The sequence below is a fragment of the Maribacter aquimaris genome, assembly GCF_014596745.1.
GTDB classification, from domain to species: domain Bacteria; phylum Bacteroidota; class Bacteroidia; order Flavobacteriales; family Flavobacteriaceae; genus Maribacter_A; species Maribacter_A aquimaris.
On record NZ_JABTCF010000017.1, the window covers coordinates 1 to 57,671 of the forward strand.

General features: G+C 35.6%; 51 protein-coding genes and 1 pseudogene (1 of these 52 running past the window's edge). 46 read left to right on the plus strand and 6 right to left on the minus strand.

Going from position 1 to position 57,671, the window contains the following annotated elements:
* Positions 1–286: 286 nt before the first annotated feature.
* The 7 genes from HPE56_RS19245 (at position 287) to HPE56_RS19275 (ending at position 8,984) form a co-directional block, all read left to right on the plus strand.
* Complete coding sequence (locus tag HPE56_RS19245; protein ID WP_188245374.1) at positions 287–802, plus strand: hypothetical protein; 516 nt, start codon at positions 287–289, stop codon at positions 800–802.
* Positions 803–1,771: 969 nt separating this feature from the next.
* A complete protein-coding gene (locus HPE56_RS19250; RefSeq protein WP_188245375.1) occupies positions 1,772–2,845 on the plus strand; it encodes a hypothetical protein in 1,074 nt (357 codons plus the stop codon).
* A gap of 943 nt (positions 2,846–3,788) precedes the next feature.
* A complete protein-coding gene (locus HPE56_RS19255; protein WP_188245376.1) occupies positions 3,789–4,190 on the plus strand; it encodes an Imm10 family immunity protein in 402 nt (133 codons plus the stop codon).
* A gap of 161 nt (positions 4,191–4,351) precedes the next feature.
* On the plus strand, positions 4,352–5,584 hold the full coding sequence (locus tag HPE56_RS19260) for a serine hydrolase domain-containing protein (RefSeq protein WP_188245377.1): 1,233 nt from the start codon (positions 4,352–4,354) through the stop codon (positions 5,582–5,584).
* 219 nt (positions 5,585–5,803) lie between these two features.
* Entirely contained in the window at positions 5,804–6,550 is a 747-nt protein-coding gene (locus HPE56_RS19265) for a DUF459 domain-containing protein (protein WP_188245378.1), read from the plus strand.
* A 286-nt stretch (positions 6,551–6,836) separates the two neighbouring features.
* Positions 6,837–8,099, plus strand: coding sequence for a serine hydrolase domain-containing protein (locus tag HPE56_RS19270; protein WP_223170387.1), 1,263 nt, complete (start codon positions 6,837–6,839; stop codon positions 8,097–8,099).
* Between the two features lie 417 nt (positions 8,100–8,516).
* Complete coding sequence (locus tag HPE56_RS19275) at positions 8,517–8,984, plus strand: DinB family protein (RefSeq protein ID WP_188245380.1); 468 nt, start codon at positions 8,517–8,519, stop codon at positions 8,982–8,984.
* A 258-nt stretch (positions 8,985–9,242) separates the two neighbouring features.
* On the opposite strand, the gene HPE56_RS19280 is transcribed toward HPE56_RS19275, so the two are convergent.
* Together HPE56_RS19280 and HPE56_RS19285 are read right to left on the minus strand one after the other, a co-directional pair.
* Positions 9,243–9,416: a hypothetical protein gene (locus HPE56_RS19280; protein ID WP_188245381.1), complete on the minus strand. Its 174-nt coding sequence runs from the start codon at positions 9,414–9,416 to the stop codon at positions 9,243–9,245.
* 186 nt (positions 9,417–9,602) lie between these two features.
* Positions 9,603–9,965 carry a hypothetical protein gene (locus HPE56_RS19285; RefSeq protein WP_188245382.1) on the minus strand — a complete coding sequence of 121 codons (363 nt, stop codon included), beginning with the start codon at positions 9,963–9,965 and terminating at the stop codon, positions 9,603–9,605.
* Between the two features lie 460 nt (positions 9,966–10,425).
* Between HPE56_RS19285 and HPE56_RS19290 the strand changes: the two genes are divergently transcribed.
* From HPE56_RS19290 to HPE56_RS19305, 4 genes are all read left to right on the plus strand, one after another.
* On the plus strand, positions 10,426–11,187 hold the full coding sequence (locus HPE56_RS19290; protein ID WP_188245383.1) for a hypothetical protein: 762 nt from the start codon (positions 10,426–10,428) through the stop codon (positions 11,185–11,187).
* A gap of 256 nt (positions 11,188–11,443) precedes the next feature.
* Entirely contained in the window at positions 11,444–11,644 is a 201-nt protein-coding gene (locus HPE56_RS19295; RefSeq protein ID WP_188245384.1) for a hypothetical protein, read from the plus strand.
* Positions 11,645–11,973: 329 nt separating this feature from the next.
* Entirely contained in the window at positions 11,974–13,026 is a 1,053-nt protein-coding gene (locus HPE56_RS19300; RefSeq protein ID WP_188245385.1) for a glycoside hydrolase family protein, read from the plus strand.
* 236 nt (positions 13,027–13,262) lie between these two features.
* Entirely contained in the window at positions 13,263–14,243 is a 981-nt protein-coding gene (locus HPE56_RS19305; RefSeq protein ID WP_188245386.1) for an amidohydrolase family protein, read from the plus strand.
* 104 nt (positions 14,244–14,347) lie between these two features.
* On the opposite strand, the gene HPE56_RS19310 is transcribed toward HPE56_RS19305, so the two are convergent.
* Complete coding sequence (locus tag HPE56_RS19310; RefSeq protein ID WP_188245387.1) at positions 14,348–14,944, minus strand: NAD(P)H-dependent oxidoreductase; 597 nt, start codon at positions 14,942–14,944, stop codon at positions 14,348–14,350.
* 93 nt (positions 14,945–15,037) lie between these two features.
* Here HPE56_RS19310 and HPE56_RS19315 point away from each other — a divergent pair, with 93 nt between their 5' ends.
* The 5 genes from HPE56_RS19315 (at position 15,038) to HPE56_RS19335 (ending at position 20,056) form a co-directional block, all read left to right on the plus strand.
* The gene (locus HPE56_RS19315; protein ID WP_188245388.1) at positions 15,038–15,940 is read left to right on the plus strand and encodes a LysR family transcriptional regulator; all 903 of its coding nucleotides are present in this window, start codon (positions 15,038–15,040) and stop codon (positions 15,938–15,940) included.
* Positions 15,941–16,607: 667 nt separating this feature from the next.
* Positions 16,608–17,162 carry a hypothetical protein gene (locus HPE56_RS19320; protein WP_188245389.1) on the plus strand — a complete coding sequence of 185 codons (555 nt, stop codon included), beginning with the start codon at positions 16,608–16,610 and terminating at the stop codon, positions 17,160–17,162.
* A 272-nt stretch (positions 17,163–17,434) separates the two neighbouring features.
* Entirely contained in the window at positions 17,435–17,944 is a 510-nt protein-coding gene (locus HPE56_RS19325; RefSeq protein ID WP_188245390.1) for a YybH family protein, read from the plus strand.
* A gap of 659 nt (positions 17,945–18,603) precedes the next feature.
* The gene (locus HPE56_RS19330) at positions 18,604–19,860 is read left to right on the plus strand and encodes a nucleoside permease (RefSeq protein ID WP_188245391.1); all 1,257 of its coding nucleotides are present in this window, start codon (positions 18,604–18,606) and stop codon (positions 19,858–19,860) included.
* A gap of 19 nt (positions 19,861–19,879) precedes the next feature.
* Complete coding sequence (locus HPE56_RS19335; protein ID WP_188245392.1) at positions 19,880–20,056, plus strand: hypothetical protein; 177 nt, start codon at positions 19,880–19,882, stop codon at positions 20,054–20,056.
* Positions 20,057–20,140: 84 nt separating this feature from the next.
* Here the strand turns inward: HPE56_RS19335 and HPE56_RS20520 are convergent, their stop codons facing one another.
* Positions 20,141–20,263: a hypothetical protein gene (locus HPE56_RS20520; protein WP_262890275.1), complete on the minus strand. Its 123-nt coding sequence runs from the start codon at positions 20,261–20,263 to the stop codon at positions 20,141–20,143.
* 285 nt (positions 20,264–20,548) lie between these two features.
* Here HPE56_RS20520 and HPE56_RS19340 point away from each other — a divergent pair, with 285 nt between their 5' ends.
* The 17 genes from HPE56_RS19340 (at position 20,549) to HPE56_RS19415 (ending at position 41,616) form a co-directional block, all read left to right on the plus strand.
* A complete protein-coding gene (locus HPE56_RS19340; protein WP_188245393.1) occupies positions 20,549–21,997 on the plus strand; it encodes an ATP-binding protein in 1,449 nt (482 codons plus the stop codon).
* Between the two features lie 387 nt (positions 21,998–22,384).
* Positions 22,385–23,878 (plus strand): alpha/beta fold hydrolase, encoded by a 1,494-nt coding sequence (locus tag HPE56_RS19345; protein WP_188245394.1) that lies wholly within the window; start codon positions 22,385–22,387, stop codon positions 23,876–23,878.
* 305 nt (positions 23,879–24,183) lie between these two features.
* Positions 24,184–24,816 (plus strand): hypothetical protein, encoded by a 633-nt coding sequence (locus HPE56_RS19350; protein ID WP_223170384.1) that lies wholly within the window; start codon positions 24,184–24,186, stop codon positions 24,814–24,816.
* Positions 24,817–24,824: 8 nt separating this feature from the next.
* On the plus strand, positions 24,825–25,406 hold the full coding sequence (locus HPE56_RS19355) for a type 2 periplasmic-binding domain-containing protein (protein WP_188245396.1): 582 nt from the start codon (positions 24,825–24,827) through the stop codon (positions 25,404–25,406).
* Positions 25,407–25,837: 431 nt separating this feature from the next.
* Complete coding sequence (locus HPE56_RS19360) at positions 25,838–26,956, plus strand: serine hydrolase domain-containing protein (protein ID WP_223170385.1); 1,119 nt, start codon at positions 25,838–25,840, stop codon at positions 26,954–26,956.
* Between the two features lie 295 nt (positions 26,957–27,251).
* Complete coding sequence (locus HPE56_RS19365) at positions 27,252–27,869, plus strand: hypothetical protein (protein ID WP_188245397.1); 618 nt, start codon at positions 27,252–27,254, stop codon at positions 27,867–27,869.
* A gap of 519 nt (positions 27,870–28,388) precedes the next feature.
* Complete coding sequence (locus tag HPE56_RS19370; RefSeq protein WP_188245398.1) at positions 28,389–30,149, plus strand: CocE/NonD family hydrolase; 1,761 nt, start codon at positions 28,389–28,391, stop codon at positions 30,147–30,149.
* A 43-nt stretch (positions 30,150–30,192) separates the two neighbouring features.
* Positions 30,193–30,801, plus strand: coding sequence for a hypothetical protein (locus HPE56_RS19375; RefSeq protein WP_188245399.1), 609 nt, complete (start codon positions 30,193–30,195; stop codon positions 30,799–30,801).
* Positions 30,802–31,329: 528 nt separating this feature from the next.
* Positions 31,330–31,659, plus strand: coding sequence for a DUF6660 family protein (locus HPE56_RS20680; protein WP_394355065.1), 330 nt, complete (start codon positions 31,330–31,332; stop codon positions 31,657–31,659).
* Positions 31,660–31,745: 86 nt separating this feature from the next.
* Positions 31,746–33,917 (plus strand): TonB-dependent receptor, encoded by a 2,172-nt coding sequence (locus tag HPE56_RS19380; RefSeq protein ID WP_188245400.1) that lies wholly within the window; start codon positions 31,746–31,748, stop codon positions 33,915–33,917.
* A 323-nt stretch (positions 33,918–34,240) separates the two neighbouring features.
* A complete protein-coding gene (locus tag HPE56_RS19385; RefSeq protein ID WP_188245401.1) occupies positions 34,241–34,915 on the plus strand; it encodes a pyridoxal phosphate-dependent decarboxylase family protein in 675 nt (224 codons plus the stop codon).
* Between the two features lie 68 nt (positions 34,916–34,983).
* On the plus strand, positions 34,984–35,823 hold the full coding sequence (locus HPE56_RS19390) for a DUF5694 domain-containing protein (protein WP_188245402.1): 840 nt from the start codon (positions 34,984–34,986) through the stop codon (positions 35,821–35,823).
* A 199-nt stretch (positions 35,824–36,022) separates the two neighbouring features.
* Positions 36,023–36,829, plus strand: a complete 807-nt coding sequence (locus HPE56_RS19395; protein ID WP_188245403.1) for a polysaccharide deacetylase family protein — start codon at positions 36,023–36,025, stop codon at positions 36,827–36,829.
* A gap of 184 nt (positions 36,830–37,013) precedes the next feature.
* Positions 37,014–37,934, plus strand: coding sequence for an NAD(P)-dependent alcohol dehydrogenase (locus HPE56_RS19400; RefSeq protein ID WP_188245404.1), 921 nt, complete (start codon positions 37,014–37,016; stop codon positions 37,932–37,934).
* 161 nt (positions 37,935–38,095) lie between these two features.
* A complete protein-coding gene (locus tag HPE56_RS19405; protein ID WP_188245405.1) occupies positions 38,096–39,205 on the plus strand; it encodes a helix-turn-helix domain-containing protein in 1,110 nt (369 codons plus the stop codon).
* Between the two features lie 80 nt (positions 39,206–39,285).
* Positions 39,286–40,761, plus strand: a complete 1,476-nt coding sequence (locus tag HPE56_RS19410; RefSeq protein WP_188245406.1) for a serine hydrolase — start codon at positions 39,286–39,288, stop codon at positions 40,759–40,761.
* 240 nt (positions 40,762–41,001) lie between these two features.
* On the plus strand, positions 41,002–41,616 hold the full coding sequence (locus HPE56_RS19415; RefSeq protein WP_188245407.1) for a DUF6624 domain-containing protein: 615 nt from the start codon (positions 41,002–41,004) through the stop codon (positions 41,614–41,616).
* 192 nt (positions 41,617–41,808) lie between these two features.
* Here the strand turns inward: HPE56_RS19415 and HPE56_RS20690 are convergent.
* Positions 41,809–41,892: pseudogene (locus HPE56_RS20690) on the minus strand (transposase); the annotation flags it as partial.
* A gap of 172 nt (positions 41,893–42,064) precedes the next feature.
* On the opposite strand from HPE56_RS20690, the gene HPE56_RS19420 reads away from it, so the two are divergent.
* The 6 genes from HPE56_RS19420 (at position 42,065) to HPE56_RS19445 (ending at position 47,891) form a co-directional block, all read left to right on the plus strand.
* Positions 42,065–42,484, plus strand: coding sequence for a DUF2147 domain-containing protein (locus HPE56_RS19420; RefSeq protein ID WP_188245408.1), 420 nt, complete (start codon positions 42,065–42,067; stop codon positions 42,482–42,484).
* Positions 42,485–42,789: 305 nt separating this feature from the next.
* Positions 42,790–44,550 carry a serine hydrolase gene (locus tag HPE56_RS19425; RefSeq protein WP_188245409.1) on the plus strand — a complete coding sequence of 587 codons (1,761 nt, stop codon included), beginning with the start codon at positions 42,790–42,792 and terminating at the stop codon, positions 44,548–44,550.
* A 349-nt stretch (positions 44,551–44,899) separates the two neighbouring features.
* On the plus strand, positions 44,900–45,367 hold the full coding sequence (locus tag HPE56_RS19430) for a YcxB family protein (protein ID WP_188245410.1): 468 nt from the start codon (positions 44,900–44,902) through the stop codon (positions 45,365–45,367).
* 272 nt (positions 45,368–45,639) lie between these two features.
* A complete protein-coding gene (locus tag HPE56_RS19435; RefSeq protein ID WP_188245411.1) occupies positions 45,640–46,230 on the plus strand; it encodes a DUF1349 domain-containing protein in 591 nt (196 codons plus the stop codon).
* Positions 46,231–46,292: 62 nt separating this feature from the next.
* Positions 46,293–46,958: an RluA family pseudouridine synthase gene (locus HPE56_RS19440; protein ID WP_188245412.1), complete on the plus strand. Its 666-nt coding sequence runs from the start codon at positions 46,293–46,295 to the stop codon at positions 46,956–46,958.
* Between the two features lie 174 nt (positions 46,959–47,132).
* Positions 47,133–47,891, plus strand: coding sequence for a CPBP family intramembrane glutamic endopeptidase (locus HPE56_RS19445; RefSeq protein ID WP_223170386.1), 759 nt, complete (start codon positions 47,133–47,135; stop codon positions 47,889–47,891).
* A gap of 24 nt (positions 47,892–47,915) precedes the next feature.
* Here the strand turns inward: HPE56_RS19445 and HPE56_RS19450 are convergent, their stop codons facing one another.
* Positions 47,916–48,974, minus strand: a complete 1,059-nt coding sequence (locus HPE56_RS19450) for a PAS domain-containing sensor histidine kinase (RefSeq protein WP_188245413.1) — start codon at positions 48,972–48,974, stop codon at positions 47,916–47,918.
* Between the two features lie 699 nt (positions 48,975–49,673).
* Here HPE56_RS19450 and HPE56_RS19455 point away from each other — a divergent pair.
* The 7 genes from HPE56_RS19455 to HPE56_RS19485 form a co-directional block, all read left to right on the plus strand.
* Positions 49,674–50,486, plus strand: a complete 813-nt coding sequence (locus HPE56_RS19455; protein WP_188245414.1) for a carboxypeptidase-like regulatory domain-containing protein — start codon at positions 49,674–49,676, stop codon at positions 50,484–50,486.
* 290 nt (positions 50,487–50,776) lie between these two features.
* A complete protein-coding gene (locus HPE56_RS19460) occupies positions 50,777–51,742 on the plus strand; it encodes a tRNA dihydrouridine synthase (protein WP_188245415.1) in 966 nt (321 codons plus the stop codon).
* A 45-nt stretch (positions 51,743–51,787) separates the two neighbouring features.
* Positions 51,788–52,759 carry a bile acid:sodium symporter family protein gene (locus tag HPE56_RS19465; protein WP_188245416.1) on the plus strand — a complete coding sequence of 324 codons (972 nt, stop codon included), beginning with the start codon at positions 51,788–51,790 and terminating at the stop codon, positions 52,757–52,759.
* Positions 52,760–52,956: 197 nt separating this feature from the next.
* On the plus strand, positions 52,957–54,318 hold the full coding sequence (locus HPE56_RS19470) for a sodium:solute symporter family transporter (RefSeq protein ID WP_188245417.1): 1,362 nt from the start codon (positions 52,957–52,959) through the stop codon (positions 54,316–54,318).
* Positions 54,315–55,133 carry a metallophosphoesterase family protein gene (locus HPE56_RS19475; RefSeq protein ID WP_188245418.1) on the plus strand — a complete coding sequence of 273 codons (819 nt, stop codon included), beginning with the start codon at positions 54,315–54,317 and terminating at the stop codon, positions 55,131–55,133. The genes HPE56_RS19470 and HPE56_RS19475 overlap by 4 nt, the downstream gene beginning before the upstream one ends.
* Positions 55,134–55,711: 578 nt before the next feature.
* Complete coding sequence (locus tag HPE56_RS19480; protein WP_394355066.1) at positions 55,712–56,302, plus strand: RluA family pseudouridine synthase; 591 nt, start codon at positions 55,712–55,714, stop codon at positions 56,300–56,302.
* A 117-nt stretch (positions 56,303–56,419) separates the two neighbouring features.
* A protein-coding gene (locus HPE56_RS19485; RefSeq protein WP_188245419.1) for a Kelch repeat-containing protein crosses the window boundary here: on the plus strand, positions 56,420–57,671 show its 5' portion. It continues 74 nt past the right edge of the window; 1,252 of the gene's 1,326 nt are visible here — the first part of the coding sequence; its start codon is at positions 56,420–56,422; the stop codon falls past the right edge of the window.

Genomic DNA, 57,671 nt, shown 5'->3' on the forward strand with positions numbered 1-57,671 from the left:
AGATCGTCCTTGACTTTTTTTAAATACATATTCTTAAGGTTTTTATCAAACAGTAAGATAACGTACTTTTATAAACAAACTAAAAGCTTCCGAGGTACGAGGATTAGTTCAACACCGTATATAATTTATTGCTAGTTCTAGCCTATTTACGAAAATCCTCGCGGATTATTTATTCCGTTTTTATTTACTAAATTACTTGCCAAACCACGCAACAAACCATATACAACAACGTTGTGCGTCACCTTAAAAAACCGAACGCTGAATGAAAAACCTAATAAAAAATTAAATGAAACATACTCAAAAACATCTCGAAATTTCTGAACATAAGGACTTTTATGAGAAAAGTATTTCAAAGTTAACAGCCGAACAAAAAGTTGAATTTGAAAATTTAGTGATTAGACTTGAAAATGCTGGCGCAAAAAAACCATTAGGCTGGGCTTCAAGTGAGATAACTGAAAAAATTCCACAATTTGGACGTTTTTTAGTTCTGAAATCTTTCTTTGATATTGCAAAATCAACAGAAGTGAATATTTCTATGGCAAGTGAATTTGATGAAGATATCGAAGAAAAACTTGAAGAAATTAAGGAAAAAATTGGCGAAGAAAAATTATTTGACTTTTTGTTGTCATATTCCAAGGGAATGATTTATAATCTTGTTGAAATTATTGACGAGGGAAACAGAGAAATTGAGCGTGACAAAATTAGTTGGACACTTATTAAAACAGATGAAAATTCGGAACCAACTGGACAGATAATACAATCGCTTCACGAAGATTTTTTAGAATTTGAAGACGAAATATAAAAGGCGAACACACAATCGAGTGGATGGCTCCGCCATCAAATGACGGAGTGCACCCCTCACACCACCGCACATACGGGTCTCGTATACGGCGGTTCGCAATCCATCTTTTCAATCGCTCTTTACACCAATCGAAACTATTCTGTACTTTTTTAAAGGGCTACAGATTTTCTGGGGGTTGCCCATTAACGAAATTCAATGCTCCCTGAATAATTTCCAGAAGGACTGCGTTCGGTCCTTCCCCACTTGTGAGACCTATACAGCTTTCTGTAACTCGTGTCCTGTGGGTACTATGACCTCGGCTGACTTCTCCACTTAACCAACCCGTGGTTATGCCATACGCCAGCTGGCTCGTTCACTAAAAATGTCTGCTAGACATTTTCTTTACGCTCCGCCCTCCAGGTAAGAGCGTCTTCTTTCTTCTGATCCCTGCCTTATCTACTATTTCGGTTATCACTTTACGTGTTTTGGACTTTACAATGATGTGCTTGCTTATCCAACCTAATAGCCTCATATAAGGTTCCTGTTCGTCAGTACCAGAATTTGTAGTCCTACTTTCTTCAGATGTAATCTCACGATTACCACCCTTGCAGCTTACTAATGGTTCAAAGAGCCTGTCCTGAGCGAAGTCGAAGGGTTACCCCTGCCCATAAGGGACTTGCACCCTCTAAATGAATTAGCTACCTTTCTGTAGCTAAAAGACGCCCATACTGGGCACACACACCGTGTATAATTAATTGCTTGGGCAAGTGCTTATTTGGAAAATTCCTTCGGAATTTTCTCGGGTTCGTTTTTGTTTACTAAATTAGTTGCTTAACCACGCAACTAACCATACACATCAACGTTAGCAAACATTACCCACATCAAAATCCGATTAATTCCTCGAGCTAACGAGTGAAAAAAGGCTGAAAAGTGGAAAATATTATTAGGTGATTATTAATAACTAAATTTGACGTTAGTCAAGATTAAAAAATGAATAGAAAAATAGTACTTATATTTATTTTAGTTGGGATATGTACTACTTTATTGAAGTGTACTCTAAATGAAAAAGAGAAAATTGGTGTCTTTGGCCATCTACAAGATGATTTTGGAAACCCGTTGGGCAACGTATCTATTTTCTATAAGAGCAATTTAACTTCTGTACAAACAGATTCCCTAGGAAATTATACAATAGATACCCCAAGAATAGTTTTTATAGAATTTAAAAAAGAAGGCTATCAAACATTAGCCACTAAAATTGATAACTTTTCAGAATTAGGTTCTTATAATTTAAAAACAGTTATTCTAAAAAAAACGAATACGACAGAAGTTGAATATAAAGACCTTTACCATACTACTAAACCTAAACAACAAAGTTTAAAATTGTCTGGTAACGTAATAACTATTTTTAATGACCCTATAAAAAACACAAAAGTTACGTTAATGGATAGCACCAAACACAGTACTACTTCTGAAACTCAAGAATACAATAGAGGTTTTTTCTCTTTTAGAAAATATAATCACGAGCTTTCATTAGAAAAAAAAGGATTTAGAGCCTTAAAAATAAGCCTATATACTTATGAAGAAAATAATCCAAAAATAAGATTATTAGAAAAATCAAATAGAAAAGGAATATCTTTAATTAATTCTAGGAACTATATTTCTTTACCCAAAACTAACCTTTTACAGAAATCTAAAAGTAAAGAAACTACCTACTTATTAGTATTTGCAGGTCGTTCTTCAACAACCGATTTTTTCTACCCAAACAACAAACATCAATTTAAAATAGAAAAAGATACGTTAATTCGTTTTGCGATTTTTAATGAAGGCAATACCAAGTTGTGTAAAATAAAAGATACTAGCAATTATTTATGTACGGTAAAACATAAATATGGGTCTAGTTTTACAAAAGGAAATTTTGTAGAAGAAAAAGTGATTTACCCATCAGAATTATGCATCGACTGTTCTGATGAACCTTCAATCGTGGAATTAAAATTGGATACAATTGGTAGTAATTATGTATTTGTAAATTCAAAAAATAAAAAAGGATATTATTTTACATATTAATAAAGAGCAAATTATGGAAATAGAAACGTTTGCTAATCGAGTGGATGGCTCCGCCATCAAATGACGGAGTGCACCCCTCACACCACCGCACATACGGGTCTCGTATACGGCGGTTCGCAATCCATCTTTTCAATCGCTCTTTACACCAATCGAAACTATTCTGTACTTTTTTAAAGGGCTACAGATTTTCTGGGGGTTGCCCATTAACGAAATTCAATGCTCCCTGAATAATTTCCAGAAGGACTGCGTTCGGTCCTTCCCCACTTGTGAGACCTATACAGCTTTCTGTAACTCGTGTCCTGTGGGTACTATGACCTCGGCTGACTTCTCCACTTAACCAACCCGTGGTTATGCCATACGCCAGCCGGCTCGTTCACTAAAAATGTCTGCTAGACATTTTCTTTACGCTCCGCCCTCCAGGTAAGAACATCTTCTTTCGCTCAATAACTGCCGTATCTACATAATCATCCTTTTGGTTCTCATGGGGCGTTACAATGATGTGCTTGCTTACCCAGATGAATATGCCTCTGTATACGGTTCCTGCTTGGTTTATCCTGAGCGCAGCCGAAGGGTCAGTACCGAGTTTTGTAGTCTCGCTTTCTTCAGATGTAACTTCGCAGTTACCACCCTTGCGACTTACTAATGCTTCAAAGAGCCTGTCCTGAGCGAAGTCGAAGGGTTACCCCTGCCCATAAGGGACTTGCACCCTCTAAATGAATTAGCTACCTTTCTGTAGCTAAAAGACGCCCATACTGGGCACACACAACGTATATAATTAATGGCTAGTTTTAGCTTACTTACGAAAATCCTCGCGGATTTTCTATCTGGTGTTTATTTGCTAAATTAGGTGCTTAAACACGCCACTAATCGTATACAAGACCGTTGTAAGCAATTAAAAACCAAAACTGCGGAAACCAATATTCTGAAAAAAAGCGAATTAATTATGGAATTTAAAGCAGACAAAATATTTGCCGATTATGATGAAAATGAATTGCTGATTATTGCATTTTCAGGAAAAACAGGAAATGAGGATATTTATTTAATAATTCAAGATGCATTTGACAGAAAAGATGAGCAAGAAATTGAGTTAGGAATGAATACTTTTCATATTGAAATTAACGACCAATCAAGAAGTGGATATGGAGGGATTTCGGAAATAGAACTTTGGAAAAATATGTTGTCTATAAAACTCGATAAAACGGGAAAGGAAAACTTAAAAGTTGAAAACGAAATAATAAATATTGGATTGAATATTAACGAAAAGGAGTTTGTAAATTTGACTGAGAAACTGAAAGTGATATTTGAACCTGAAAAGAAAATAATAACTGCTTACAACACCGTATAAAAAAAATTGCTGTTTTAGTGCTTAATCAAAGGTCGTTGCGTGTTTGTAACGTCTGATTTTCCTTCGGAAAATCCTCGCATACAAACCCGCAACTATTCTTATACATAAACGTTACCTGCAAGCTGAAAAAACGACCGAGGATTAAAACAAACAACTAATAAATGAAAAATCTATTTTTAATCATCTTACTTTCAACAATGATATTTTCGTGTAAACAAAAAAACGAAACAAAAAAAACACTCGAAAAAAATCATACTGCAATAAATGATACATTGACTAATAACTTGCAATTAGCTTTTGATAAAGATGCGATAATCGGATTTTCAGTATCTGTGGTGGACGAAAATGGATTGATTTATGATAAAGGATTTGGGTTTACAGATATTGAGCAAAATAAGCCTTACACATCAAGTACAATTCAAAACATAGCTTCAATATCCAAAACACTTATAGGAATTTCCTTATTTAAAGCACAAGAGTTAGGTAAATTAAATATTAATGACCCAATCAACAAATATTTGCCTTTCAAAATTGTTAATCCAAACTATCCAGAGAATCCAATTTTAATTAAACATTTGGCTTATCACACATCTTCAATTATTGACCTTGATGAGATTTACGCAAAATCGTATGTTTTAAAAAAATCTGAACACGAAGAAAACGAAGGTGTATTTGACTATTTTAACAAACCTGAAACTAAGATTTCATTATTAGAATTTATTCAAAATAGCTTGACCGAAAATGGAAAATGGTACTCTAAAGGGATATTTTCCGACACAAAACCGGGAGAAAAAAGAGAATATTCAAATATAGCTGCTGCTCTTTGCGCACAGATAATAGAATCTGCAACTGGACAGGATTATCAGTCTTTTACTAAAGACTACATTTTGAAACCATTAAAAATGAATAATTCTGGCTGGACATCAACTGATATTGATTCTACAAAACGTTCAAGGTTATTTGCAAACAAAGAGAAAATGATTGCGGAATATTCGCTTATAACTTATGCCGATGGTGGATTTCTAACATCGAGTAGCGATTTAGGTTTATTTTTATCAGAATTAATAAAAGGCTACGATGGAAAAGGCAAATTACTCAATAAAGAAAGTTATAAAAAACAATTTGAAAAACATAATTTTTCAAATAATGGAAAGAATGAAACTTATGGGATTTTCAATGAATTTCGTGATAATTTTTTAAATGTCCAAAATAATATGATTGGTCATAACGGCTCTGACCCAGGTGTTTTTACAGCGATGTACTTTAATCCAAAAACTAAAATCGGAAAAATAATTCTGGTAAATACCGATACAGATTTTACAGATAATGTATGGCCAGAAATAGAAGAAATATGGAAATCTTTATCTGATTATGAAAATGCAATGAATAAATAAAAGCCTGCAGGTAACAATGTGTATTGTTAATACGGGTTTTAGTGCTTAATCCAAAGTTTTGTGCATATTTACTAAGTCCGTCAAATCATTTTGATTTGACTTTAGTACAGAAAAAGATAAAAGCAAACAAAATGCTTTGCCTCGTGCTAAATTGAAAGTCTGCTGACTTTCTATTCCCGCACTAACAATACACAAAACGTTAGCAAAAATTTAAAAAAAATGAAAACCTATTTATTAATAATATCTTTTAGTCTTACCTTAATTTCTTGTAATCAAAATGAGTTTGTATTTAATGCAGGAATTGGAGGCAATACTACTATTGATTTGTTGAATAGAATTAACGAAGACGTCATTGATAAAGAGCCAAATATTGTGATAATTATGGTTGGAACAAATGATATGTTGAATTCCAAAAAAATGATTTCATATATTGAATATAAACAAAATCTGACAAGTATTATACATAAATTAAAACAAGAAAACATTAAAATTGTTTTATGTAGCCCTCCAACTGTTGATTCAATTTTCCTTTTCGAAAGACACAACAAAAAATTATTTACAGAAAAGCCAAACAAAAAACTTGATTCAATATCTAATATTATCGACAAATTATCTACCGAAGAAAATATAAGTTTTATAGACTTAAATACTAAATTTCGTGAAATGAATATTCCAATTCATAACAATGACAATTATATACAAAATAAAAAAAACAGCAACAAAAGAGATGGAGTTCACCCAACTGAATTAGGATATTCTTTAATCGCCGAAACAATATTTTCATTTTTAACAGAAAATAATTTAATAAATCAAAAAACGAAAATTGTCTGCTTTGGAGACTCAATCACTTTTGGTGTTGGTGCTAAAGGAGAAGGAACCTCAAATGGAACTACATATCCAGCAATTCTAAAAGAAAATATAACAAAAACTTTTGCTAACACCGGTAACCGTTGCACAAGCCTTTAATCAGACATAATATCATCGATATAAGCCTCTCCAAGGGGCTTTTTTTTATGCATACCTAAAGTTACGATCCTTGTCCCTATCGCCATAGATCGACAAAGACTTTTTTCTTAACTTGTGCAACAGGCACAATGTATAACCGCAATTACGGCGGATTCGACCACGTCCGAATCCACTCGGAATTGCTAATGTCTGCGCCAAACAGAAAATAATCGCATATTAACCCGTAACTGACGGTTATACTAGACCGTTATGCTCAATTTCTAAAAACCGAACATCCTTGAAAAAAATGAACTATTTCAGACTATTACTTCTCTTATTAATTGTTTCATATTCAAATTTATTTGCTCAAACTTATGATGGTTTTTCAAACGAGGAAATTCAGTCCGTATTTAAGCAATGGAATATGGATAATTGGGATGATGGAGGTGAAATATCTCGTTATATATTTTTAAATATGCCTGAATTTTGGACTCACGCCATAATCAATAGAGAAGGAAATGTTAAAAGCCTAAAAGAAGATTACCGCAAAGAAATCGAGGAGTTTGTTGTTACTTCTGAATTAGGACAAATGACACTTCAAGACTATGTCAAAACTTGCGACAAAGTGGATGGTATGATAATATTGCAAGGAGACCGTATTGTATATGAAGCCTACCCAAGAATGTTTTCAAACGATAAGCATCTTTACTGGTCAGTATCTAAAGTATTTGCTTCAACTCTTATAGCAGTTTTGGAAGACAGAAAACAACTTGATGTAACAAAACCAATAGAACATTATCTACCTGAACTTAAAGGGTCTGGATGGGAAGGTGTACCCATAATTGACATTCTTGATATGGCTTCAGGAATTGATTGTCGTGAATGGGTTGATGGCGCTTTTGAAAACCCTGAAACTTGTTACTATCAATTTGAAGCAGCTCTTGGATTTCTAAAACGAACAGAAAAAACCGCAGACAATGCTTTTGAGCACATTAAAACCTTATCATCTGCAAAAACTTCTGGAGAAATATTTGAATATACTTCAGTGAACACTTTCGTTCTCTCTTGCCTCATAGAAAGAATCACAGGTCTTTCTTATGCAGAAAATATTGAGCGTGAAATTTGGCGAAAAATTGGTGCGGAATCTGATGCATTTATTACACAAACAAATGGCACGAGTGTATCTCACGCAGGAATCAGTTCTACACTTCGAGATTTAGCTCGATTTGGCTATATGTTTTTAACCGATGGTCGTTCAGGTGATAATACTTTCGTTTCAAATGAATATTTCGATAAGATTCAAAAGCAAGGTCGTCCTCATTTGATTACTGCATACGGTTCTGAAAATTACACGCTTGATAAAGAAGCTGTTCATCACAACACCTATCAATGGGACAAAGTAATGGAAGACGGAGATTTTTATAAAGGTGGATTTAGCGGACAAGGTCTTTACATTTCACCTTCTCGCAATTTAGTGATAGCCTTTTTTGGAACTGCCGATGATAATGGAGTTTATAACGAATTAGATGATATTTCAAGACAAATTGCTAAATCAGATATATTTGATTAATAATAGAATTGAATTAAAAAGAGCATAACATTGGTAACCGTTGCACAAGCCTTTAATCAGACATAATATCATCAAAATAAGCCTCTTCAGGGGCTTTTTTTTATACCTACCTAAAGTTACGATCCTTGTCCCTATCGGCAATGATCAACAAAGACTTTTTTCTTAACTTGTGCAACAGGCACACAACCTATAAACAATACAGGCTTAGGGCTTTAACGCAGAAGTCTGTGTATATTTATAATGTCGCGAAATCTTTGGCCCCGAAGCGTCGGGGTCGCTTTGTACAAGAAAAAAATAAAACAAAACCAAAAGATTTCGCTATGTGTGTGGCGCAAAGTAAACGGTAGTTTGCTCCCGTACTGTTCATAGCTAAACCGTTGGCTGTAATGTAAAACGACATTCCCGAAAACAAAGAAAATGACCCAATCTGAACTTATAATTTTAAATTTTACAGAAATAAGGAGAAGAAGTATAAAACTTTGGAATGGACTACCTGAGAAATATTATAATTGGAAACCTGACGAAAAAGCTATGAGTGCGTCAGAAATGATAAGACACGTTTTGGAAGCTGATTATGGATGGAATCTTATTATTAATCAAAGAGATATGACAAATTATAAAACACCTTGGGAAAACCGACCATTCATTAACGTTACTGATGAACTTGAATTTGCCGAACCTTATAGAAAAACATTTATAGAAAGTGTATGGCAATTTTCGGATACGGAATTAAACGAAACCGAAATCATTCATCCAGGGAACGGAGAAAAGAAAATACTTGGAAAATATCTATTGCGGATTGGATATCACGAATCAGTTCACGCAGGACAATTTTTGTCGTATTTAAGAGCAATGAAAATTGATAGACCAAAAATATGGGATTAAAAAAACACTACAGCCAACAATGTATAACCGCAATTACGGCGGATTCGACTACGTCCGAATCAACTCGGAATTGCTAATGTCTGCGCCAAACAGAAAATAATCGCTAATTTAACCCGTAACTGACGGTTATACTAGACCGTTGTGCATAATGCGAAAATCGCACAAAACATCAACATTTGAAATAAAAATGTTAACAACCGAATCACAATAATAATTAATAAAAATAATTAAATATTTACACCTTTTAACGGTATGTTTTTATTTGGCATCAAACCAAAAATCAACAGTTATCTTTTCCGCTGTTGAACTTGGTTCTTGTCTATTTTGACCTCTCATTCCGCCACGTCCACTTCCATTTCCTCTACGTCCGCCACCACTTCGCATCCCTTGGTTTTGACCTTGACCTCTTTCTTTGTTTATATTTCCTTCCATTTTATTTGAAACAACACCAATGGATAGTTTAGAAAAATCACTATTTTCTTTGGATAATATTTTTGTTTTTGGAATTTTAATTGAAAATTCAAATAATTGACTCGAAGCTGTATAATGGTTTTCAATCGCAATATCTAAAGTATTTAAGTCCTTATTAAACTCTTGCTTTTCTTCAAATGAACTATATTAAGCTTCTGCAGGTAGTTTTTCAATCATACTATTTAAGTCAATAGTATTTGAGTCATTATTTCCTCGGGAACCTTGGCGAGATTGTCTTGGTTCGGTACTATAGGGATATTTTACATACACATCCTTTTTTTTCTTTCCCTTGATGTCGTAATAAACGGTAAGGCCTGTTCTAATTATTGACATAGAGGTCTTTGTGTCTGTAGTACTTATGTTTAAGTAAACATAATTGTCATCTTGTGAAACTTTATATAAAATGTTCTCATTGGATACTTGTGTTGTATCCGCGGGAAAATTTGTTGTATTTGAAGCAAAAGAATAAAGGCTTGAAAGTAGTGTAAGTAAAATCGCTAAATGTTTCATTTTTTGTAATTATTAGAGTTTAGAATTCTGATTTAAATATTCATACGATATAAAGACTATTCTATTTTAAAAAAGTTTAATTATTTCAAAAAAAATAAAATTCTAAGTTCCAATAACTGTAGCATAGACTTCAATATAGCTTCCAGCCCACAAAATCATAAAAATCTCATCGATAAAAAAAGACTTTCTGTCTAGACAATTACCCCAAACGTCTATCGGTTGATCGTAAAATATAATAAAATTTCACCTTTGTAGTGTTACATCAATTCATTTAAAAGCTAAAATTATAGCTCATCCTTCCAGATTTTTTCAGTGTCAGTTTTCTTTTCCTCAAGGCGATGTCACTGTGAATTCCCAAAATATGGAAGTAGGTTTTATGGTTAAAGAAGTTTTGTAGCGGACTAAAATAATTAGGACTAAGAAAAACAAAAATTAACGAGACTGAAATAAAACAATAACCATGAAAATAAAATTAGCGATCCTACATTTCTTAATTTGTAGTGTTATTATTGCCCAGGATGAATCTACGTTTATGGGGAGTGAAGATAATATTGAATACAAAGCAAATTTTGATGGTAAAGATTTGTATGTAACACTACATGCAGAGTTCAAAGAGACCATGCAAGTTATGCTTCACCGTGGGTATACAATATATTTTGATGTAAAAGGGAAGAAAAAGAAAAATGTAAGCATACAATACCCTTTAAAAACAGAGCTTCCAGAAAAAGGTACTAGGCCTGAAAGAGGTGAGCGTAGCGGAAATGGCGAGCAAAATGGTCCGGATATCAATAAAATGCTAGAAAACCTTCCAAAAACGGCAAATTATACAAGTTACGATTCATCTCAAGATTTTAATTTGGATTTAAATAGTTTGGGAATTGAAATGAATTATAGTTATGAAGAAAGTACGGAAGTGGGTCCAATTTTAGAATTCCATTTAAAGATTCCTGCTTCAAAGATTATAAAGGAAAATGAAGATCTCTCAAAATTATCTATTGGAGTTGTTTCTACCAAGCAAGAACAACAGGAAAACCGCTCACAACCTACTATGACAACTGGTGGTAGACAAGGTGGTCGTTCTGGAGGTGGTCGTTCTGGAGGTGGCCGTTCTGGTGGCCGTGGAGGTGCCGGAAGAGGAAATGGTGGCGGACTACCACAAGGTAATGCAACCCAACAAGAGGTAAAGTTAGATTTTTGGTTTGAACTTAACCCTAAAAAATAATAAGATTACGAATACTTATTTAAAAACCGGTTACTAAATTGTAACCGGTTTTTTTATTTAAAATTTTTAAATAATTCGTGATATGTGATCACTTGTAGGGGTGTGCAAAGCAATTAATTTAACGTAAGGATGACTTGCCCAAAAATCCCGTCGATAAAAAAAGACGTTCTATATAGACAATTAGCCCAAACATCCATTACTTTATTAAGGTAGCATTTAGTTTCACATTTGTAGTATTAATGTAAAACACACAAAAATGAAATTATATCTCATCATAGCGAGCTTTTTAATCGTGCAATTTTCAAATGCACAAGAGGCTTATAATACTTCAACACCAAAAGTGTGGTCTTTAGACGAATGTATTGCCTACGCCATAGAAAACAACATAACTGTTAAAGATGCACTTTTAAATACCAATATTGCAGAAGTAAATTATGACAGGGCAAAATCAACGTGAAAAGCACTATGCACAACAACGGTAACCGTTGCACAAGCCTTTAATTAGACATAATATCATCAAAATAAGCCTCTTCAGGGGCTTTTTTTAATACCTACCTAAAATTACGATCCTTGTCCCTATCGGCAATGATCGACAAAGACTTTTTTCTTAACTTGTGCAATAGGCACAAGGTATAACCGCAATTACGGCGGATTCGACTACGTCATAATCCACTCGGAATTGCTAAGGTCTGTGCTAAACCGAAAATTAACGCATATTAACCCGTAACTGACGGTTATACGAGATCGTTATGGCAAATCAACAAAAGGAGAATAAATACATTTAGAATGAAAAATATTTTATTGCTAGTAGCAGTAGCAGCAATATCATTAATCGGTTGTAATCAGATAAATACCCCATTAAACAAGGTGGTACCTCAGGTAGAAATGGAGAAAATTTTCAATGAGATTAAAACTCCGTTTAAATATGGTGTTGTTGTTCAACATCCTGATTCCACAAAAATGGTTGACAGTCCAACTATCTTTCGCAAAAACGATATCTGGTATATGACTTACATTGTTTTTGATGGTCAAGGGTATGAAACTTGGTTATCGGAAAGCGATGATTTGCTCAATTGGGAATCTAAAGGAAAAATATTATCGTTTACAGAAAATACATGGGATGCCAACCAAAAAGCCGGGTACGTATCCCTTATTAATACCGATTGGGGTGGTGATTACACCGTAGAAAATTATCAAGACAAATACTGGATGACCTACTTGGGTGGAAACACAGCTGGATACGAATCAGGCACATTAAAAATTGGCTTGGCAAATTCCACCTCTTTAACTGAAGCTGATGAATGGAATACAAATAATCCTCCTCTTTTGTCTCCTGAGGATGAAGATGTTCGTTGGTTTGAGAACAAAACTATCTACAAAAGTTTGGTCATTCGTGATAGCAGCAAGCATACAGGACATCCCTTCGTTATGTATTATAACGCTAAGGGAGATACTGCTAACTATGAAAGTATTGCAATGGCTGTATCTGACGACATGGTTAGGTGGAAACGATATGGAGAAAATCCGGTTATTACGAGAGGAAAAGGCATTTGTGGTGATGCACAGATTGCTAAAATCGGTGATATTTACGTAATGTTCTATTTTGGAGCATTCTGGAAACCCGGTGCTTTTGAACGGTTTGCCTGCTCGTACAATTTAATAAATTGGACAGATTGGGAAGGAGAAGACTTGTTAGCTTCTTCAGAAGAGTATGATAAAAAGTATGCCCATAAACCCTGGGTAATAAAATGGAATGGAGTTGTTTACCACTTTTACAATGCCGTAGGTAATAGTGGTAGAGTGATTGCATTAGCGACATCGAAAGATTTAACAAAATGACTTGCCATAACACAGGTAACCGTTGCACAAGCCTTTAATCAGACATAATATCATCAATATAAGCCTCTTCAAGGGGCTTTTTTTTATACCTACCTAAAGTTACGATCCTTGTCCCTATCGGCAATGATCGACAAAGACTTTTTTCTTAACTTGTGCAACAGGCACAATGTATATAAAAAATAGGCGAAATAGTAATAAATTAAAGAAACCAATGTCGACAACTTGATATTATAATTATGAAATTATTCAAGAGCTTTCCAAAAATTGATTCCCATTTTCATTCAACCTTTTACAATCCAGTTTATGAGAAAATTGCAAAAGAATACAATATAAAACTCATAAATATTAATACGAATGCTAACGTATTTCCATCAATGAAGGTACAAGAAACTATAGCCTTAGAGTATATTTTAAAAAACAAAAAGCATTTTTCCTTTATTGCTAGTTTTGAAATGGATGGATGGGAAAATGAAGGATGGTACGAGAAAACTTTTGCTCGAATTAATAATTCGATGGAAAAAGGTGCTGTTGGAGTTAAAATTTGGAAAAATATTGGTATGGAAATTATAAAATCATTAGATAAATCATATTTAATGATTGATGATACATTTTTTGACCCTCTTTTTAAATATTTAAGTGAAAATAGAATTCCTTTGTTAGCTCATTTAGGAGAACCTAAAAATTGTTGGTTGCCCTTACATGAAATGACATCAAAAAGAAATAGGATGTATTACACCAATAATCCCGAATTCCATGCGTATTTACATCCAGACATACCACACTATGAATTGCAGATACAAGCAAGGGATAATGTGTTGGCAAAGTTTCCCAGTTTGGTTTTTGTTGGTGCGCATTTAGGAAGCTTAGAATGGAGCTATGAAGAACTAGCTCTACGTTTTGATAAGTATCCTAACTTTAAAGTTGATTTGTCTTCACGTTTAGGACATTTACAATTACAATCTAAGAATAGATATGACGATATTCGGGATTTTTTTATCAAATATTCTGACAGAATATTATATGGTACTGATGCTTATGATAACCCAGAAAAACTGACTTCTTCCCTATTCAATGATTGGAAGTTTCTGTCAACAAACCAAAATTGCGAATCAACAGAGATAAGTAGCAGATTCAAAGGAATTGAATTACCAGAAGAATCTTTATATAAAATTTATTATGAAAATTCAACTAAAGTATATCATAATTTAAGCCACTAAATAATTAATAAACAGATATTAACTTTTGCTAACACTATGTAAAAATGCATTAAAACGCATTTTACACAAACCGTTGTACTGCATTTCGCAACCAAACTAGACAGTTACAAATTAATCATTAAATCATTTAAAAAAGTACTGTAATTATTCAACTCAAAAGGAACATCTGCATTTTTTTCCATATCGTGAAAATGATGTGTTGCTAATAATTCCATTCCTGTAAAAGCATTCATTCTGTGAAACCCAAACATAGCACCTTCATCTACACTTTTTTGATTAAAAAATTCATTTTCTAAAGTAAATGCGGTTTTAGGCGCATTCCAACTTGTAGTAAGTATATATTTTTTTCCGTGCATTAAACCACCGGTCCCGTAATTGATGTTTGGATTTTTTCTACTTCTTCCATCACTTGAATAAATACCATTTTGATGACCTTCCGTAAAAACTTCATCTATATATTTTTTAAACCCAAAAGGAATTTGAAACCACCAAATTGGAGTATGATAAATCACTATATCTGCCCACTTAAATTTTTCAACTTCTTCTTTTACGTTATAATTTTCACCTACTTGAGTAAACTTCACTTCAAATTCTTCAAGCGTATCAAAAAATGAAATAGTATTATTGAAAAGTGTTTCGTTAAATCTTCCACCAGAATGCGCAAATGGATGACTTCCATTAATTATAAATATATTTTTCATTTGTATCTTATTTTATTTGAGACAAAATTAAAGCAATATTTATTATTGTAAAAATAATACATATCATACCTTTGTATCAATATTTTAATAGCTATGGTAAATTTAGAATGGTACAGAACATTTAAAGAAATATATGAAAACGGAACTTTGACTAAAGCTTCTATTGCTTTATATTCTTCACAGCCAGGAGTTAGTGTACACTTAAATGCACTAGAAGCTTATGTTGGCAAAAAACTATTTGAACGTACTTCGAGAAAAATGATTCCAACAGAGGACGGGAAATTTTTATATGAATATATTATTGAATCTTTAAAAAAACTTGAAATTGCAGAACAGCATTTTAAAAAAACAACCCAAGAAAAAAATCCATCTCTAAACATTGGAATGTGTTCAGAAATGTTTCAACTAATTATCGAACCCGAAATTCCAAAACTAGACTTTGACCTAGTAGCTAGATTTGGAGCACATACAGATTTAATAAAAGACCTAAACAATGGTATTTTAGATTTAGTGATAACCCCTAAAAAACAGAATGAAAAAAAATCATTAGTTGAGTATATTCCATTTTCAAAAGAAAGAATCGTTTTAATAGCAGGAAACAAAACGAATGTAACTAAAATACAAAAACACATTACATCAAAAAATTTAAGTAAGTTAGAAGAGGAACTACTTCAAAATATCTGGTATAGTTCTTCAAATGAAATGGAACATTTTAGACGTTTTTGGTTTGAGAATTTTAATAAGAAACCTACTTTCAAACCAAACTATATTTTACCAAACATTACTTCTATTATAAGATGTTTAAACAATGGAAACGGACTTGCATTAGTTCCCGATTTTTTATGTCAAGAACAAATTTTAAGCAACAAAATAAATTTAGTTTGGGAAGGAAAAGTAAAAACGGAAAACACCTTATATTTTGCATCAAGAACAGATTTGAAATACAAAAAGGAATTGGATACAATTAAGAATATATTTACATCAAAAATGAAATAAACGCAGTACAACAATGGTAACCGTTGCACAAGCCTTTAATTAGACATAATATCATTAATATAAGCCTCTTCAGCTGGCTTTTTTTTATGCCTACCTAAAGTTACGATTCTTGTCCCTATCGGCAATGATCGACAAAGACTTTTTTCTTAACTTGTGCAACAGGTACAAAACCTATAATCAATAGGGGCTTCGGGCTTAATCGAAAGGTTTGTGTATTTTTATGAAGTGCGCAAAATCTTTGGCCCCGAAGCGTCGGGGTAGCTTTGGAACAAAAAAGCAAAACAATAAGCTTTAGCTACGTGCGAAGATGGAAACCGGCCAACGCGCAACTCGCCCGCTGCTGTCGCAGACGGCGTACCTCCGCACTACGCATAGCCAAATCGTTACCAAATATTTTGAAAATTCTACACCACCAATGATTTGTAAGTTTTTGGCACCAAAATTGAATCAGTTTATAGAAATAAAAATTACTGCCAATGAACAAACTTTTTTTTTACAATCTGGTATTATTTTATGTACATGCGAAAAGTACAAAGTCTTATGAATAGAAGAAACTTAACTTGTAGACTGACGGAAACAAAAAATTTCATTGCGTCTGCACTATTTATAGTCCTCTCGCTAACAAATATTTAAAATCAACAAAATTATAACACTAAAAATCGATACAATGAAAATTAAAATATTAATAGGAATTATGTGCTTAAACTTATTTTATGGATGCGGTTGTTCCGACGAGGAAACAATAAACTATGACTTAAATGAATTTGAGTCTTCTCTAATTTCAATGGAGTCGCAGGATAATATTCAGTTTATAAATCAAGAGCAAGAATTGATAAATGCTAAAACTACTACCAAGACAACCGAGAATAAAGATTTAAATTCTTCTGACAATGATAGCTGCACGGTAGTTTTAGCTGAAAGTCAAGAAAATGATTTGATAATAGAAACACTTGGAAAAACATTTACTACTGAAATAGAAAAGAGAGAAGATAATAAATCGCATATAGTTGTTTCTGACGGGACTCTTTTTTATGGAATTGATAATTTAGATACCGAAAACTTAGAAGAAATAACAACAAGTTTTTCTTCAGATGGATTTGACTTCAATAATGTATTTGTACTAAATTCAGGAAGTGATTCGGGATTTGTTATTTACTCAACTACAAAGGGAATAGAGTTTATAAAAAATGATGATGGGTCTTTTTTAAGGAGAACGGAATAAAAACATTTGGTATCACAACCTTTAAACAATACAGGCTAAGGCTTTAAATGCTAAGGTCTTGTGTATTTATAAAGTCGCGAAATCTTTGGCCCCGAAGCGTCGGGGTCGCTTTTAAACAAAAAAAAGAAAAAACAAAACCAAAAGCTTTAGCGACGTCGGCAGACGGAAACCGGCCAACGCGCCAACTCGCCCGATGCTGTCGCAGACGGCGTACCTCTGCACTACGCTTTGGCCCAAGCGTTGGCAACTATTAGAAAAAACAACAACCAATTATGAATAAATCAATCTTAAAAATTTTTGCATCTGCTTTTTTACTTATCATAGGATTTGTATGTGGATCTTTATATAACAAAACTAATGATGAGCAAAAAAAAGAAATAGTAACTAGTGGCTCTGATTTTGAAATGATTCAAGAAGTAACAAACGAATTTGTAACTGCTTGGATAAATGGAGATGCCGAAGGATGTGCAAATACTTATTCTGAAAATGCTGTTTTTATGGTTCCTGACCAACCATCATATCACAGAAGAAAGGCGATTAAAGACCGTTACGAAAAAATGTTTAATAAGCGGAATGACTCAACTCTTATAGAAATGACCGAAACAGTAAAGGAAGTAATTGTTCTTGATGATTGGGCTGTAATTAGAGGTTCCGGTTTTGAAACAAGAGATTCAGAAGGAGCAAGCGGAACATACAAATGGATTATATTGAGTAAAAAACAACCAAATGGAAAATGGGAATCTGTATGGGATATTTTTAACGATGTTGAAGACGTAAAATAACAGTTGCTAACAACGGTAACCGTTGCACAAGCCTTTTATTAGACATAATATCATCAATATAAGCCTCTTCAAGGGGCTTTTTTTTTATGCATACCTAAAGTTACGATCCTTGTCCCTATCGGCAATGATCGACAAAGACTTTTTTCTTAACTTGTGCAACAGGCACACCGTATAATAATCATGGCTTGGTTATCCCCTACTTACGAACCCCAAAGCGTCGGGGCTCGCGGATTTTCTCCCGAACCATCGGGACGGTTTTTATTTACTAAATTACGTGCTTAAACACGCAACTAACCATACACAAACACGTTAGGTATAATTAGAAAAAGATAAATTTCAGGAACAAACAATATAATAGTCGTACAAATCAAAATAATTGAATTAACTAAAAACCCTAACTAAAAAAATACCAACGACTTGGATTAGGAGCTAATTCTAATTTTTTTATTAGTTTTAAAACGGCATGTTCCAATCAGATAACTAATACTACATTTCGTTTAACTACTGATTGTACCTGGAGATTTCAACCCTCTTAATGATACTCAACAACCAAAATCTGAGTGCCATTTAAAGTCATAAATTAAATACGATTCCCTATTAGGGATTATATTATTTATTTCAATCTTAACATATTAAAATCTAATTATAATGCGATTACTATGGGAATAAAAGGTCGCTTAATAATATTAAATTTCATTCAGTTTTTTATCTGGGGAGCCTGGTTAATAACAATTGCGAACTATTGGTTTGGAAACAAAGGTTGGTCGCCACAAGAATTTGGTGCCGTTTTCTCAACAATGGGAATCTCATCTTTGTTTATGCCTACCCTTTCGGGGATAATCGCTGATAGGTGGATTAACGCAGAAAAATTATACGGAATACTTCATTTATTGGGAGGTGTAGCAATGCTATATTTACCGCAAGTTGACGATTCTACCTTATTTATTACAGTTATTTTACTGGCTATGATTTGCTATATGCCAACCATTGCTTTAATGAATTCAATTTCATACACTATTCTAAAAAACAACAAGTATGATGTAATCAAGGTATTTCCTCTTATTCGCGTTTGGGGAACCATTGGATTCATCGCAGCAATGTGGTTAACTAACTTATCAGGTTCGAAAGCGTCAGCTAATCAATTTTATATTTCAGCAGTTGCATCATTCATTTTAGCGGTTTATTCATTTACAATGCCACAATGTAAACCTCAAAACCAAGGAAAAAAAGGTGCTTCACTTATTGAATTGCTTGGTTTGAACGCTTTCAAGTTATTCAAAAGTTACAAAATGGCCCTATTCTTTATTTTTTCAATGTTATTGGGAGCATCTTTGCAATTAACTAACATGTATGGAGATAGATTCTTATCAGAATTTGAAAAAGTACCACAATATGCTGATTCGTTCGTAGTAAAGTATTCAACAATTATCATGTCAATATCGCAAATCTCTGAAGTGGTATTTATACTAGCAATTCCATTCTTTCTAAAGAAATTTGGCATCAAAAAAGTAATATTAATGAGTATGATTGCCTGGGTATTTCGATTTGCCCTATTTGCTTATGGAGATCCTTCTGGAGGACTTTGGATGATTATTCTATCATGTATCATTTACGGTATGGCTTTTGATTTCTTTAATGTTTCAGGCTCTCTGTTTGTTGAAACACAATGTGATTCTAATATCAGATCAAGTGCGCAAGGCCTGTTCATGATGATGACCAATGGATTTGGTGCCATATTAGGATCATGGGTAAGTGGAATCATTATCGGAAATTTTTTCACAAGTAATGAGGGCGACTTTATTTGGATGGATATCTGGAATACCTTTGCTATTTATTCATTAATTATAGCCATATTCTTTGCATTCTTGTTTAAACACAAGCACAACCCTGAAGGTTTTGGAAAAATAAACAATTAAGGATTTCCAAATTATGGACATGCAAAAATTCAAACTTTTATTGACCACGAGTCAAAACGAATCCGATGGAATTGTCAAAAAAATAGCCATTAGATTAAGGTGCTATGTAAAACCACCTTTCGAAGAACCAATGCTTAATCTTTTAAGAAGAAAATATCTGAATTTTAGCAAAAGTGGTTTAGAGCTTCAAGAATAAACTACACCTAACACCGGTAACCGTTGCACAAGCCTTTAATTAGACATAATATCATCAATATAAGCCTCTTCAAGGGGCTTTTTTTTATGCATACCTAAAGTTACGATCCTTGTCCCTATCGGCAATGATCTTCAAAAACTTTTTTTTGCCAACTTGTGCAACAGGTACAACGGCTATAACAAATAGGTCGTTAAGTGCTGAATCCATTAGCTTGGGAAGAGTATAAAACCTATGAAGCGTATCTTTCTCAAGTATCTAGCCGAACCTCGAAATCACTCTACCCTTTAAACTAATTCATTGTTCTAAATATCTTATCTTCAAACTTAAAACCAAACATACGAGCCGAACCGTTCTGCTTCATTATGACAAGCCGATGATTGTCGAATTAACTACCTCCTAGCCCTACACCCATCCTAAAACCTCATTATTTGTAACAATAGATAGTTTTGAATCTACTTATTTTTACTATATTTGTTATTTTAAGATGAAAATATGGCAATGCTAAATCTTATTCCGACAGAAAAGATTATTGAACGTCTTCGTTATGAAAATCCATGGTGGATTACGAAAGAGATACCGAACACATATAGTTCAATGTCCAAGAGATTATACTTTGAGCTCTTTTATCCATTCGTCCTCGAAAGGAGTATTAAAAGGGCTTTAGTTCTAATGGGGCCCAGAAGAGTTGGTAAAACTGTAATGTTATTTCATTGCATTGAAAATTTATTAAAACAAGGAACAAATCCTCATAAACTATTCTTTATCGGGATTGACAACCCAATTTATGTGAATTTAAGCCTGGAGGATGTTTTAACTTTATGCAAAGATTCTTTAAACCTTGAAAACCTAAATGGTTGTTACGTCTTCTTTGATGAAATACAATACTTGAAAGATTGGGAAAGACATTTAAAAGTATTGGTTGACTCCTATCCTGAAACTAAATTCATCGTTTCTGGCTCAGCAGCCGCAGCTTTGAAATGGCACAGTACGGAAAGTGGAGCGGGTAGATTCACTGATTTCTTATTACCTCCATTAACATTTCAGGAATATATTCATTTGAAAAAATTAGACCACTTAATATTTACAGGTGATATTCAATATGGAGACAAGGATATAAAGTATTGCTTAACTCATAATCCCAAAGCATTAAATAAAGAATTTGTCCATTATTTAAATTTTGGAGGATACCCAGAGGTTGTGTTATCTGAAAAAATACAAGGCGATATGGATAGATATGTGAAAAACGACATTGTAGACAAAGTTCTGCTTAGAGATTTGCCAAGCTTGTATGGAATCAAAGATGTTCAGGAGTTAAATAGATTTTTTACATACATAGCTTATAATACTGGTAATGAATTCTCATATGAGACAATGTCTAGGGAAAGTGGTATTCAAAAGGATACATTAAAAAAATATCTAGAATATTTAGAAGCAGCATTCTTAATTAAGGTACTAAATAAGGTTGGGGTCAATGCAAAAAGATTAAAAAGAATAACTAGCTTCAAAGTATATCTTACCAACCCATCACTTCGCACTGCTTTATTTTCCCCGATAAGTGAAACAGACCAAGAAATGGGAAACATGGTTGAAACAGCAATTCTTTCACAATGGATGCATCGAGAGCAACTAGATTTAACATATGCTAGATGGAAAGACGGCAGGAATAAAGGAGAAGTGGATCTAGTTTTGGTAGATGATAAAAATTATAAACCTGTTTGGGGAGTAGAAATTAAATGGAGTAACCGATATTTTGATAAACCACAAGAATTGAAAAGTTTAATTAAATTTTGTGATGCAAATAACCTTAAATCTGCAGTTGTCACTTCAATTGATCAAATAGGAACGAAAGAAATACAAGGTTTGAGATTCATTTTTCTTCCCGCTTCAATATATGCATACAATATTGGAGAGATTACCCTAAAAATGAAAACTAATAATTAAAAAAATGAGAGCACAACAACGGTAACCGTTGCACAAGCCTTTAATCAGACATAATATCATCATTATAAGCCTCTTCAAGGGGCTTTTTTTATGCCTACCGAAAGTTACGATCGATCACCCGATCGGCAATGATCGACAAAGACATTTTTCACTAACTTGTGCAACAGGCACACCGTATAAAATTAATTGCTATTTTGTGCTTAACCAATGTCAGTTGCTTTGCTTGCTAGCTTCTGATTTTCCTTCGGAAAATCCTCGCATACAAACCCGCTACTATTCTTATACATAAACGTTAGCACCAAGTGAGACAAATGTAAAATTCAGAAATAGGTAGACTAAAAATTTAATCACTTTTAGTTAAACTTATCTAATTTAATTTTTAAAAAAATGAGCTTTAAAAAACAACCAAAATCAAATGTACTATCAACAAGGATTGCAGATATATATTTAACGACACCTATCTTGTTAATTGTAATATGTTTTTGTTTACCAAATTTTGCATATTCTCAGGAAAAAGAATCAGAACAGACATGGGAACTACCAGAACTGATGAATCCACAAGTAAATGTAAAGGTTACTGCTAAATATTCTGAAGTAAAAGATACTATTCCAGTTCGTGGGACACAGTATATGATTCGAGTTCCTGAAAATTGGAATGGCATTTTATTTAGCGATTTGGATTATCTGGAGTCGGCCAACTCCGAAAGGAACCTTTACCTTTTGGAACATGGTTATGCTTTGTCTGGTACCAAACGTCGCCCTGAAAGATTTTCTAAATACGATCCTGCTCACGAAATTCACGATATTATTTCAGTACTCGATATTTTTGAACAAACCTTTGGGCAACCAAAACATGTTATTCAACTGGGATGTTCGGGAGGTGGTACTATCACACTAGCAATGGCAGAAATTCACCCTGACCGTATAGATGGGGGTATAGCTGGATGTGCTGCTACTAGCCCTTGGATGGCCAATACTCATATGGATGCACTCTTTGTATTACAAGCCTTAATTGCTCCAGAATTGCCCATTGTTGGGCTTCCATTAAAAGGAAAGGAAATAGAAAGAGTTGAAAAAGGATGGCAAGAAGCTATAGAGACCGCACAGCAAACCCCAGAAGGGCGTGCGCGAATTGCTTTAGCATTTACCATTGGTCAATGGCCAGCTTGGGGTGCTGCTTGGATGGATGCTTTCCCACAACCTAATGTAGGCAATGCAGATGAACTTCAGGAAAGCATGTATAAATGCTTGATGAAATTGTTACCATCTCAAAAAGCTTTTGGTACTGGTATGCTAGAGCAAGCAGGAGGCGGACAGCTGAGGTTTAACAACGGTGTTGATTATGCTGAGTATTTTAAAAATGGAAATCCCGATTATAAAATGGCTGTAGAGAAATTATACGTTCAAGCAGAGATTAAGCTGGAAGATGAACTTATGAAAATAAATGCAGCTCCTAGGGTAAATGCCGATGAGCAAGCTTTGGCGTATTGGAGCGTACCGGGACGAACACATATTGGAGAGCCTAAAGTTCCACTTTTACGCATAAACACAAGTGGCGATGGCTTAGTATACTCAAGCATGGCACAAGGTTATGGCGAATTGGTAACTGAAAAAGGCTATGCCAAGCTTTTTCGTCAGGCCTACGTTAATAGTTGGGGACATTGCACTTTTACTTTAGGTGAATGGTTAGCCGCTATTGAAACGATGGTACAACGAGTTGAAACAGGAGAATGGCCAAATACTGACCCTGAAACATTGAATTCTCTCGGTAAATCTTTAGATACCAAAAGTGAAGTACGTTATTTTGAGCATCAGCCTGTTGGAAAATACAATAGAACTTGGTGTCCTTCAGTTGATGATTTCATTGATAATCCAGAGTAAATCATAATTAAAGAAAAAGTAACTTTACAGAGAAGGGAGGTGAAACAAGTTTGACTTTAATACTAAAAATATTGCCTGTGACTTCTCTGCTCCGCCCTATTTGTCATAGCATGATTGTAAGCACAACTCCAGTTTTCCCATCTAAAATATTAAAGTGTGATTTTGAAATATATTCAGAATCACACTTTTTTCTGTAAAAAACTTAACGTATAAGTCATAATTTGTTTACAATTAAGAATTTGGTAAATAATAACTTCGTTATTTGAGACTTAAATTATTAATCTTAAATAACATCATTTTTGAAAATGAATAAAATAATATTTACAACCTGTCTTCTACTAAGTTTATTTTCATGTAAAGAAAAAACAGATACTTCAACGTCAAACGCATATAAAAATGAAGACATTGAGACTATTGACAAACAAACAGCGACCCCAAAGTTTAGCGACCCTAATGGATGTAGCCAATACACAACACTTTACGAAGCATTACCGCATTTAGATACTTATAAAAACATGGAGTTTCGTACCATGGAATGCATGTTTCAAAAACAAAGCGAAACGGCTTCTTGGACAAGTTTAAATACGTCCTATTTCGATCCTGAATCTAAAAACAAAATGGTGGTAAACTTTTATGAAATTAATGGAGACGTTACTGTAGAAAGAGATGTAATTAATATGGTAAAAACTACTTACAATGAATTCACTAACATGGCAGATTTTTACAAAAGCAGCTTAACTATTTTTGAAAATGCATCTGTTAATATTATGGAATCCAATAGCGAAGATGAATACAGTTCTGCAACTTATTTGTGTTCGCATAAAGATAAATTTGCTCTTTTAATAAAAATTGAAATGTTGGGGCAAATGAATTTAGAAAAAGTAGATTCATTTATTAAAGACTATTTACAAGCCATATCATCTAAACCATTAAACTAAATATAAAAATGATGAAAAAACTTGTATTGGTATTTAGTGTGATTTTAGGTTTTGTTTCATGTAAGGAAAACACATCGAAACCGCTAGCTGAAAACATCCATCAAGAAGCGATAACCAGAGAAACAAAATTTCCAACAAGTGTTGTTAGTTGTGAAAAAAACAAGCATCTCTTTAATACCATTCCCCATGTTGATAAAATAGCAGATTACACTTTTAAATCCGTTGGCTGTGTTGGAAAAGCAATAGCTGTAAATTATAACGATCCCACAAATGAGTTTTATGAATTTCAACTTAGTGTTAAAGAATTAGGAGAAAATAAAGCCATGCTTCAATATGTTAAATTGGGCTATAATACAGCCTCAAAATACAAACTGAACGGGAATGATATTAGTGATTTACAAGTATTTGAGAATGCATCTTTAACAACTAAAAGAGAGTCTGAATATGATGATGTTTCTTATAATGCTTCGTATAAAGACAAATACATCATTCAAATTGTAATTCGCGGAAAAGAGTTATCAAGCAAAGAACAAGTTGATAATTTCTTGAAAGAATATTTAAAAGCTTTTAAAAAGGAATTTATGGTATAAAAAGTCCTAATTGATTCTCATAAAAGATTTAAAAATCAATGAACCTAATCAAGTAAGGGCTTCTGACATAACTTATATTAAAGCTATAAATGGCTTTTGTTATCTAGCACTTTTTACCGATAGGTATTCACGTAAAATTGTGGGAGTATGATTTTAAGTAATAGTCCCGCTCTGCGAAGTCTGTGACTTCGTAACGTAAGTATGTGAGTAAGTGAAAAGAGTAAAATAGCGCAGTCGCTCTTGTCCGTTTTTACCCGAAGCGTCTGGGCTCGCGGATTTTCTTCCGAACCATCGGGATGGTTTTTATTTACTAAATTCTGTGCTTAAAACACGCAACTAATCATACACAAACCCGTTACCCACAATTAGACAACACATTGTAACAAAAAGGAAAAATAGCGTCTAATAGGAAAATCATCAATCAAAATCAAATGTACAAGTCAATAATTTTATTTCTATTATTAGCAATTAATTTCAATCTAAAAGCACAAAACAAACCATTTGAACCAATCGAAAACCAAGACGGTTGGAAAACCGAAAATCTACTTCTAGGAAATCGGAAAATAGAAAAAATGGATAGCCTCGTTTCTGCCAACGAGTTCAAACAGATTTCAAGCATAGTAATTTCTCGCAAGGGAAAAGTAATTTTCGAAAATTATTACAACGAAAATAATTCTGACACAAAACATAATACACGTTCTGCAACAAAAACAATAACGGGAACTCTAATTGGAACATTAATTCAACAAGGTTCTATAAAGTCGGTAAGCGAAAAGGCATCTGAATTTTCAAAAGTTGAGAACTTACAAAATCCTGACAACCGAAAAGACGAAATAACAATCGAAGATTTACTTACAATGTCATCTATTTTGGAATGCGATGATTGGGACCAAAATTCTCGTGGTCAAGAAGAAAAAATGTACATTATAGAAGATTGGGTTAAATTTTATTGGGATTTGCCAATTAAAGGATTTCCTGAATGGAAAAAGAAACCAAAAGATTCTAAATACGGAAGAAGTTACAGTTATTGTACTGCTGGTGTTGTGGTTTTAGGAGATATAATTAACAACGTTTCGGGTTCATTAGAAAAATATGCAGAAAAGTCACTTTTTTCTAAATTAGGAATTACGGATTATCATTGGCAATTCACACCGACAGGAATTCCAATGACTGGTGGAGGACTTGGACTTAAAAGTCGTGATTTACTAAAAATCGGACAACTCTATTTGAACAAAGGAAAATGGAATAAAGAACAAATAATTTCAGAACAATTCGTTAAAAGTTCAACCGAACCTCACGCAGAAGTTGGAATGTTCGACTATGAATATGGTTATTTATGGTGGTTATCTGAATTTGGACAAGTAAATCAAAAAGACAAAGCATATTTTATGTCTGGAACAGGAGGAAACAAAATAGTTGTTTTTCCAAAATTAGATATGGTTGTTGTTTTAACAAGTACCTATTTTAACGGAGGAATGGAATCGCATAACCAAACGACAAAACTTTTGGACGAATATATAGTTCCCGAAATAAAGAAACTGAATAAATAACTGAGGGTAACACCGGTAACCGTTGCACAAGCCTTTAATTAGACATAATATCATCAAAATAAGCCTTTTCAATGGGCTTTTTTTCCTGCCTACCTAAAGTTACGATCCTTGTCCCGATCGGCAATGATCGACAAAGACATTTTTCACTAACTTGTGCAACAGGCACAATACCTATAATCCATTGTGTCGGATTTCCTTTCGGCTAACCAGGGCTTATTTGCCAACGTTGGTCCTAGACGGAATAGTCCTACCGACATTTTACGCAACGTATCATAGCCAAACCATTGTAAACAATATGAACGATTTAGAGGCATCATTTATGAAAAACACACACATAATGAGTAAATTATCTTGTTTGATAACCCTCTTTGGGATACTGGGCTTTCAATTGGTAAATTCACAACAGAGTGACAATATTCAGAATAATGAATTTCAATACAATAATAAAACTTATCCTGTTTCTGAAGGGCTTGAAGAAGTTTTCAAGAAACGTAACAACCGTTCAGGAAGCCAACTAAATATCAGTGATGGAAAATTTTACCAAACACAAATCTGGATTTCAGGAAATATAAACTACATATGGAGACCTAAGAATGCATCTATATGGTTATATGCAAAATTGTATGCACAAGGATCCGAAGGACTTACTTCAGGTACTTATACTATAAAACCGAATAACACTGATACTGTAAAACCTATAACTTCCGATCTTCCCTTCTTTTTAAAAGGAAAATGTGCAATTGACATAAATAACAATGGTAAACTTGACAAGGGTACTGAATTTTTCAAGGTAATTGATGGAACAATTACTTTAAATGTCGTGAGTAAGGGTTATTCCGTTGAATTTGAATTAAAATTAAGTAATGGAAAAATTATAAAGGGAAAATTTAAAAAAGATTTCACTCAGGTGTGATGGGTAAAAAAAAATATGTTTTGAGTAGAAGTTTATATACTGTTGCCAAATAAGTAGACGGCCGGAAGCTGTAAAGCCTACGGTGCACCCCTCACACCACCATATCCTTCGAGTGCGCTCAGAACAGGCCACAACTGGCACGTGATAGGCTGTATGCTACGGTTCGCAATCCACCTTTTCAATCGCTCTTTACACCAATCGAAACTATGCTGTACTTTTTCAAAAGGCCACACATTTTCATGGGAATCGGTCACCCAATTAACAAAAACCAATGCTCCCTTCGTAACTTCCAGAAGGACTGCGTTCAGTGCTAACCTCACAGTGAGCGACCTTGCGACTTACCAATGGTTCAAGGCCACCCCTCCCCTAAGGGACTTAAACGCTATAAATAAATCCTTATATTGCTATAAGGTAAAAATGTCCATACCGGACACACACAATGGGTATAGTGCTTAGCCCCCTGAGGGATGCTACGACACCATACAAGGGCCGTAATGCACAATTTAACACACCTAGAAAATGATAGCTAAAAGATTTTTATTTATACTCTTTTTTATTTCAACCTATCAATTCGGTTTCTCGCAAGCAAATAATGTTGAGTCTTATTACATCCCAGCGGTCAATGGAACTAAGTTGGCAATGGATGTTTACTTCCCAGAAAATTACGAAAATCAAAAACTTCCTGTGCTCTTTGAATTTACCCGATACTGGAGAGGCAAAGAAGATTCGAAATCAGGAAAGCCAATTGCTTCACTCAGAAAAGTTGACAAGTATTTTCTTGACCATGATTATATCCTCGCAAAAGTTGATGTTAGGGGAACAGGTGCTTCATATGGAGTGCGTACAGCAGAATACACACCTACGGAAGTGAAAGATGCTTGGTTCATTGTTGATTGGGTCGTAAACCAACAGTGGTCTGATGGTAAGGTGGGAGCCTATGGTACCTCCTACTCTGGAACAACAGCCGAGCTTTTATGTGCAACGCAACACTCAGCCATTAAAGCGGTAATACCTGGTTGGTCTGATTTTGACGTATATGAAAGTCCTAGTCGTCCGTATGGAATGCTTGCAACAAGTTTTATAGCGCCATGGAGTCAATATGTTGATTGGTTGGACCAAAATTCCGTGGAGAATCTGGGTGCCAGTGTAAGGCGTGTCGGTGAAGACTTTCCAATGGAAGCAATCAAAGAACACGAAAACAACACAATCGTATTGGAAGCTCTGACTACAGCACCATACAAGGATTCCAAATTTGGGGATTTTAAATTCGAAGAACTTGACCCCTTGCATTGGAAAAAGGAAATTTCGGAATCAAATGTACCAATGCTTGTTCTTACAAGTTGGTTGGATGCGGGTACTGCAGAAGGCACGTTATTAAGATTACAGCACTTTACCAATCCGCAGAAAGTTGTCATGATGCCAACTTCACATGGCGGAGGTTCCCATGCCAGTCCATTTCTTGTTTCTGATAAGATGGTAGCCCCTGTTCCATCGGTTACGGAACAACTTAAACTGCGATTGGACTTCTTTGATCATTACCTAAAGGAAAAAGACAATGGCGTTGAGGATTGGCCAACCATCAAGTACTATAATTTTGGAGAGATATCGTTTAAACAGTCTGACATTTGGCCACCTAAGGGGCAAGAAAGAATTAAATACTTTTTAGATGCCAACGGGAAATTAAATACTTCATCATCTGATGAACATCGGGGTATAGATGAATATATCGTTGACTTTTCGGTAAGTACTGGTACAAACAATAGATGGACAACCCAAATGGGAAAACACATTCTTAACCTCGATAATCGCAATGCTACCGATTCTTTAATGCTAACTTATACAACCGAACCTGTCGCAGAACCTCTTCAAATCACAGGAACACCTGTAATTTCCCTCAGTCTGTCGTCTACACACCAAGAAGGAGCTATTTTCGTTTACTTAGAAGATGTTGACCCAAGTGGAAAAAGCACCTATATAACAGAAGGAGGGCTTTTGCTTGAACATCGAAAATTATCTAAGAATGATATGTTTGATGAGATACCGTATCATTCATTTAGGAAATCAGATGCATCACCTATGGCCATTGATAAAATAGAAGAAGTCAGCTTTAAATTACATCCAACATCCATCCTCATCAAGAAAGGACATTCTATCAGAATTGCTATTTCTGGGGCGGATAAGGACACATTTGACAAAGTTCCAACCGAAGGAATACCAACTTTGAGCATATACAGGAATAAAACAAACAAATCTTTTTTAGAATTACCTATAGTAAAATAGAACATGTGCATAACAACGTTGTAGCACATTTGAAAAAAAAACAATGAACATCACTGAAATGACATACAAAATATCCTTTATAATTGGATTGGTTTTCTTTTTAATTGGCCAGATTATATTGTCTAAAGGAAATGATTTTGTGTACGCTCAAGAACCTATTGACTTTGCACATTGGTTTTTATTGGTTGGAGTAGTTTTACTAATTCCCCAAGTTGTTTCCTTTCCTAAAAAAATCTTTAGCCTGATTGGAATTCCTTTAACGCTAATAGGAATTACTTGTATTATTGGAATGTGTGTATTGGACTTCATTTGGTGGAGTTTTCCAAACGAAGCAATGCGTAATGAATTCACGAATCATATCTCGCAAGTCCCATCAATCTGGAAGCCTTTTATGAGCATAGGACCAAGCTCTAAAATTTTCAATCTTGGTTTATTGATTTTAAGTTTTAATTACTTTCAAAACAATAAGATAGGGATAGTAATTATCTTAATAGCGAATCTAATTTTGTGGCATATCATCCCATTGCCTTTTCGACTGATTTTTGGATATGCGATAACGCTAATTGGTTTTTGTCTAATTTTCGTTCGAAGTGTAAATGAAAGCACGCTACAACAAAGAACTGAAGTGAAAAACAAACAAATACTCCCTTAATCCAAGACATTGGTATTCTTGGCCCGTAGATTCATAAATCAGATTCTTTGGGTTTTTTTATGGTTGATTCCCTTTTACTTTATCCTTAATACAGAAACATAAGTTTCATCATAAGGCCTACCGGATTTTGCAATGGCAAAGGACTGTTATAGTAGTCCCGCCCCACTCTGCCAAGTCTGTGACTTCGTAGCGTATTGAATCCAAGTAGAAAAGAGAAGGGATTATCCTAGTTCACGAAGTCTGGGCTTCTAAGTATTCGATAACCTTATTCCTCTCTTTTGTTCTTTCTCATTATACCATCAATTTAATGGGAATCGAACTTAATCCGTGTATAAAAAATTGCGTAGTTTAGTGCTTAACCTAAGTCAGTTGCATTTTTGTCTTGTCTGATTTTCCTTCGTAAAATCCTCGCATACAAACCCGCAACTATGCTTATACATAAACGTTATGTATGACTAAAAAAAGTAAGTGGAATTTAATTATTCCATACAAAACGAAAAAAATATAAATAGGAACTATCTTTACTTCGTGAAATATTTATCCCTAATACTATCCATTTATATTTTGGTTCTCACGGTAAGACCATGTTGTGACGACAACAAATGTGCTGACGACCCACACCAAACAGAACGGCTAATAAATAATCACAACCCCGATGACCATCACCAAGACGAAGACCACCGGAATACATGTTCTCCTTTTTATACCTGCGGAAGCTGTACAGGTTTCACTTTTACATCCCTTAATTTCTCCTTAAGTCCTGAGACTGTTTTAGTGCAGAATAACGTTTCAACATATCATCATACTTTCTTTTCTGAATTTTATATTGCTATTTGGCAACCGCCAAAAATTGGTTAGTGTTTTGTGTCTTATACACAAACTAATTCTTCTCGATGCTATGCTGCATCGCCACATATTTTATCACATTAACAAATTTATCAGCAATGAAAAAAATCATTATGCTGTGTATTGCAGTTATCAATATAACCGCAATATTCGGTCAAAATACACTTAACACGATCATTAGGGACAGTGAAACAAATGAAACTTTAATAGGTGCAACCGCTGTTCTACAAGGTACAACCAACGGAGTAAGTGCCGATATGGACGGAAGAATAGCATTGAAAAATATTCCAAACGGAGAACAAACAATCGTATTTAGTTATATGGGGTATAAAACCAGAAAAGAAACTTTCAATTTTCCTATTACCGCAACAGCTCCTATTGTTATACTTCTTGAAAGCTCTGGAGAGCATTTAGAAGAAGTTGTGATTCTATCAACGCGAAGCAGCCGTACTATTGATAATGTAGCAACAAGGGTAGAGACCATTTCAGGTGAGGAGTTGGACGAAAAAGGAAATATGAAACCGGGTGATATTAGAATGCTATTAAATGAAAGCACAGGGATACAAACACAACAAACCTCGGCTACAAGCTATAATTCTTCTATTCGAATACAAGGCCTCGACGGAAAATACACCCAGATTTTACGAGACGGTCTTCCGTTATACGCTGGGTTTTCGGGGGGTTTAAGTTTGATGCAAATTGCGCCTTTAGATTTACAACAGGTCGAAGTCATTAAAGGAGCCTCTTCCACGCTTTATGGGGGGGGTGCTATTTCGGGTTTGGTAAACCTTATTTCAAAAATGCCCAAAGAAGAACGTGAAATAAGTTTTGTAATTAACGGTACATCTGCTTTAGGGTTGGATTTAAGTGGATTTTATTCACAAAAGTTCAAAAAGTTTGGAACCACTATTTTTGCATCCTATAATTTAGGTAGTCCTTATGACCCAGCTGATATTGGCCTAACCGCGATTCCCAAATTCAATCGGTATACCATAAATCCAAAGTTCTATTTTTATCTAAATGAAAAAACAACTTTTAACCTTGGTTTTAATAACACTGCGGAAGACCGCATTGGTGGTGACATAAAATATATTGAAGGTAACGGTAATAGTGTAAATGCTTACTTTGAAGAAAATAAAACCAACCGCTTTAGCACGCAATTAGGTTTTGAACGCATTGTAGATGAAAAATCGAAATTCGCATTAAAAAACAGTGTGAGTTATTATGATAGGACAATTGAAATTCCAGATTTTAAATTTTCAGGTATTCAATTAGCTTCTTTTAGTGAGGCAAACTACAATCACAAAAGCGAAAAGTCAGAATGGATAGGCGGATTAAATTTATGGACAGACAAATTCACACAAAGTGAAGTTAGTACGACCGATGCCGTGGATTATAATTACACAACAGTTGGCGCTTTTGTTCAAAATACTTGGAACGCTACGGATAAGCTTATTCTTGAAACGGGCTTACGCGGTGATTATCAAAATGAATTCGGTTTTTTTGTTCTTCCTCGAATTTCGGCTTTATACAAACTAAGCGAAAACTTCAGCACACGACTTGGCGGTGGACTCGGTTATAAAACTCCTACTGTTTTTACTGAAGATGCTGAAAGGATTCAGTTCAAAAATGTCTTACCCCTTAATGTGGACAACACAAGTGCCGAAGAATCTATAGGAGCAAATCTTGACGTTAATTATAAAACAGCACTTTCTGATAAATCTATCTTTACGATTAATGCTTTGTTTTTCTATACGCAAGTGAAAGACCCATTAATTCTGGCTCCTATAGCGAATAACGCATTTGAGTTTCAACAACCCAATGGCTATATTGACACTAAAGGAGTGGAAACCAATACAAAAGTAACGTATGGGGATTTTAAACTTTTTGTGGGTTACACATATGCAGATGTAAACCAACATTACAATGGTACTAGCACAACTTTTCCCTTAGTAGCAAAACATCGCTTAAATAATGTATTAATGTATGAAGTTGAGGAAAAACTGAAAATGGGATTGGAAGCTTACTATTTTAGTCCACAAAAACTAAACAACGGTCGCACTGGAAAACAATATTGGCTCACTGGTTTTATGGTTGAAAAATTATGGGAGAATTTCTCGATCTTCATCAATTTTGAAAACTTTATTGATACACGTCAATCCAAGTTCGATACTATATATACAGGAACGATTACCAACCCTATATTCAACGATATCTATGCTCCTGTAGATGGTTTTGTTATTAATGGTGGAATAAAAATAAAATTCTAAAAAAAGATAATAAGAAAGGCAACATAAAATAACCAAGTATTCCGCCCGCCGATAGGCCAGGGTGGAATATCTTGTTGACGGATCCGGTCTCCCTCTATAGGGAAAGCGCTCCTTCCCATTTTTGTTTGTGTTTTTTGTTTTGGTAGACTTGCCGTGTTTTTATGCCGGTTTCAGAAGTCCAACATATTTTTAGGGGCTTCAATGTGACTTTTTCATCAGATTGTAGCCTTACCCTTAAAACCGGACTGTTTAAAAGTTGAATTGATGAACTTTAAGTCTAGATGGACAAAAGATAAGTTAGGACACTATCTCGGCAAACCAGCATGGAATTAAAAGTTCAAATAAAGGATGGTTTTTGGTGGCACACCGATGCTGCCTTTGGGGGTTTAGCAGCTTGCTCCAATACCTATAAACACTTTCTAAAAGATTGGGAACATTCCGACAGTATAACGATTGACTGTCATAAATGGCTGAATGTGCCCTATGAAAGTGCTGTTTTTCTCGTAAAGGAAGAACATCGCCTTTTACAGACAACGTCTTTTCAAAACTCCAATGCCCCCTATCTCGGAGATCCATTGGAGAATTTCAATTACCTTAATTTTCTTCCCGAAAACTCAAGACGCCTTAAGGCATTTCCCGCTTGGTTTACCTTAAGGGCATATGGTAAGGAAGGCTATGCCTCCATTGTAGAAAACAGTATTGGTTTGGCTCAATATTTTGGGAACAAAATAGAGGAAAGTGAATATTTTAAATTATTGGCCCCAGTTCGATTGAACAATATCGTTTTTAATCTAAAGCGTAAACCAAACCAAGATACATTGGATGCTTTTTTAAACCAATTAAACGGCTATGGCAAGGTGTTTATGACCCCTTCATTTTACCATAACCAAAAAGGGATTAGGGCATCGTTAGTGAATTGGAGGGCGACCGAAAAGGATGTTGACTTGGTATGGGACAAAATGCACCGTATTATTAATAACATTCAGGCAACCATTTGATAACTTTTAGCGTCTTTATAGTAATGGTTTAAATAATTAAACCATACAAATTATCAATACACCATTATATGAAAAACCATGTTATCCTATCAATCGTATTTCTCGCTATAAGTTATATGAATGCACAAGAAAAGTCAAATGTCACAGAAGCATTGCTTATTGGAACATTTCATTATAATAATCCAGGTGGTGATGTCGTCAAAACAAAATCATTTGACATTCTTAACGAAGATTCCCAACTTGAATTGGATAAAATAAGTGCGAAAATCAAGAATTATAATCCAACTAAAATATTTGTAGAATGGCCATATAACGAACAAAAAGAATTAGATTCTTTGTATCAGTTATATAATCAAGGTAAGTATTTCCAAAACGATAGTCTTTCTGACTTTTATTTGAAAAATGAAATATTTCAATTAGCATTTAGGGCAGCAAAAGCTAATAATCTAAAAACCATCTATGCTATTGACTACAATGAAACAAAATTTCCATTTGATGACGTTATGAATGATATTGAAAAAAACAATCAGTCTGAACTTAAAAAAAGCATAGAAAACGGCATATCCAAACTTACAACAGAATTTGATAATAAAATTGAATCAGAAACTTCACTTATAGAATTAACATACTATATGAATACTTATGAATTCCGAGACTTTCATAATAACCTTCATAATAACTTAATGTTATTAGCAGGGGAGCCAGATGATTTTTCCGGACCATTTTTGACATCTGAATGGTTTAAGAGAAATCTATATATGTGGTCATTCGTTCTAAAAAACACAAAAAAGTCTGATGGAAGAATTATGATTTTGGCTGGAGCAGGTCACATAGCTATGTTTGAGAAATTTGTTAACCGTAATAGTGAATGGAAAGTTAAAGAACTAAAAGAAGTTATGGAAAAGTAACTATGGCTAACAATGTTTTAAAAAATAGGGCATAAAGTGCTATATTTAAGGACTTGGGCATGTTTTCCAAGTCCCCCAACGCTTTTGGATATGGCTTTATGAAAAAATACAAAAAATCGAATTACTTCCATAAATTAGGCGTTTAAACTATATGCCGATCTATTGCCGTATTTTAGGAGGGGACAATAAAAATATAATTATGAAAAGAACATTCATTTATGTAATGGTTATACTAGTGACCGTCCAATTTTCATATTCCCAGGATTCCTATACGAACTTCAAATGGCCTGAAAAGAAAAAAGCCGCTGTCTGCTTAACATTTGATGATGGTCAAGATTCCCATCTCGATAATGCCATACCCTTACTGGACTCATTGAATATGAAAGCAACCTTTTATTGCCCGGGAAATTCGGAAGCATTGCATAATCGCACCGCTGAATGGAGAAAGATTACCAAAAACGGCCATGAACTTGGCAATCATTCGTTGTTTCACCCCTGTGATGGAAGTCAATTTGATTGGGTTAAACCGGAATATGACCTAAACCGATATACTTTGGATCAAATTCGAATGGAATTATATACGGCCAATACTTTGCTTAAAGCCATTGATGGCAAAACCAATAGAACCTATGGTTATACCTGCTCAAATTTCAAAGTACAGGGTGATACGACCTTCTTAGCTGTGGTGAAGCAATTATTTACCGCCGGAAGAAGTGATGGTCCCATACCGGATACTATGGAAAATATTGATGTTAATTTTATGCCCAGTTGGTGTGTAGACAGTCCTACAGGCAAGGAATTGATTGATTATGTAAAAGAGGCTAGAAGAAAAGGGACCGTCGCCACATTCATGTTTCATAGTGTTGGAGGTGGTTACCTAAACGTATCCAATGAAGCGCTTCAGGAATTATTGATTTATCTAAAAGACAATGAACAGGATTATTGGGTAGATACCTTTTATAATGTCACGGCATACATAGCAAACCAATCCGTCAATATTGAATGAATCAGTGGAGTACGATTTTAAAACGGTTACATCAACCTATATAATTTAGACTTGCACTACCACCACATTTTAAGCCTTTTAATGCAAAATCGAATTGTGGTAGTTGAAAATTACCTTGGATGTTACGTCGCACAAATTCTATCTAAAATGGTATAAAACATTTTCAGTAATCCAAAAAACCAACATGAAAGCCGTTGTTCACGAAAAATATGGTTCACCAAAAGTCCTTATGATAAAGGATAAAAAAAAACCGAAACCCAAAACTGATGAAATTCTGGTAAAAATACATGCAGCTACGGTTACTTCAGGTGATATACGACTTCGGGGTTCTGATTTCCCACCTTTATTTTGGCTTCCTGCCCGATTGATATTTGGCCTTTTTGCTCCTAAAAAGAAAATTTTGGGCCATGAATTAGCTGGAATAGTTGAGGAAATAGGACAAAGTGTTACTGAATTCAATGTTGGTGATAGCGTATTTGGAACCACGACAATGCTAAATACAGGTTCATATGCCGAATATATCTGCTTACCCCAAAAATGGAAACATGGTGTGGTTGCATTGAAACCGGAAAACCTGGGGTACCAAGAAGCTGCGGCATTACCAGTTGGAGCCATGACCGCCATGTACCTGCTGGAGAAAGCAAATTTGAAGCATGGACAAAATGTATTGATTTATGGTGCTTCTGGAAGCGTTGGCAGCTATGCGGTCCAAATTACCAATCAGAAAGGATCAAGAGTAACAGGTGTGTGCAGCACTCCGAATTTCGGAATGGTAAAATCATTGGGTGCTGAAAGTTTGATTGACTATACAAAAGTGGACTATTCCGATGGCAATGAAAAATTCGATATCGTTTTTGATGCTGTTGGAAAAACATCCAAAGCTAAAGCAAAAAAGGTACTAAAGCCTGGTGGCAATTTCGTTTCGATTAAAATGCTGACCAAAGAGAGCAATGAACATATGAGGTTGATAAAGGAAATGGCTGAAAAGGGCGAATTAAAACCTTTTATAGATCGATACTACACATTAGATGAAATTGTTAAAGCCCATGAATATGTTGAACAAGGAAAAAAAAGGGGTAATGTGGTCATTTCGATTATAAATTGAAACGAACACAGGTCAATTACTATTAGTAATTACTTTTTTCCCCTGCCTTCCGAAATTCCACAGGGATTACCAAGTTGGTGTGTCCTTGTATCGTAAAGTGCTAACCCCCACAACTACCCATAACCGGGACTGTTGGCGGCAAAAAAATAACCACAATATTATTGGAGAACAAAATAGAATTTATTAGGATTATCGGAGAGATTGTTGTTTTTATAATGATACTTCTTTCTGTTTTTCTATTTACGGTTAAAACAAAAAACAAACTATCCAATAGACTTTTTGGTATTTACCTATTGGTCATAGCCTTTGACTTAATTGGTTTATTCACAAACAAAACTGTGGACTATCCCAACATCCATATTTTAAAGGTTTCCTCTAGTTTATTACAGCTACCCCTATTTTACCTATACGTATTAGCTGCTTGTTATTCCAATTTCAAGCTTAAGAAAACACACATCATACACGGCCTTTTGTTCTTGTTATTTGCCTTCATTTTTAAGATAACTGCCTTTTCCGACCAAAGTGTATTGTTTTACGAAGTGATTGGAGAGCTACAATTCCTGACTTACATCATTGCAGTATTCCTTGTTTTGAAAAAATACAAAACACTATATCTTGAAAATTACTCCAATGCAAATTATGCCATTTATAAATGGATATTCCAAATCACGGTGTTTGCTTGTATAGCCCACTCTTTTGTACTTATAAGATGGTATTTATCCAATTCCATATACCAACAGTACATTCTTGATATCAATACCTTGATAAGCGTTTGTGTCTTATTAATAACTATCTTTTTTGTTTTAAAGGCATTATATCAACCCGACCTTTTTACTGGTGTCAATATGCATTTAAAGCCTGTAAAATCGATTATTGAAAAGAACACATCCAAAACGATTATTCAAAAAAGCACTTCTGAAAATCAATATCTGAAGAAACTTACTTCATTTATGGATATCGAAAAACCATATTTGGATTTTGAGCTTACATTACAAAAACTCGCTTCACAATTAAATATTTCTGAAAAGGAATTATCCATACTGATCAATCATCATCTGGGGAAACATTTTTTTGACTTTATAAATGAGTATCGAATAAATGAAGCCAAAATCATTTTGAAAGATCCTGATAAGGAAGACATCACTATTTTAGAAATTTTATACCAAGTAGGTTTTAATTCTAAATCGTCTTTTTACACGGCTTTTAAAAAAACCGCGAATCAAACGCCAACACAATATAGAAAAGAAGCGCTTTCCTTGAAATCCAAATAAAAATCAGTCCGACTTTCTTTATTCGGACTTTTAAAATCCCGTGTTTTTCCATTTTTGCTGAAAATCAATAAAACACAAGGATGAAATTCATATACCTACCCGTATTCGCATTATTCGCACAAATATGCTTTAGTCAAGAAAACATTCCAGAATTAAGGGGAATTGAAAATGACATAACCCTTTTGATCAAGCAATACAATGCTGTTGGATTATCCGTTGCTATAGTAAAAGATGATAAAATCATTTATTCCCAAGGATTTGGTTATCGGGATTTGGAAAACGAATTACCTGTAACAACAAATACTGTTTTTCCTATAGGTTCAACCACAAAAGCATTTACAGGTTCTCTTTTGGGCATATTGGAATCTAACAATCAAGTTTCATTAAAAGACAAACCAGCTCTCTACGTTCCTAATTTTCAGTTTTATAATGATAAAATGAACAATTTGATAACCATTGAGGATCTATTATGCCATAAAAGTGGTATTGGGAACCAAGGTACCTCAGAAGTATTTTTTCCAAACAAAGACAAATTAATTGTCGTACAACGGTTAAAACATTTAAGACCAGAAGGCGAGATTAAAAACAGCTTTGAGTATAGTAATATGGGATATACCCTTGCAGGAACTATCGTTGAACAAATAACGGGGAAAAGCTGGGAAACCAACATTCAAGAAAAAATATTTGGGCCCTTGGCCATGACAAATTCCTATACCACACTCCAGGAGATGCAACAATCAACGAATTATGCCTTACCCTATGGCTTATATAAAGGCACTATAGAAAAAGTCAAATTCGAGGAATTTCATTCCATTAGTCCTGCCGGAGCAATCAAAAGCACCGTTAATGATATGTCCCATTGGATGTTAACATGGTTAAACGATGGTGTTTTCAACGAGACTAAAGTGATTCCTTCAGACTATATACATAAAGCAACAAGACTTCAAAATATCAAAGGAGGGAATTATGATAAGGATGCTTTCCTATTTGGGGATGGATTTGGATGGCGTTTAAGATCGAGCTATGGACATTACCGAATAGACCACGGAGGAAACACATTTGGTTTTAGTTCCGCTTTAATAATGTTCCCTTTTGAAAAAATAGGTGTTGTTGTTTTAACAAATCAAGATAATACGTTACTCCCACATTTGATCGCCGACAATATTACAAGAAGGTTATTTGGACTCAGTCCCGAACCGGAATATCCAGTTAATGTCACTGAGATTTTTAAACCCAATAATGAAACCAAACCCCTTGATAAAGAGAAATTGCCAACCCATTCCTTAAGTTCGTTTTGTGGAACATATCATGCAAAAGGATTTGGAAAAATTGAGATAGTCCATGAAAATCAAAAATTGTATGCTGTTTTACCTACTTATAAATTTCTGTTGGAACACTTAAATACAAATTCATTTTTCTTGAAAGCGACCAATGAATTCAAGGACGTTTATAACCCACAATATACCATTCAATTCATGACCAATACAGAAGGGAATATTTCAACATTAAAAATGTATTCACAAAAAGAACCTATTGATTTTAATAAAGAACAATAAACTATCGCTGCTAAGTATATAATCAATGGTTGGCCACTTTAAGGGTTACATCGAGAATCCCCATGGATTTCCCGTTCGGTTTGTATTGATTTAATTAGGCACCTAAAACCTCTAGCAATCCTTACCCCCTACCCATGGTCCAAAGCGTTACCCCATACCCCAAGGGACTTGCACCCTCAAGATTAATTAACTACTTTCCTGTAGTTAAAAAGATGCCCATGCCGGGTACACAATAGCACTATGAAACAAACTATTCTTATAACAATCATATTTAGCATCGGTTTTTCAGTATTAGGTCAATCTCAAAAGGAATTCGATTCGCTAAAAATCAAATTAGGGACGATATTTATGAAAGACCAAACTTTTAGACGTATCTATATTGAGGCGGAAAATAAGCTTGGGAAAGATTCGGATGCCTATGAATATTTTTGGGAAGTTGTGGAAACCCAAGATAAGATTCTTGAGAAAGAAGTGACACGTATTATAGATAAATATGGCTGGCTTGGGATTTCCCAAGTTGGCAGATTGGCAAATGGAACCCTATGGAGTGTTTTGCAACACGGCAGCGTTGCCTCTAAAGAAAAGTATGCACCATTATTAAAAGCTTCTGTTTTAAAAGAGGAATCACAACCCAGTCATTATGCCCGTCTTATTGATAGAATGTTGATTAACTCTGACCAACCTCAATTATATGGGACTCAAATTAACAATCAATCCAATGATGTTCCTACTTTCTTCCCAATCGAAAAACCTGAATATGTAAACCAAAGAAGAAAAGAAATTGGTCTAGAAGAAATTCAAAGTTTTGCTAAAGAAAGGGGACTTGAATGGAATATTGCCCAAAAAGAAAAATAACTGTTAAAAACACTGGTAACCGTTGCACATGACCATAATTCCTAAAACAGAGCCCCCTATAACCACTTTTAACGACGGTTTGGTTCTTTTAGACAACCGGACAACTTCGATTCTAGGGGAAACCCACAAGTGATCTTTCAGCGCTGCAGCACCTGTTTATCCAAAAAAGGGACAAAGCAGGCATTCCCGCCCACTTTTCACTCGTTTTTCTATAAATTTCAGGTACTTCTTCAGATTGTAGACCATGGCGGACAGGTGCATCACCTTGTTCGGCTGCATATCGAAAGTTACGATCGGTCCCTGATCGGCAATTCCGTTCTAAGACTTTTTTCGCTAACTTGTGCAACAGGCACAAAACTTATAAACGATACAGGCTTGGGCTTTAATCTTAGGGTTTGTGTATATTTATGAAGTCGCTTAATCCAATAATTAATAACATCCAATAATCATGAAATATCTGTACCTTTTATTAATGTTGACTTTTTGTTCTATAACTCATGGGCAATCCATTATCGGACAATGGGAAACCTATGATGATGAAACCCAAGCAAAAAAAGCACTTATCGAAATTTATGAAAAAAACAATCTCTTTTTTGCCAAAATAGTTAAAAGCTATAGTAGCGAAAAAGATGCCGTTTGCGAAAATTGTAAAGGAACTAAAAAAGGAAAACCGATCAATGGTTTAGTCATTATTGAAAATATCAAAAAAGATGGGGATGAATTCAATAGTGGAACTATTCTCGACCCTGAAAATGGAAAAATTTACAAATGTTATTTAGAATTGGTAGACAATTACAAACTGAAAGTAAGAGGCTATCTTGGGCTTTCCCTTTTTGGAAGAACCCAATATTGGATTAGGAAGGAATGAAAAACCAGGCACAATAATGGTAACCGTTGCACAAGTCCATTATTCCTCAGACAGAGACTTCCATAACCGCTTTTTAAGGCGGTTTTGTTTTTTAGACCACCGTGGTACCCAGATGCTTGCGGAACCTGTAAATGCCCCTTAAGGTTGTTGACTACCTACCTTAACGATCATTACCAAACCACGTATATTATGGATATATTTGAACTTACCCCCTCTATGAACAACAAATGACAGATAGGTGACACTACTATGTCGTTATAAAAAACAAGCTACACCAATAACTTTGCACTAACAAAAACACAATTATGGAAACTCAATCAATTGCAAAGAATTTGGTGTATCAAAGAAAGTTAAAAGGATATACTCAAGAAGAATTATCAGAAAAAACACAAGTTACCATACGTACCATACAACGGATAGAAAAAGGAGATGTCAATCCACATCTTCAGACTATAAAATTATTGGCTGCAGCATTAAATATAGAAGTTGACGATTTATTGGTGTTAGAAAATCCTAAAGAGGAAGCTTTACTGAAAAAGTGGTTGATCTTACTCCATGGCACTCCTTTTTTAGGATTCATAATACCTTTGGCCAATATACTCTTCCCCTTATTCCTTTGGATTCATAAAAGAGAGGATAATAAGATCTACGACAGGCATGGTATAAAGATTATTAATTTTCAGATAACAATGACCATCCTCTATATATTATCAATGGTAGCGTTGTTAACAATTGAAAAATGGGGATTTTTACTTTTTATATCCGTTATACCGTTTAGCGTAATTGTAATGCTTTTTAATATCATAAAATCACTTAATTCCCAAAAATGCTATTACCCTTTATCAATCCCATTCATTAGCGGTAAAAAAAGAAACCTATCCATAAAAATGATGGTCGTGTTGATAGGCATGGTATGTCTCACAAGTTTTTCCGACAGGGATAACCCGAATATTATCCGATTGGACGGAACGGAAATAGTCAAGGATTCCTTAACTAGGAAAATTAATCTTTTGATGGAAAACGCAAAGGTACCAGGTATGACAGTGACTGTTTTCAATGAGAATAAAACGGTATATCAAAGAAGTTTTGGATATCGGGACTTTGAAAATAAAATAAAGTTGAATGATTCAACTAACATTTATGGAGCTTCTTTTAGCAAAGCCGTTTTTTCGGTATTGGTAATGAAATTGGTGGAAGAGGGCGTTATTGATTTAGACACGCCTTTGGAATCGTTTTTACCTAAAAAAATATACGAATTCAAGCCCGAAACAAAATGGCATGATGATTATTCTGCCTTAAAAAACGATAGTCTATACCATAAAATAACCGCTCGAATGTGCTTAAACCACACCACGGGTTTTGCAAATTCCAGATGGTTTGAATCGGATTATCAACTCCGTGTTAACCGAGAACCGGGCACTAGATATAGTTATTCAGGAGAAGGATTTATTTATTTACAAGTCGTGTTAGAAAAATTATTAGGGAAAAACCTGGAAGAACTTGCGCAACAAAAGATTTTCAAACCTTTAAAAATGAATCATACCAGTTATAAATGGTTATCTCGATTCGAAGAAAATTTTGCCTATGGCCATAATACATTGGGCGAAAAATATATAAAAGATAAGGACAATGAACCTCGGGGCGGAGGTACTTTAGAAACAACATCCGAAGACTATAGTACATTTTTAGAAGCTGTGCTGCAGCATAAGATCATTTCAAAAACATCATGGGATGAACTATTCAGACCTCAAATAAGAATTCGTTCAATCAAACAATTTGGACCCTTAGCCCTAAAGGATTCTACTTTAAATGACCATATTCAATTGAGCTATGGATTAGGATGGGGAATTTTACAAACTCCCTATGGTAAGGGAGTGTTTAAAGAAGGTCATGGGAATGGATTCCAGCATTATTCAATACTCTTTCCAAAAGCTAAAAAGGGAATTATGATTATGACCAATAGTGATCATGGAGAAAGTATCTTTAAAGAATTATTGGAATTCGCAATAAAGGACACTTATACTCCATCGGAATGGGAAAATTACATTCCGTATAAAAAACAATAAACTACAGCCAATACCTATAAACGTTGCATATACCCCCATTCGTTCAAAAAAGAACGGATTCCCATGGACCCTTTGCGATGCCTTTTTTGTGCCGATCCTGAAGCGAAAAGCTTGTTTTCCATGCTTTATATGGAGGCGGGGATGTAAACTGGATACTGTCTGAAATAAACCTTAAGCATCAATTTTATTCGGACGAAATCCAAGATAAAGCTACTTGATCAATACTTCCTAAGCAAGCCCTTGGGGAATTTGACCCGTGGACAGAATTTAATTTACAGACCCGGACTTTTACAGTAAATTTGAGCCATATAAATTTTCAATCCTGCTATTACAAAACGCTTGAACAATCATGAGTAACCTGAAAATATCCCAAGCCGAAAAAATTAAAATATTCTTAAATGAATACTATTTTGGCAATAAATCCTATAACTCCATTTTAAGAATTGTGGCAGGTCCCGTAATTCTGATACTGGGTTTCCTTATGTATATGCATGGAAACTCGAAACTTGGGATTGGCTACTCCGGTTTTATTATTTTTTACGGAATATATTATTCGTTAAAACCCTTCATTATCATTTTTATCCAAAAATCCAGGTTCAAAAATATTGACCCAAATTACCAAATCCAATCGGACAAAATCATAATACAATCCGGTAAAAGTAAATCTGAACTGTATTACTCTGAATTGGAAAACATATTGAAAAGGAAAACATATTTCGCATTGAAAACGAAATCGAAACAAGGCATATATCTACCGGTTAGGATATTGGAAGCTGAAGAAATCGATATTCTCGACAGACTGAAAAAAAACCAATGAATATCGAGCAGACGGCCTTAAGCGTTAAAGTCCATAGTACACTTCACGCACCACCATACATACGAATCATGTAAACGGTGGTTTATAAAGAATCTTATCGCCTCTAGTATTCCATTTCGGCCTACGTGCACTATGCCTTCCGGAACCAAGAGGGTATCCTTCGTATCCTGGCTTTAACATTACATTTGAAACGACTATATTTATATTCGCTAAACCGAGAGTTACTAAATAGACCAGCCAAGACCCTTGGTAATAATTTGAAAAAATCAAGCATGAAGAAATTTCAATGGTTCAATGAGCCTGATCAATGGGAAATGATAAATGATTCCTCATTATCGATGTTCGTTACCCCCTATACCGATTATTGGAGAAAAGCGCATTACGGATTTACGGTTGACGACGGACCTTTTTGCTACTTGAACGTAGGGGGTGAATTCGAGGCAAAAGTGAAAATCACGGGAGATTATCAAAGCAGGTTCGACCAAATGGGTCTTATGGTCCGAAAGGACGAAAAAAACTGGATCAAGACCGGGGTTGAATTTGTAGATGGGATAGTCAACCTTAGTGCCGTAGTTACCCGGAAAAAGAGCGATTGGAGTGTTGTGGCTTTACCTGAAAACCCCAAATCGATATGGCTTAAGGTTAAACGGATCGGAGATGCTATAGAAATCTTTTATTCACTTGACAATCAAGATTATAACATGTTTCGGCTGGCTTATTTTCCCAAAAACACCCCAGTTATGGTCGGCCTTACTGCCGCTTCACCTGATGGCGATGGATTTAATGCCTTGTTTGAGGACTTTGAGGTCATTCATCTTCCCGACTCGGAACGTAAAAAGTGGTTGAAAAACAATATGGAATAGCCGACAACCAAACTTCTTGACCGTATGGATACCATGTTGGAATTTGAAAAAGAGAACTGCTGATGCCGAACCTGGAAGTAATATATGAGAACAACGATTTTATTGTTGTGAACAAAATGGCCGGACTTATCAGTGAAAAGAGTCCGTATGAGGATATAACGGTCGAAAACCAAGTGCTTAACCACGTATCGAAAAACAAACGAAAGCCTTATGTTGGTGTCATCCATCGATTGGATCGGGTAACCAGTGGTGTATTGGTATTTGCCAAGAAAAAAAGTATCCTGGTAGAATTCAATGCGCTATTCAGTAGCCGGAAAGTGCAAAAAACATATTTGGCCATTGTGAAGAACAAGCCGCCAAAGAACCGGGGAACCCTTGTCAATTTCCTGGTAAAGAACAATCTTGAAAAAAGAGCGGACATCGTTGCATCAAAATCAAAAGACACCCAAAATTGTATGCTTTCCTATCAGGTCATCAACCAAAACGATATGGGTTACCTTCTGGAAATAAAACCGAAAACGGGGCGATTCCATCAAATAAGGGCACAATTGTCCCATATAGGCCTTCCTATCATCGGTGATGAAAAATATGGTTCCGACCAGGAATACCTCCCGCTATCCATTTGTCTGCATGCCTGGAAAATAACCTATCAAACCGAAAGTTCCCAGGAACAAAAGACCTTCGAAGCCCCTTTGCCCAAAAACGCTTTTTGGTCCTTTAAATCCTAGTGAACCTTGATTTAAAAAATCAATGGTACTATCTTGTCTTCCTGCAGATGATTTAAGTGTTTTTAATATGTTTGGTATGGAAACCAAGGTTTTACGCCTTTCGTATACGGCAACTCCCCTACACCATCCGTCAGGATATAAACCGTAAAACCGCCATCAAAAACGACCGTACAAATGAAAACAACCATGGCAAAGGAACTGAAACCCTTCTGGAGTAACTATTTCGATTTTAATTGGAAATTCGGGTTGTTCTTGATTCTTCTAATCTGTATTCCCCGGTTTATTTTGGTTTTGAATGCCAATGAAACGGCAAATTACGGATATATCGGTCTGGTCATGCTCATATCAGCAATTGCTCCATTCCTGTTCTTGAGCAAGGACGGAAGGAAGGCTATTGGGTTGACACGACCAAAGAACCTGCACTGGTTGGCATGGGCCTTTTTAGGCGGATTGCTATTCAGTATGCTCCTCTATTTTTTGGGAGGGTTCCTCTACGGGCACTCCTTTGGGAATTGGTATGCCTATATAGGCAGATCATATAATATCCCGACAGGAATACAACATGATGATAAACTAGTCATGTTCTCCATAATGGCCATAACCGGAATGATCTTCAGTCCGATAGGGGAAGAATTCTTTTTCAGGGGTATTGTCCATTCGAGTTTTGCGAAATCGGTTGGTGATTTCAAAGCATCGATTATTGACAGTTCCGCTTTTGCCCTGACCCATATTTCCCATTTTGGGTTGGTATACATACATGAAGAATGGAGGTTTTTGACTTTCCCGACCCTTATTTGGGTCATAAGCATGTTTTTGGTAAGTATCCTGTTCTATTTCTTTAGACGAAGAACCTCCTCCCTATTGGGATCGGTAATTTGTCACGCCTCATTTAACCTGGGTATGATCTATTGTATTTTTTACTTTCTAAACTGATTGAATTCGGGGAACATGGAGTCTTTACGCTTTGAAGGTAATGGTGAAGGCGGTACCCTCGTTGACCTTACTATCCACACTGATACGGCCCCCAAGGCTAGTTACATGGTTGTACACCAAATATAGCCCCACCCCTTTGCTATCCTCATTTCCATGAAATCTTTGGTTCAGATTAAAAATCAAGTGTCCCACTTTATCCATATCAAATCCAAGTCCATTATCGGAATATACAAACGTCTTTTCCCCGTTCTTTTCTTCCGTACTGATAGAAATAACGGGTGAAACCTGTGGTTGTGCGTATTTGATTGAATTGGTGATGAAATTCAGACATATACTTTCCATATAAGCGGAATTGAACTGTACACTTTCCAATCCTGAAAAATCTACCTGGAATTCAGCCTGCGACTTCGCGATCAAGGTGCCTATGGTTCCTTTGACTTTCCTAAGGGTAGTATCGAAAACGACCTCCTCCAAGCTGTCATTGGAATTATCGTGTACTTTAAAGGCGTCTATATAAGTATTCAGTGAATTCTTCAGTCCTTCTGCAGAAAGGCGTATAAAACTGAGTATTTCCAAAGTCTCTTCATCCCCGATTTTACTTTGATCAATTAAATCGACCATAGAAATCAAATTATTCACTGGCGATCTCAAATCATGGGAAGTTCTATAATTCAACTGCTTGAGTTTCTCGTTGGATTGGGAAAGTTTACTTAAATGTAAAATACGCTCGTTCTCCAATTCTTTTTTATAGGTAACATCCTTGGCGATGGCATAGATCAATCGCTCGTTATCCATAGGTATGGCCGTCCAATGGAGCCAGACAATCTCCCCGGATTTACACACATACCGATTTTCAAAATTCACCAACGCCTCATTACGCGTTAAGTTTTTTCTATTGGAAGCCGTACGCTCCTTGTCTTCCCCATAAATGAATTCGGAAATCAATTTTGATTTTAATTCCTGTTCTGAATACCCCAGTAATTGCATTAAAGCTGGATTTACATTCACAAAATAACCCTCATAATTGGCAATACAAAGGCAATCCATCGATAGGTCAAAAAAAGGTGCTAACTGGCTATACATTGGTTTTTACGGTTTTGATAGGGTAATTCAATGGATAACGTATAAAACCCGATGGTTATTAGTAATACACCTGTGAATTTCCAATTTGCACAAATGTAAGTGATCGCTTGAAATACCACCACCAACATCTTTACCCAATTTTCCAAATCAAATGTAAATAAGTTTAAAGTAAACCGAAGGCCATAGGGGGAACATTTGGCAAATAATTGGATTTTGATAAGAAATATGGTGGTTATCGCAAAAAAATCAAGCAAAAAATCCAATATCGTCTTTTCAAATTTGTGGTTCCTACGAAATAGTGTATCCGTCATCCCGATGGTCCGTTTAAAGCACCGATTAAAATGGGCCACCTCATTAAAACCCAAGGCATCGGCAACCTCAGCTATCGCTATTTCATAAAATCCCTTTGATGGGGTTTAAAATCAACATCATCCAATTTCTTGCTCCTTAGGTTGTCATAAATCCTCGGTTGGATAAAAAGTACTGCTTTTATACAACCTAGTAAACCAATCACCATAGCTCTGGGATTCTTAACCCTCCTTTTTCTTCTTTTGATCGCATTTGCTTCATACCTGGCAGACGGACCGGTTCGGTATGTATTTCCCAATTGGATGTTAAAAACACACAACGAAGCCCTACACAAACCCATTATCATTTATTTTTAAAAAAGCATTTCATCCAAATTTCAAAATGTAACTCTTGCAGAAGCGTTTAAAATCTTTACTACCCTTATTAATGGTGTTGGCCTCATTCACTGGATTTGGTCAGAAAAACACAACGCGTTTACATGGACAGGCCAAAAGCTTTAAAAATGATGTTTCCAACATATTGATCATCAACCTAAATTCAAAGAAATCGACGATTACCGACGCTTTGGGAATGTTCACTATTGAAGTTAAATTAAAGGATACACTTCGATTTACTGCGGTTCAATACAAAACAAAGGAAATTAGTATTACCGATTCAATCTTGCTTGAAAATCCGCTTATCGTGAATCTCGTGGAAAACGTTATCAATTTAAATGAAGTCACCGTTACGCCCTACAATCTAACCGGTAAGATTGACCTCGATATTGAAAGGCTTGCCATCAAACCCATGATTACTTCGTCATCATTGGGGTTGCCAAATGCGAATATTGACGTAATGACCCAAAGTGAACGATTGCTTTTAGAAGCTGATCGAGGAAAATATGTTTATTATTATGGTATAGCCATGGTCATAAACACTCATAAATTAATGAATAAAATTTCTGGGAGAACCAAATCCTTTGAGGAAATGGTCGCCCGAGATGGGAACATGGAGATCGAAAAAGAAATCATAGCCAAGTTCTCAAAGCGAACAATATCAGAAAATTTCGACATTCCCGAAACGAATATTGACGGATTTCTTACCTATTGCATGTCACAACAGGATTTTCAAACCTTATCACAGGCAGCAAATTCGATGGAGTTATGGGAATATCTGAAGGCAAAAAGTCTTGAATTCAAAAAGTCGGACCTATTAAAGGAATAGTATTATTTATCCTTGTTTTATTTCTATTTGGTTCCTCTTTAAATGTTCGACATAGCAAGAAGGATCATCCCGCAACTGTGGTTATAGTGCAAATTTCAATCATCCCATACCAAATTTGTACGTTTACGGACTGGGAAACAGCCTGGACCCCACGTCCCGTGACCCAAAGTTACTCCCACTTCTTTTTGGAATCCGCCTTTTTAATATCAACTGGCATCCATTAACCTTGGTATATTCCTAAACCAAAACCATCAATCAATTACCCTATCTTTGTCCAATTAAACAACAAGATGTCCCTAACGCTGCTTTCATCCCCTTTGCAAGGTTTTACCGATTTTAGGTTTCGCAATGCCTTCAATCATTACTTTGGTGGTATCGACACCTTCTATGCACCATATATTAGACTTCATGGGAAGCTAAAAATAAAACAGTCCTATCAGAACGACCTGTCACCAGAAAACAACACCACCTTGGAGGTTATTCCACAAGTAATGACCAACGATGCCGATGAATTTATTTTTGTTGCCAAATACGTGCAAAGTTTGGGCTATAAGGAATTGAACTGGAATTTAGGCTGCCCCTACCCCATGGTCACCAAATCGGGAATGGGCTCTGGCTTAATTTGTAATCCCATAAAAATCAATGGGATTTTGCATCGTGCACACAACGAAACGGATATTTTGGTTTCCATGAAAATGAGGATGGGATACGAAAACGCAGAGGAAATCCTGGACACCTTTCCCATATTGGATCAATATCCATTAAAGAACATCGCTATTCATGCCAGAATAGGCAAGCAACTCTACAAAGGACCCGTAGATTTGGATGCTTTTGAAAAATGTATCGGTAGCACCAAACACAAGTTGTACTATAACGGGGACATTACCAGTGTTTCCGCTTTTACAGCCATTAAAGAACGTTTTCCGAGTATTGATCATTTTATGATCGGCCGTGGTTTGATCGCCGATCCTTTTTTGCCGAGTATGATAAAGAATAACACCACGGAATACCCCAAAGACCGATGGGCCATTTTTTCGGAATTCCATGATACAATATACCAACAATACGACGCGTATCTCTCTGGACCAACCCCCATAAAAATGAAGATGTTGGGATTTTGGGAGTACTTTTCCCAAACTACAGCCAACCCACATAAAACATACAAAGCCATAAAAAAAGCTTCAAACCCCATAAAATATAGAGCAGCGGTCAATCAAATCATAAATACGGAAATGAAAGTAAATCGTACGTATTAAAAAACTTGTTGATACGATCTGCAATGGCTAAAAATGCTAAGAGTTATGAAAATAAAGATTGATGGATTTGTGCTATCGATTATAGCGGTAATAGGTTTTTCTTATATTTTTCCCCAATGGGGAATAGAAGAAAGTAAAATCCCCATCGACACGATCAGTGCCATAGGAATTGCGCTTATATTCTTTTTTTACGGACTTAAATTGAGTCCGGAAAAACTAAAAGTAGGAGTTAAAAATTGGAGGTTGCACCTTCTTGTGCAGGCATCCACCTTTTTGATATTTCCATTATTGGTTTTGGTATTCCGTCCCTTCATACAAAACGAAGAACAAGAAATCATCTGGTTGGCCTTTTTCTTCTTGGCCGCGCTTCCATCGACCGTATCCTCATCCGTGGTCATGGTTTCCATTGCAAAGGGCAATATACCCGCGGCCATTTTCAATGCCAGTATTTCCGGGATCATAGGTGTGGCCCTAACCCCTTTATGGATGGGGTTATTTGTTCAACATGCACAAACGGATTTTGATTTTACCGATATCTATATAAAACTCTTTGTTCAAATCATCCTACCGGTGATAATCGGAATGCTTTTACAGCGATTTTTTGGGGAATTGGCCCAAAAATATACCAAGCAATTAACCCTGTTCGATAAATCCGTTATCCTACTCATCATATACAAAAGTTTTGCTCGATCTTTTAATGACAACATCTTCAGTTCGGTCTCCATTTTGGATTTGTTGCTTCTTGTTATTTCCGTTTTAACCTTGTTCGGCATCCTATTCTTTTTAACACGTTTCTTGGCAAAGAAAATGAACTTCAGTATCGAAGATCAAATCACCGCCCAGTTTTGTGGGACGAAAAAATCATTGGTACACGGAACGGTATTTTCCAAAATAATCTTTGGCAACATCGCTACGATCGGTATTATCCTTCTGCCCCTTATGCTGTTCCATGCCATACAATTATTGATTATCAGTATGGTCGCCTCGAAAATGGGTGCTAAAAACAGGGAAGGGTAACCTTACATATTTCAGTTCCCCGATAGATCTTGGAAACCAAACGGTCGAATAGTGCAAGCCATTTCCTGTCCGAAAACAGGAAGAAAATAGAATTCGCGTAAACTGTACCTTTATACAATGGTTACAGCCCATTGCAGCCTTTCTAGAACATGTATAATAGATTAAGTAACTTCACCCCCTTAAAAGGTATTTATTAAATGGCGGATTCGCTCATCCTACAATGGATCATTTTGGTGGTTTTCGGAGTTTTATTCTTCTTTATCGCACCATTTTCCAAGACAAAAAACCAATTTTTTTCGGCAGTCTCAAAAAAAGGAAAAAAGCCGGATTTAATTATTCTAACCAGTAGTTTGGTTATTTCATGGATATTCTCCAAATCCATTACCAATGCGGCCAATTTGGGTTTGGAGTTTGGTATTGTAGGGGGTATAGGGTACGGAGTATATTACTTTTCCTTTTTAGTGGCAGGAATTGTTTTGTACCAAATGAGGGTGAAAGGCAATTTCCAAAGTATACATCACTTTTTAACTACGAGATACGGTAAACATGCCGTTATTCTCTTCTCCATTTTGATAGGTATAAGGCTGTTTAATGAAGTATGGTCCAACAGTATGGTAATTGGCAGCTATTTTGGCGAATTAGGTTCAATTTCCTACTATTTTTCCATTGCTGTTTTTACTATCATAACGTTGGCTTATGTACTAAAGGGTGGACTAAGAAGTTCTTTGCTCACCGATTTAATTCAAACACTCTTTTTTGGATTTTTATTAATTCTGATTTTAGGGGCGATTTTACCAAACGGAAAAGAAGGTGTCCCAGAATATATGGGATCCGGTACTTGGCAATTAGACCAAGGTGTCAATTTTATTTTAGTTGCTTTTCTTCAGATATTCAGCTACCCTTTTCATGACCCTGTAATGACTGATAGGGCTTTTATCAGTGACCCCCGAACCACACTTAAGAGTTTTGTCTTTGCCTCGATCATAGGCTTTGTCGCTATCGTCCTATTCAGTTTGATCGGGGTCTATGGCCAATTTAATGGAATCGCAGGACAGGCTACGGTAGAAGTGGCAAAATCGGGAGGAATCCTTATTATGCTGGCCATGAATTTTATAATGATTACCTCTGCGAGTTCTACCCTGGATTCCGCTTTTTCCTCATTTTCAAAATTGGTGGTAAAGGATATGAACATAAAAACGGGCCACCCGGTAAAAACAGGAAGATGGATGATGTTACTCATTGCTGTCGCGGGAACAGTGCCTATATTTATGAGTCCGACCATCCTTTCCGCAACCACTATAAGTGGAACAATGGTAGTAGGCCTGGCTCCCGTTTTTCTTTTTTGGAAGGTTGAATCCTCTTATCTTTCTTTTTATCTGCCGGTAATTTTCGGGATATTGATGGGGATTGTCTTGGCTTCAGGCTATTTCCCGGAAGGATTGCATTTTTCAAACGGCAAATATGCCGATTTGCTTTCCGCCAATCTTATTGGGTTGATTGGTGCCATTATTCTTTTTTTCATCCCCAAATTATTTACTTCTAAACCGTCCTTTTCATGATACAAAACCTAGGAACCCTAACTGGAAAAATTTTGCTTTTTGGCGGAGTCTATTCCAATTTACAAGCTTTGGAGGCATTATTGGATGTTGCCCACAACCTAAATATTTCTAGCCGTAATATGATTTGCACAGGGGATATTATCGGTTATTGTTCCCAGCCGGAGGAAGTGTGTGACCTAATGAGAAAGAACAACATTAAAACTATTGCCGGAAATGTCGAAGAACAATTGCGGGAAGGTGAAGGGGATTGTGGATGTGATTTTGAAGAAGGAACGATTTGTGATTCATTATCAAAACAATGGTATCCGTATGCACAGCAACAAATTTCCAAATCGACCCTACATTGGTTGAAAACAATTCCAATGCAAATGAAATTTCGTTTTGCAGCCAAAAACTTTTGGGTAGTACATGGTTCTTGTTTTAATATTTCGGAATTTATTTTTAAATCAACCCCTTGGGAAGTAAAGGAAAGGAATTTCATTAAAACCAATGCGGATATTATCATTGCCGGACATTGCGGCCTACCTTTTACAGATAGCCAAGGAGATAAAACATGGCTTAATCCTGGGGTAATAGGAATGCCCGCGAATGATGGGAACACCACGGTATGGTATGCAGTGCTTGAAGAGGTAAATGGCAAAATAGAAATTTCACATCATCCTTTACAATATAATTTTGAAATGGCTTCTACATTAATGGACAACCATGAGCTCCCAAAGGAATATTCCAATACTTTAAAAACAGGAATTTGGGATAATTGTGATATCCTCCCTGATATGGAAACCAGTCATCAGGGAAAGGAAATCAGGTTTTGACCCAAACTTTGAAAACCGACACTTGATCTCCTTCATATATAAGAAGAGGAATTCCATAAACCCAATGTTTAGGGATTTTATCTTGGAGGGTCCAAGGAATTATATAGAGGTGTCCCGGTTAGCAGTATATTTGTAAAAAACAAACCAAAAAACGGATACAACGGAATTTAATAGTAGGCTAAAGCCGATTTCCAAGGTTCTGGGGATACCCAAAAAACATGACCATTGACTCTCGACCATACCCCTGGAGCTTGTTTATGGATAAGGCTTTAACACCCATACCTAGTTAAACAAAGAATAATATCAACCCATCAGAAATACATATTGTCCCCAAGCAATCGACCCCTATTCGACTCCAAGAATACGGTGTAGGTATTTTCGAGGCGGTTTCAACAAAATCGGCATTAAAAAAAGCCCTGAAGAAAAAGTATATTAAGGTCAATGAGGTAATTGCCACAACGGCAACTTTTATAAACGGTGGGGAATGTATCAGCTTATCGGTCATAGAGGAGCCAAGTACAAATAAAAAACTGGTCTTTCCCCTTCAAGTTTTATTCGAGGACGATTACTTAGCGGTCATCCATAAGCCTGCGGGAATTTTAGTTAGTGGCAATAGTTTTAAAACCATTGCCCATGCCCTACCCCAAAACTTAAGGAAAAGTAACCTGCCCGATGCAACAACCCCACAACCCGTGCATCGATTGGATTTCGCAACCACTGGTATTTTATTGATTGGCAAAACGAACCAAAGCATTCGCGCCCTTAACAAACTATTTGAGAATAAGTCGGTTAAAAAAACCTACTACGCGATTACCATTGGAGAAATGGAGGAAAGAGGGGAAATCATTTCAGCGATTGATGGTAAAAAATCACAATCGAATTATACACTTTGTGACTCCGTACCCTCTGAAAGATTCGGTAGACTCAATTTGGTGGAATTGGGACCCCGAACAGGCAGAAGACATCAATTGCGGAAACATCTATCCCATATCGGAAATCCCATCTTGGGCGATAAGGAATACGGAATCGAAAACCTGATCTTAAACGGTAAAGGGTTGTATTTACACGCCTACTCCTTAAAATTCATCCATCCATTTACTCATGGGGAAATGCACTTTAAAGATGGACTCCCCCAAAGGTTTAAAAAAATATTCCACACATTACAATAGCGCTTTGACATACTTTGAAAGTTTGTTGAAATCAAGCTGTTTTTCATGGATCAAGAAATTTCAATACGATTCAATAATTACTAAATTTGGAGGTCATAAACCTTTCTGGAATTAATTATGTGTAAAATCGACTTTTCTTTAAAGTTCCACCTTCCCTTTGTATTGTTTTTAGCTCCTTTTTTTCTTTGTAGCCAGACTACCGAAAAAAATGGTGGCCAATGGATCGATAAAAATGAATCTGAAAATTATACCGCACGTCATGAATGTTCATTTGTACAAGCGGGAGATGCCTTTATTTTACTCGGGGGAAGGGAATCCGCACAAACGTTGGAATTGTACGATTTCAAAAATAATACCTGGAAAAAGGCGGCGAATAGTGCCCCCAAGGAATTCAACCATTTCCAAGCCACTTTTTATAAGGGGTTTGTATGGATCATTGGTGCATTTAAGACCAATAGCTTTCCCCAGGAAATACCCGAAGAAGCCATTTGGCTATACCACCCGCCTACCGACCAATGGATCAAGGGACCTGAAATCCCTGAAGATCGTCGACGGGGTGGTGCCGGTTTAGTCGTTTACAACGATGTGTTTTATATCGTCGGAGGTAATACCATTGGCCATGACGGAGGATATGTAAACTGGTTCGATGCCTATAACCCTAAAGACAATAGTTGGACCGTTTTGGAAAATGCCTCACAGAAAAGGGATCATTTCCATGCAGCCGTCATCGACGATGTTCTGTATGCAGCCGGCGGCAGGCAATCCGGTGGTGAGGGAGGCGTTTTCTCCCCCTTGGTTGGTGTCGTTGATATCTATGACTTTAAAACCAACAAATGGTCAACGTTGAAAAACGATTTACCTACACCGAGGGCCGCACCGGGCATTATAGTCTATAAAAAGGAATTGTATGTCATGGGGGGCGAAGGGGAAAAAAAGGGTCCGGCCTTTAATATTGTGGAAGCCTATAATCCGAAGACCGAAAATTGGACGACGAAGACACCGATGCATTATCCCAGACATGGTACACAGGCCATTTTATCCGGGGAAGGTATTTATATTGCTGCCGGCTCCCCTACCCGAGGTGGGGGAAACCAACACCATATGGAAGTGTATCATAAAGACCAACCCTCAGGTGAAAAATTAATTGCTTCCGAATTGATCGTACCTAAAAAAGTAAAGATCAAACCTGGAAGCACCCAAACGATCACCGTACATAATAAAAACGGTACTACGGGCAGTTTTATCACTTCAATTGCATTGTCCGGAGCGGCAAAAAGGGATTATAAAATCCATTCGAAATCAGCTTATTTCCTAGTGGATCCCGATGGACAATTTGATATTGTGATCGAACACCTTGGTGGGGTTTCCA

What these genes read in the sequence shown, in the direction of transcription:
- HPE56_RS19245 (WP_188245374.1), top strand. Translation starts at nt 287, where the DNA reads ATGAAACATACTCAAAAACATCTCGAAATTTCTGAACATAAGGACTTT.
- HPE56_RS19250 (WP_188245375.1), top strand. Translation starts at nt 1,772, where the DNA reads ATGAATAGAAAAATAGTACTTATATTTATTTTAGTTGGGATATGTACT.
- HPE56_RS19255 (WP_188245376.1), top strand. Translation starts at nt 3,789, where the DNA reads ATGGAATTTAAAGCAGACAAAATATTTGCCGATTATGATGAAAATGAA.
- HPE56_RS19260 (WP_188245377.1), top strand. Translation starts at nt 4,352, where the DNA reads ATGAAAAATCTATTTTTAATCATCTTACTTTCAACAATGATATTTTCG.
- HPE56_RS19265 (WP_188245378.1), top strand. Translation starts at nt 5,804, where the DNA reads ATGAAAACCTATTTATTAATAATATCTTTTAGTCTTACCTTAATTTCT.
- HPE56_RS19270 (WP_223170387.1), top strand. Translation starts at nt 6,837, where the DNA reads ATGAACTATTTCAGACTATTACTTCTCTTATTAATTGTTTCATATTCA.
- HPE56_RS19275 (WP_188245380.1), top strand. Translation starts at nt 8,517, where the DNA reads ATGACCCAATCTGAACTTATAATTTTAAATTTTACAGAAATAAGGAGA.
- HPE56_RS19280 (WP_188245381.1), bottom strand. Translation starts at nt 9,416, where the DNA reads ATGGAAGGAAATATAAACAAAGAAAGAGGTCAAGGTCAAAACCAAGGG.
- HPE56_RS19285 (WP_188245382.1), bottom strand. Translation starts at nt 9,965, where the DNA reads ATGAAACATTTAGCGATTTTACTTACACTACTTTCAAGCCTTTATTCT.
- HPE56_RS19290 (WP_188245383.1), top strand. Translation starts at nt 10,426, where the DNA reads ATGAAAATAAAATTAGCGATCCTACATTTCTTAATTTGTAGTGTTATT.
- HPE56_RS19295 (WP_188245384.1), top strand. Translation starts at nt 11,444, where the DNA reads ATGAAATTATATCTCATCATAGCGAGCTTTTTAATCGTGCAATTTTCA.
- HPE56_RS19300 (WP_188245385.1), top strand. Translation starts at nt 11,974, where the DNA reads ATGAAAAATATTTTATTGCTAGTAGCAGTAGCAGCAATATCATTAATC.
- HPE56_RS19305 (WP_188245386.1), top strand. Translation starts at nt 13,263, where the DNA reads ATGAAATTATTCAAGAGCTTTCCAAAAATTGATTCCCATTTTCATTCA.
- HPE56_RS19310 (WP_188245387.1), bottom strand. Translation starts at nt 14,944, where the DNA reads ATGAAAAATATATTTATAATTAATGGAAGTCATCCATTTGCGCATTCT.
- HPE56_RS19315 (WP_188245388.1), top strand. Translation starts at nt 15,038, where the DNA reads ATGGTAAATTTAGAATGGTACAGAACATTTAAAGAAATATATGAAAAC.
- HPE56_RS19320 (WP_188245389.1), top strand. Translation starts at nt 16,608, where the DNA reads ATGAAAATTAAAATATTAATAGGAATTATGTGCTTAAACTTATTTTAT.
- HPE56_RS19325 (WP_188245390.1), top strand. Translation starts at nt 17,435, where the DNA reads ATGAATAAATCAATCTTAAAAATTTTTGCATCTGCTTTTTTACTTATC.
- HPE56_RS19330 (WP_188245391.1), top strand. Translation starts at nt 18,604, where the DNA reads ATGGGAATAAAAGGTCGCTTAATAATATTAAATTTCATTCAGTTTTTT.
- HPE56_RS19335 (WP_188245392.1), top strand. Translation starts at nt 19,880, where the DNA reads ATGCAAAAATTCAAACTTTTATTGACCACGAGTCAAAACGAATCCGAT.
- HPE56_RS20520 (WP_262890275.1), bottom strand. Translation starts at nt 20,263, where the DNA reads ATGGATTCAGCACTTAACGACCTATTTGTTATAGCCGTTGTACCTGTT.
- HPE56_RS19340 (WP_188245393.1), top strand. Translation starts at nt 20,549, where the DNA reads ATGGCAATGCTAAATCTTATTCCGACAGAAAAGATTATTGAACGTCTT.
- HPE56_RS19345 (WP_188245394.1), top strand. Translation starts at nt 22,385, where the DNA reads ATGAGCTTTAAAAAACAACCAAAATCAAATGTACTATCAACAAGGATT.
- HPE56_RS19350 (WP_223170384.1), top strand. Translation starts at nt 24,184, where the DNA reads ATGAATAAAATAATATTTACAACCTGTCTTCTACTAAGTTTATTTTCA.
- HPE56_RS19355 (WP_188245396.1), top strand. Translation starts at nt 24,825, where the DNA reads ATGATGAAAAAACTTGTATTGGTATTTAGTGTGATTTTAGGTTTTGTT.
- HPE56_RS19360 (WP_223170385.1), top strand. Translation starts at nt 25,838, where the DNA reads ATGTACAAGTCAATAATTTTATTTCTATTATTAGCAATTAATTTCAAT.
- HPE56_RS19365 (WP_188245397.1), top strand. Translation starts at nt 27,252, where the DNA reads ATGAACGATTTAGAGGCATCATTTATGAAAAACACACACATAATGAGT.
- HPE56_RS19370 (WP_188245398.1), top strand. Translation starts at nt 28,389, where the DNA reads ATGATAGCTAAAAGATTTTTATTTATACTCTTTTTTATTTCAACCTAT.
- HPE56_RS19375 (WP_188245399.1), top strand. Translation starts at nt 30,193, where the DNA reads ATGAACATCACTGAAATGACATACAAAATATCCTTTATAATTGGATTG.
- HPE56_RS19380 (WP_188245400.1), top strand. Translation starts at nt 31,746, where the DNA reads ATGAAAAAAATCATTATGCTGTGTATTGCAGTTATCAATATAACCGCA.
- HPE56_RS19385 (WP_188245401.1), top strand. Translation starts at nt 34,241, where the DNA reads ATGGAATTAAAAGTTCAAATAAAGGATGGTTTTTGGTGGCACACCGAT.
- HPE56_RS19390 (WP_188245402.1), top strand. Translation starts at nt 34,984, where the DNA reads ATGAAAAACCATGTTATCCTATCAATCGTATTTCTCGCTATAAGTTAT.
- HPE56_RS19395 (WP_188245403.1), top strand. Translation starts at nt 36,023, where the DNA reads ATGAAAAGAACATTCATTTATGTAATGGTTATACTAGTGACCGTCCAA.
- HPE56_RS19400 (WP_188245404.1), top strand. Translation starts at nt 37,014, where the DNA reads ATGAAAGCCGTTGTTCACGAAAAATATGGTTCACCAAAAGTCCTTATG.
- HPE56_RS19410 (WP_188245406.1), top strand. Translation starts at nt 39,286, where the DNA reads ATGAAATTCATATACCTACCCGTATTCGCATTATTCGCACAAATATGC.
- HPE56_RS19415 (WP_188245407.1), top strand. Translation starts at nt 41,002, where the DNA reads ATGAAACAAACTATTCTTATAACAATCATATTTAGCATCGGTTTTTCA.
- HPE56_RS19420 (WP_188245408.1), top strand. Translation starts at nt 42,065, where the DNA reads ATGAAATATCTGTACCTTTTATTAATGTTGACTTTTTGTTCTATAACT.
- HPE56_RS19425 (WP_188245409.1), top strand. Translation starts at nt 42,790, where the DNA reads ATGGAAACTCAATCAATTGCAAAGAATTTGGTGTATCAAAGAAAGTTA.
- HPE56_RS19430 (WP_188245410.1), top strand. Translation starts at nt 44,900, where the DNA reads ATGAGTAACCTGAAAATATCCCAAGCCGAAAAAATTAAAATATTCTTA.
- HPE56_RS19435 (WP_188245411.1), top strand. Translation starts at nt 45,640, where the DNA reads ATGAAGAAATTTCAATGGTTCAATGAGCCTGATCAATGGGAAATGATA.
- HPE56_RS19440 (WP_188245412.1), top strand. Translation starts at nt 46,293, where the DNA reads ATGCCGAACCTGGAAGTAATATATGAGAACAACGATTTTATTGTTGTG.
- HPE56_RS19445 (WP_223170386.1), top strand. Translation starts at nt 47,133, where the DNA reads ATGAAAACAACCATGGCAAAGGAACTGAAACCCTTCTGGAGTAACTAT.
- HPE56_RS19450 (WP_188245413.1), bottom strand. Translation starts at nt 48,974, where the DNA reads ATGTATAGCCAGTTAGCACCTTTTTTTGACCTATCGATGGATTGCCTT.
- HPE56_RS19460 (WP_188245415.1), top strand. Translation starts at nt 50,777, where the DNA reads ATGTCCCTAACGCTGCTTTCATCCCCTTTGCAAGGTTTTACCGATTTT.
- HPE56_RS19465 (WP_188245416.1), top strand. Translation starts at nt 51,788, where the DNA reads ATGAAAATAAAGATTGATGGATTTGTGCTATCGATTATAGCGGTAATA.
- HPE56_RS19470 (WP_188245417.1), top strand. Translation starts at nt 52,957, where the DNA reads ATGGCGGATTCGCTCATCCTACAATGGATCATTTTGGTGGTTTTCGGA.
- HPE56_RS19475 (WP_188245418.1), top strand. Translation starts at nt 54,315, where the DNA reads ATGATACAAAACCTAGGAACCCTAACTGGAAAAATTTTGCTTTTTGGC.